This is a genomic window from Streptococcus sp. 2100 (genome assembly GCF_013276335.1).
Taxonomy (GTDB): Bacteria; Bacillota; Bacilli; order Lactobacillales; family Streptococcaceae; genus Streptococcus; species Streptococcus pseudopneumoniae.
Window position 1 is genome coordinate 74,642 of the sequence record NZ_VMKV01000031.1, and the last position, 47,426, is coordinate 122,067.

Sequence of the window (47,426 nt, forward strand, 5' to 3'; positions counted from 1 at the left end):
GTTTATGTAGTTTTAGCTCTATATGGTTCTTTTTTATTTAAGGATAGATTGATCAAACAATGGAATGAGATTAGAAAGACTAAAAGGAAATTCTTCTTTGGCGTCTTAACAGGATGGCTTTTTCTCTTTCTGATGACTGTTGTCTTTGAATTTGTATCAGAGATGTTGAAGCAGTTTTTTGGGCTAGTCGGACAAGGTCTAAACCAGTCGAATATTCAAAGCACTTTTCAAGAGCAACCAATACTGATAGCTGTTTTTGCTTGTGTTATTGGATCTCTGGTAGAAGAATTAATTTTCCGTCAAACTCTATTGAGATATTTGAGAAAAAGTCTGCCAACTTGGCTGAGTATCTTTATAGCCGGCCTTGCTTTTGCCTTAACTCATATGCACAGCTTGGATCTATCCGAGTGGGTCGGTGCAGTCGGTTATCTAGGTGCTGGCCTTGCCCTTTCTATTACTTATGTGAAAGAAAAGGAGAATATCTACTATCCTCTACTTATTCACATGTTAAGCAACAGCCTCTCCTTGATCATTTTAGCTATCAGTAGTATGTGATGAAAATACCAGTAATGATACTGAGAAAAAGCTGAGAAACTTTTCCCAGCTTTATTTGTTATAGTCAAAGCGAATGACTTGTTCCTGTGCATCTACATGAGCATGGACCCCAAAGGGTACAATTGCTCTTGGAGTTGCGTGGCCGACATTCAGATTATAGACAATCGGGATATTGCTGTCAATGATATCCAATAGTGCCTCTTTATAGTCATCATGGAAAGTTTCATCCATAGGTTTTCCGACCAAGAGTCCATTGATGACCGCGAATATGCCAGTGTCCTTTAAAGTTAGCAACATCTTTTTGAAGTCTTCTGTCTTAGGCTGTTCTTCGCTTGTTTCGAGCAAGAGGATTTTCCCTTCCCAGTCTGACAAGTCAGGGAAAAGTTTGTATTTTTGGCAGAGCTCCGTGCTATCTGCGTATCGAGAGTTGTCAAAGATATCGTAGAGGGATTCGAGGCAACCACCGAGGATTTTCCCCTCGAACTGGGCACTTCCTTGCAACAAGTCAAAACCTGTATTTGTATGACTGACACGAGGTGTTCCCAGGGCCGTGGGACTAAAATCAGTTCGTTCCTCATACCAAACGTCACTAGGGCGGATTTCTGAAATTCTTCCCGTCTCAATCAATTCTTTAAAGTAGTGAAGGCTATAGGCTAGCATTTCTTTGTCTAATTCACAAATGTCTGCTAAAAAGGATTGACCATAAAAAGTCTTGATTCCTAATTTATGCAACATGAGGTGGTTCATGGTTGTATCCGAGAAGCCAAGAAAAATTTTTTGTTTGATAACCTTTTGGAGTTGGTCATTTTCAAAAAGATAAGGTAGTAAGCGATATGTATCGTCTCCACCGATGGCACATAGGATCATATCGATGCTATCATCAGAAAAGGCATGAATCAAATCCTCTGCACGCGCTTCAGGATGGTCCTTGATAAAGTCTAATCCTTTTAACGAATGGGGCAAAAAGATAGGATTGAGTCCCAGATCCTTGAGACGTTGGATACCCAAGTCTACTTCGTGTTTGACAAAGTCCTCTCCGATAATGCCACTAGATAAACTAACAATACCAATAGTAGAAATCATATCTGATCCTCCTAGAAATAGATTGAGCCTATTTTATCACAAAATATAAGAGAAAGCTATGTGGGATTTCAGAAGAATACTTTTAATACTCTTCGAAAATCTCTTCAAACCACGTCAGTTTTATTTGCAACCTCAAAGCTGTGCTTTGAGCAACCTGCAGCTAGCTTCCTAGTTTGCTCTTTGATTTTCATTGAGTATGAGCCTATTTTATCACAAAAGATTAGATAGAGCTATGTGGATGTCAGAAGAATACTTTAAAATCAAAAAAGTAAGTGAAAAAGCAACCGCACCTGCAGTTGCTTTTATCGTTTTCTTATTCTTGATAGCGTGTTGGTCCTGCACTTGCACTACGGATATTCAAGCATTTCTTGAGATAGAAGCGAAGGGCTAGGAGGGCTGCTCCAATAATAGCTAGTGGCAATGGATCCAGTACTGGGTTAAGGCTAGCTGGTAGGAAGCTTGTTGCAAAGAAGACAAGCAACCAAAGGAACATAGAAGCTAGGATAACTAGTACAGATTTCCAGAAAGGTGGACGTTGACTGCGATCCATATCTGGTCCATAGTATTGGTAAACAAAGTAGTACATCAAGTAGAAGGCAAATCCACCAACCAGTCCAACTAATAGAAGAGTAATCAATCCATAGCCGAAAGCTTGATCTGCCGCAAAGAAGGTTGTGAGGGCGCTGACAAGGGCAAAGAGGCTAGTGATGAAAAGAGCTGAGTCCATAATCATCAGTTTTGGATCATCATTTTCTTTTGGATGCTCTTTTTCGTACTGCTCTTTGACAGTGAAGCTATGAGCCCAATGAGTTGGTGCGCCGTATAGGGAACGGGCAGTTGTACCTTTAGATTGCTCCTCAAGGATTTGGGGAATGACTTCCTCAAAAATAGTCTGGATTTCAGCGTCTGTTTTCCCATCTTTGATGAATTGTTGGGTAGCAATGTGGACAAACTCTTGGTTTTTCTTAGTTAATTTTTGTAGATCAATCTGAGACATAGGAACTCCTCTTAGAACCATTTTTTATGGATGAGATAGAGAGTGAGCGAGACACTCATAGCAAAGGCGATAAAGACGATTAACCAGAAGGCATTTGGCTCTCCGTTTAGGGGGATTTCATTATCCTTAAAGTTCATCCCGTAGGCAGAAAAGACCATGGTTGGGATGGACATGACGATGGTCACAAGAGCCAAGGTTTTCATGATGTTGTTCTGGTTGTTAGAAATGATAGAGGCGAAGGTCTCTGTCATAGAATGCAAGACGTTTCCATAAATGTCTGCCATCTCGATGGCCTGTTGGGTTTCAATCAGGGTGTCTTCAAGCAGGTCTTCGTCCTCAAGGTATTTCTTGATATTGCTGGTTGAACTGGTCAATTTCTTAATCACGCGCTCATTTGTTTTGAGGGAGGCTTTGAAATAGACGATAGTTTTTTCCAATTCCATGAGCTCAATCAATTCTTCATTACGAGTTGATTGATGCAGTTGACTTTCGATTTGTTCACTCTTACGGTCAATCGAACGAAGGGCTGTTAGGTAAAGTTCTGCATTGCGATAGAGAATCTGGAAGATAAAACGTGAGCGCATGAAGGTATAGAAATTACGCAAACGACGGTTGATAAAGACATCAAGGACAGGTAGTGGTTCCAAACACGTAGTGATAATGGTTTCCTCAGTGATGATAATACCAAGCGGTATGGTTACGTAGTAGGTGCGGTTATTTCTTTCCTCCGTGACCGGCACGTCTACGATAATCAGGGTATACTCGTCTTCAATGGTAATACGAGACATTTCTTCCGCATCGAGCGGTGCTCGAAGGTCGGCAATATCAATATCGAAGGTGTTGGCGATTTCGAGTGATTCATTTTGAGTCGGATTGACGAGATTGATCCAAGTACCCGGTTCAAGCGTATCGATCTCTTTAAATTCAGTTGTTGTAGAGAGAAAAACTTGTTTCATATCCCTTATCCTTTCTCATTTTTCAGATTTTTTCACACCGTACTATTATACTACAAAATCGGCCTTTTTCAAAATAAATCTAACAAAAATCCTGTTGCTATTGGATTTTTACTTTGTCTTGAAATGTTGATTTTTAAATTTGCTCCCCTTTTTGCTCCCCCTATAGTGCTTTTAGTGCAGTTTCGTAGAATGATACTGCTTTTTTTGCGTTCTCTTTTGAGAGGTGGCTATATATATCCATGGTCATTGATAAAGTGGAATGACCTAGGCGGTACTGGAGTTCTTTGTATGGTATTCCAGAGTTAAGCAAGAGACTAGCGTGAGTGTGACGGAATCCGTGAAATCCAATGTTAGGAACATCAGCACGCTTAAAATGTGTTTGCAATCTTCTTTTAAGTCTTGAACTGCTAGGATAGTCATGAATGAAATCAGAAAATACCACGCTTTCACGTTGCCCTATCTTCCAAGCCTCTTTAGCTTGGCGTAGTTTGTACTGTTTTAGCATGCTAACAGTCGCTTGATCTATATCTATATCCCGATAACTAGCCTTAGATTTTGGGCTATTAATTTCTAAATCACGATTTAGTGTTTTGGTAACATGTACCACGGCATTATCTAAATCTATATCAGACCAGGAAAGAGCTAAAGCTTCATTGATACGGCAACCAGTAGCCAATAGGAACTTATAGAGCGTTGTCTCATAGTAGTAACGATATCTATCGCTATCTAAATTATCGAGATAACCAAGAAACTTTTTTAGTTCTTGATTTTCAAAGTGTTTTACTTTTTTCCGCTTTGCTTTCTGAGTGTTACGAGGTAAAACAACATCACGCGCAGGATTGGACGGTATAGCCTGCATGGTTACGCCATACTGTAAGATACGTTTGTTTAAAGCGTGTATCTTGTCATAATGTAGAAAAGCCCCTTTTTCCCCTCTATTAGTCTTGTCAGCAAGTTCGTTGATAATTGACTGGATAAGTGGAGTAGTGAGCTTATCGAGCTTGTAAGCCCCAAAAATAGGCAATATATGATTATCGATTAGCTTTCTAACATTGCCTTGAGTGTTTGGCTTAACCGTATTCTTATAACTTTCTAGCCAGAGATTGGCTAATTCTTGATAGTTTTTTATGGTGCTAGCCTTTTGTCTAGTACAACCATCTTTCTGGAAAGTAATTTTTTCTTGATTGGCTTTCTGCTTAACTTCCTTTTGTGTCCGCCCCGTTACCTTAGTTTTAACTTTCTTTCCTGTTACCTGGTCAACTCCTAAATATACATTAGCACGATAGACTTTGCTACCGTCTTTTTTTATAACTTCAGTTATTTTCATGATGATAAACCTTTCTAAAATACATCAGCAGGCAAGCCATTATCAAAAAGGTTTTATATCATGCTAGGGGCTACGAGAACCCCTTATTTTTGGTTTTAAGTAGTCAGACGGTAAATAATACCAGAATAAAAAACAAGGCGGATATGGGGTTAGTATGGGTGTTTTTACATATACGGGTAAATGTTGGAAAATGTCGGATTTTCAAGAATACTGGAAAAAAGCAATTTTCTTCATTTTCTGAGTCCCTAAAAAAGGGGAAGGAAGTTGTTGATAGACAAAGTCAGCGGACTTGCTGAAGCACGCGCTTCATGATTGTTGGACATTGTGGCGCGTGGTATGCTATAGGTCGCTTTTTAACTGCAAGACTGGTATAATGATGTTGTAAATACCTAACCTTTCGCTTATTTTCAGTTAGGTACTATCAGACAAGTTGGCAGTAGCTAGCTTGTCTTTTTGTTGCTATTTTACAATTTTGCTTATTTTTGCGCTTTGGTCTGTAAAATCGGCTTTCTATTCTTCAATTTCCCCTATTTTTGCACAATAGACCATGAAAAGATGGTTGCTATTGGCGAATATGGGGTTAATTCTCTCTATATATGCCCACGACTTCGACCATCACTATATTTATCGCGTGATTTATTTGCTTTCAGATTCTTTAAGGAAATTCAATACATTTTCCATATTTTTATATTCATCTATAGATTGCATACCTTTAAAAATTGTCAAAAGTGTTTGAGAAAATGCTGAGTTCAAGTTTAAAACTTGATTTTCAAGGTATCCCAATGCTTTCTTCTCACTATCTGAGAACTTTTGTTTCGCTTTTAATTGCGCATTTAAATCAAGATAAGGTATTACAATATCTCCTAATTTTTGAGTTACATTATTTATATTTTCAGTTAAATCATTATTTTTTGCAAAATCTCTTAAAACTCTTAGTTCTTCTCTTCTTTCTTGCCTTCGTTTTTCTAGTTCTTTTACCAAATATGGTTTAGAAATTTCCGAAATTTCATCCCATTCAAAAGGGTGTTTTTCTACATCGTTACTAAACCCCAACAGATATCCAACGCTTACCCCGAAGAAGTCAGCTAGTTGCTGGGCTTTTTCTGGTTTTATTTGGCGTTCCTCGTTTTCCCATCGCAATACGGTGATTTTAGATACAGAAATTTCATCAGCTAATCCTTGTTGGGTTAGCCCTTTTTGTTTTCTCAGTTCTTTCAATCTATTCATAATTTATCACACCTTTCACAGATGATTATATCTGATTTTTAGAAAAGTATCAAGAAATGATACAAAAAATTCTAAAAAACAGTTGACAATTAACCGAAACGGATATATAATAAAACAAAAGTTATCCAAATTGGATACCGCACCCTCCAACCTTTCACACTTTCAATCTATTCATGGAGGGGGATTTTTTAGAAAGGGGGAAACCTATGAGCAAACTACGAGGCTATCGGGTTATGTTAGGACTAACTCAGCAACAGATGGCGGACAAGCTAAAAATTTCTTTGCAGTCATACAACAACAAAGAATTAGGTAAAACGCCATTCAATGACAAAGAACGTCTAGCGATTAAGTCAATGGTTGCAGAAATCAAATCAGATATAACCATAGATGAACTGTTTTATAGCTAGAAAGGCAGGCAAGCAATGAAGAGGAACTATACAAGGGTCATCGATGAAATGCGAACCACTCACGGGCTGAACTTGGTAGCTATTGGCCAACGAATAGGCATAGATCCCCGAACAGTTGGCAAGTGGGCACAGGGCAAACATAAGCCCAACAAGGAAAGCAGAAAAAGACTAAACAAGTTATACAGAGAGGTGAAGCAAGACATGACAACACAACAAAAAGGTTTATGTGATTTTTTTGGGAACTTCTATCCAAAAGGAGAACAACACAACAAAAAGGAAGTTTTGGAAGTTGTAACAACTCAACGATTCGGATCTAAATATTTTGATGTTTATGGAGACATTCAAAATCCGTTATTTGTAGCGGTAGAGGTTGCTGAGATGATTGAAATCCAAAACACCACAGATTTACTAAAACGGGTAGATGATGATGAAAAGCTGACCTATGTAATATCTAGGGCAGGTCAAAAAAGAGAAATGAATATGCTGACAGAGTTCGGAGTCTATGAAGTTTTATCGCAGTCACGCAAACCACTAGCAAAAGAGTTTAAAAAAGTGGTCAAGCACATTCTGAAAGAAATCCGACTAAATGGCTACTACATGGCTGGGGAACTGGTGGAAGAACCACAGACCACTATAAAAGCCCCTGACACGTTGGCAGAGGCAGAGCGGTATTATATCGATACACTAGCCAAAGCCATTGCAGAGGCTCAGAATATGGACGACAAGAGCCGTCTGACAAGCAAGTTAACCCGATTCATGCAGGAGGTAGAACCACAATGGAACTAGTCTACATGGACGGAAAGAAAGAGCCTTATACACTGAGCAGTATTGTGGCAGAATGTGCAGAAATCAAGCACAGACATTTGAAGATTTTGCTGAATAAGCACCGCGAGGACTTTGAAAGCTTCGGAAAGGTGCAATTTAAAATTTCACCTTCAGAAAGTGGGCAAAATGTACGGGACTATATTTTAAATGAACAACAAGCAACATTGCTGATCATTTACTTACGAAATACTGAACCTGTACGGCAGTTCAAAATGAACCTAGTCAAAGCCTTCTTTGAAATGCGTGAGGAGCTTTCTAAGTTTCGTATGCAGAGGGCGCTAGAAAAGCCAAAAAGAAAAACACTGCATGACAGTATAGAGACTTGGAGGAATGCACCCAAACATGCACACAGCACCATGAACAACTTGCTACTGAAAGCAGTAACTGACAGGAACGCTAAGCAGTTAAGGGAAGAACGTGGGGGCTATAATGGCATCGATAGCTTGACCAGTGACGAGCTAGAGCAATACCAGGCATTTGAGGATATGGTAATAGCCATGATTGGCTTGAATATGAGTTATCAGGAAATCAAAGCTATGGCATTCAGAAATAAAAAAACACGCCAAAGAAGCGCGTGAGAGCAACAAAAAAGGCTTACCGAGACCAATCAGCAAAGCCTTTCACACTAACACTAAAACGAATTTAACAAAAAGCAGGCAAGCTATTATCAAAGAGGTTTTAGTAAAGATTTATACCTAGATTATAGCATATTTAGGGCAATTTGACCATACGGAGAGCGCCAACTCTTAAAACTGGTACTTTCTCACGCTTTCAATTTGGCGACTCAGAGCGTGAGGATTAACGTTATAAGAAACAACTCAAAAATCCCCACACTCTCCGACGGCAATCTTGAGTGTGAGGATATCCTGGATAGTAAACGACAATTAAAAGGCCAACGGAGGAAAAAACAATGACAAAAGAAGATTTGAGAAATATTTTAGATGAACTAGATAACTTAACTTTAGGACTTAACACCGCTGAAAACGCCTTGGACGCTACTTTTCACTTTTTCAATAAAAATATAAGCACCAAAGAGAAGACTATGCTTTTAACCTTGGAATACGACACACAGAGCGCCATTTTTAATCTCGCTTATGATTGTCTTATAAAAACAAGAGAAAGTCTAAACGAGGCTATCGGGATGTACCAAAGAGAATTGGAGCAAGAGAAAGATGAAAATAGATAATATAACACTGGAGATTGAGGACTTATACGGAACTGGTTTATATCGTCATGCTGAGGAATTGGAACGAATCCGTAAAAGCTATGCCCTAGATGGAAGTGAAACATATCATGAAGTAGATAAAAAATACAAGGGTATTTTAAGGGAGATAGATCTTTTAGTGGTATCAACCAATGGTGAAGCATCCGAATGGAAAAAAGTAACAGAAAGCCATGATGAACTTATCAGGGCGAACATCCATAACTTGCTATATCGGTTGGATGGTGTTGATTTTAGGGTATCTATTGGGAAACATTTCCAAAGGGTAGGACGTTTTTTAAATACCAGATACACAGTATTAGAGCAAGCTTTATATAAGACCATGAAAACTATAAACCATAAAGCAACTTACATGGCAGTTAATGAGTATGTGCTGGAGTTGATAAAGCAAGACTTGGCAAGATTGGAAAATGAAGAGGATAGCTTGCTTTATAAGATGGCTAAGGAATGGAGAGAAGAGCAATGAATGAACTTGATTTAAGCAATACACAGGCAGTTTTTGTTACCGTGGTACTGATTGGCTTACTGCTTTATCTAAACCATCGAGACCGTAAAAAAAGCGCCCAATTTGAGCGAGAAAACCAACAGACGATAGAAACACCTAGCGAGGATTTAAACCCTGATTATGGGCGATATATCCAGCTTGCAGGGGTCAATGTATGGGGAGGAACTGAATGAGTCTATCAGAGAATGACAAACGAGTATTAAGACTAATCAAGGTAGGGGCTGAGAACTCCATAACAGGGGCAGAAATCAGCCTTATAACTAAGCTAACAGAAAGAACAGTACGTGACATCATCAAGCGCCTAGTAGTCAAGCATAGCATCCCTATTGTGGGGGTTAGATGTGGTATTTTTAGTGGGTACTTTATCCCAGCGAATAAAGGCGAACTACTAGATGGCGCTAAGGCATTTTACAACCAAGTACAGGAGGAGAGCAAGCGACTAGCAGTGTTGATGAACAGCGACCTAGAAAGCTACAAAGAAACCTTGAAGGAGGTGGGCGGATATGTTTAGCCTAAGCCGAGAAAGTGAGCAAGACTTAGCGCATGGCATTCTGGAGGTAGTGGAAAGATACCTTGAAGCGCGTGACAGACTCAAACCACGACTGACAGGCTTAATATCAGCTCAGGAAGTCATGGACGAGTTAGATATAAAATATTTGACGCTCCAAAAGTGGGAAAAAGCAGGGCTAAGACGATACCAGCCCCCACTAGAAGATACTAGGAAAATCTATTACAAAGTTACGGACATCTGGAAGTTTCTGGGGGTGGAGAATGGCAAAAACTAAAATATATTTTTGGCTAAAAATTGATAAGAAATTTTTTGATAATATTTTTATCAAGAGACTAAAAACGGTACCTGGTGGGTACACTATGACGGTGATTTATATTAGGCTCATGCTAGAGAGCTTAGAAAGTGACTGTATTTTATACTATGAGGGTTACTTTGACAATCTCAAGGAAGAGTTAGCCCTAAAATTAGACGTATCGGAAGATGATATAGATATGACCATGGCATACTTTACTAAGTGTGGTCTAATACAAGTTGATGAAGATAAAAACGCAGAACTACCGCAGGCAAAAGCCTTGGTACAGCAGGAAACCAACCAAGCAGCATACATGCGAGAATATCGGAAACAGCAACGAGAACAAAAGGAAAATCTTACAATGTCATCTGACAATCTTACATTGTTAACTACATGTAAGACAGAGATAGAGATAGAGAAAGAGTTAGAGGTAGAAGTAGATAAAGAACAATCACCCACACCCTCTACCCTCAATCAAGACTTTATAAATATCTATAAATCTTTTGAAGCTGAGATAGGTAAAGCATTATCACCGTTACAGATTCAAGACTTGCAGTATATGCTAGAAGATTTTAGCCCCGAGCTTATTCATGAGGCGTTAAAAGAGGCTGTCAGTCAGGGAAAAGCTAACTTTGCATATATCAAGGCAATTCTTAACCGTTGGAAACAGGACAACTTATTGACGGTTGAACTTGTTAGAAATAGCTTTGCAGTGCGTGAAGCTAGGAAACAATCTCCTAAGCAAGCGGAGCCTGTTAACCGTGAGGAATGGCTTAAAACACGAACAGAAGAAAACCCATTCTAGGAGGTGGAGCCATGGAAAATAATTTTGAGCAATATAACAACAGGAAAATTAGCGACAAAGTGTGTGAAATACACAAAGTCAATTATTGGAAAATATCCACACCGATAAGAGGCAGTAAGGAACGAAGTATACAAGAGTTTTGTCCTGAATGCACAAAGGAACTAATAGAGAGACAGGATAGGGAAGGAGTAGATAATAGCTTGAATGCTGAGATCTACCTAAAGACCTATAATGTACTTATGCGAGATAGTACAATCCCTAGAGAGCTTAAAGAGGCTAGCTTTGAGAATTTCATAGCTGAAACAGCCGAGGAAAAGCAACTATTAGCATTTGCTAGGGAGCAGGTAGATAAATACCTGGACGGTGTGACAGGGAATACCCTTTTTACAGGATCTACAGGCATAGGGAAAAGCCATTTGAGCGTAGCTATTGCTAAAGCTATAAACGAGGGCTACAAGGCCAAAGGAGAGCCTAAAAGCGTGTTATTTGTCAATCTAACAGAAATCCTTAGACGAGTTAGAGAGAGCTTTAACTCTCCTACTAGTCTAGAGGGGTACTACTCAAGAATGCTAAAAGAGGTTGATTACCTGGTACTTGATGATTTAGGTATAAAATCGGACAACGCTAGTAGTAAAGGTAAATCATTCTGGGAAGAAGAGTTTATTTTTGATATTCTCAGTAATCGAGACAAGACTATTATTACTACAAATTTGAGTAACTCAGAAATTACTAGTATGTATAGTGACAGAGTGGCCAGCCGTGTTAGAACAGGCCTAGAGGGTAATTTTTTCAAGTCATTTACTATCAAGGATAAGCGATACTCAATTAAAAGATTGAAAGAAAAACAACATGACATTACAACTTTTTAAGTATACTGAACGATATTGGAACAAAGAAGATTTTGAGAAAGAGGTCAACGACTTCATGGCGACTGTTGAAGTGGTGGATATTAAAATCTCTGGTAATACCACCAGTGAACCGTTCGCTTCGGTGGCTGTCGTATTGGTATTGTACAGATAACAAAATGGGGTAGATAGTACCGACCCCCTTGCAATGGTGTAACTACTAGTGACACCCTTAAAACAGAAAGAGGAAAAACAACATGACATTAAAAACATTTTCAGATAAAGCCAAAACATTTACTTTCACTTACGAATTTAAAGACCTAGATACTGCTATGGTAGCAGGTCACGCGCTACTGGGATATATGACTGGGACTTATGAAGTACCATCTATTTCAATAACTCACAAGGATAAAGGGACGCTTGTCGCTGAGTATGTGGAGGATAAGAAACTAAACAAGACCTTCAAGCGTATTTGTGACAGTTTTAAAGACTACTACAACCAACCAGTGGACGATGAAGCATTTGAGGAACGTTACAAACGGGAGCGCGTGCTTCAACTCAAAGAGTCAGAGGACTTTGAAAGTTTACTGAATAAGGTCACAAACTACGAGCTGGAACTATTAGACTATGCTGATCGCTTGCTTTCTGATAAGCCTATTCCTATGGACTCTATGACTGCTTTTGGTACGCTGGAAAAGCTAGGCGATGAAAGTATTAGCCTACTCCAAAAGTTGGACGTAGAGGGCGAATATAAAGGCCTTGCTGGTTATACAGAGCATTTGAAGTAGAACACAGGGGAGCAATCCCCTTTTTGCTATCAAGTCAATAGTTTTGGGTTTTTCCATATAGGGGGAAATAATGAAGCGGTTAGCAATAGAAACAATCACTAAACCAATGAAGCTGAGAGGAATATCTAAGGGTATAGCTGAGTTGGACGGTCAACGTTTAGAGATTGATTTGGATAATTTAATGATTGATTTTGGTGGAGAGTCATTTGAATTAGACAGAATGGCAGGAACTAAGGGAGGTAATCGCTATTTCTTTCTTTGCCCTGATTGTGGTAGACGGTGCAGGTTGCTTTATAAACGGTATTTATATTTTAGTTGCGGTACTTGTCTAGATATCCACAAGAGCACTCTGAACCGCAGTAAAACGGATTGCCAATATTACTGGGAGCTTGCGCTTAGGGAAGCTAGAAAGGTAGAACCAGGGTGGAGTCCTAGACGTGGTGGATATATGTTTGATAGTTTCCCTGAAAGACCAAAGTATATGAAGCGTGACAGGTATCATAAGCACTATAAGAAGTTTTTGAAGTATACTAAAAAAGGGGATAGATTTTGGCTGAATGGTTCGAGATTGTGAGACAATATGAAGTAGTGTGTAATTTACCAAACGAACACCGTATAAGGGGGAAATATGGAGCGCGATAGCCAAGGGAGGTTTTTGCCGGGCAATCAAGTAGCAAAAGGCAACAAGGGCAATAGAAAGCCCAAATATGGCAATAGCAACGCTTTGAAGCATGGACTACGCAGAGGATATACTGGACTGTTACCAAGCCGAGAAGGTGGGGTATCTATATATAAAAATGGTGCATATCTTGGAACACTACCAGACAAGTATTTTAACCATTCTGAAGATGGAGCGCTTTGGGTAGATTATAGCGCGTGTCAGTATCTTGTATTAGTTTGTGGCTTGCCTGAAAGTATGTTTAGCGAACCAGAGGAATGGTAAGGGTGTATATACTTGAACTCCGAGCGAACGCCGAGAAAGTGGCTATATCCCCCTATCATTTATCAAGCAGATAAGAGCAATAAAAACCCTCCTTAACTCCCTGAGAAATGACAAGCAGATAAGCGAAGTTTTTAGCCCTCTTATTTCGGATCTACTCCTTGCAGAATGATAGGCAGATAAGGACGACAATAAGCCTTCTTAATTGCTTGCAGAATGACAAGGAGATAAGAGAGATAAAAACGTCCCTTAATTGCCTATCAAATGGAATGGAGAATAGGCTTGAACTAAGAGCGAACATAGAGAAAACGAAAAAAGCCAAGGCGCTCCGCCTCAGCTATAATCTCAATAATATTATATCACACAGGAGACCAAGGCATGACACCAGAGCAGGTAAAAGAAAAACTAGAGGGCGTTAAGTGGATCAATAAAGAAATAGAAGGCTTATATTTGGAGCTTGCAGCTTTAGAAAGTGGTATTATCAAAAAGCAAGAACTGAGCACTACTAGAGTACAAACAAGCAGGGTAAATACAGCAGAGAATAACCTTATAAGCGTTCTAAAACTAAAAGAGGACACTTTACAGAGAATTGAGCGACTTACTGAAGAGAGAATGGAAATATCTAGGCTGATCGATAAGCTGGCCAATCCGCTTGAGCGTTCTGTTCTCAGGCTGTTCTACTTGAATATTCTTGACGCTTGGCAAGTTGCTGAGGAAATAGGTGTATCTACAGCCTCGGTATATCGAGTAAGGCAAAAAGCCATAGAACACTTAGCAAATGTGGGGTAATAGGTGAGCACAAAAAAACGCCTAGAACAATCTAAGCGCTAAAGAGTAGTGGACGGTGTGCCTGTCCCGTCATCTCATACTATGAAGTTGCGTAGCGACACTATCATCTCTACCTCACTTCTCTTTAGACTAATTATACCACAAAGGAGCGAACTAATGGAGCTGGATAAGTTTAAAACGATGATGAAAGTGAGAGAGCGGATGACTTACTTTCTACGTTTCCAGAGAATGGCAGGAAGTGAAAACCAAGTTACAATAGATGAAGAGGCTTGGAAACTTGTCTTACCTGACCAGTGGAATTTGACTAGCAAGCATGAAAAGGCAATCTGTGAGGGGTTGGAAATATTCGCCCATGACATCAACAGCATAGAGAACAAGCGAGCCAGAAAATACTTTATTATCCATTATTGCTATATGAGAAAGAAAACTATGAGCGAATGCGTAGAAATGGCAGGTACTAGCTCCACTAGCTACCACCGATATAAACAGATAGCCGTCTTAAACTTTGCGAGAATCCACCAGAACGGAGAGCTAGAAGCATATAAGTAGGCGTCGGTGGTGTTTTGTTGAGAAATGTTGAGATTTAAGTGAGGGGGGATGACATGATTGAAGATTTTTTTGATTGATTTGGAGAATATCCAATTAGAGGATATGGAGATAGATTTAAACATGGATATAGACATCGATTTAAACATAGATTTTGACCTTGATGGTTTAGATTTAACCTTACCACAAGAGTTAGAAGCATAAATGTTGGCAAATGTAGGCGTAGGCTTCATATTCGCCCCCTATTTTGCTTTGTTTCGTACTGGACAACTAAAACACCATGGATAAACTAGAAGCCCTCAGAAACGAATCTGGGGGCTTTTGTGAGGTTATGAAAAACAAGTGTAAAAATACGTGTTATATGTTGACAAGTGTTTTAAACAAGTGTATAATATAATTAAAGATACGGAAAGGAGAAATCGATGACCGAAAGAGAACTAAAGAAACTTGCTAAGAAAAAAGGGTTTATCAAAACAGCTTTTGGTAAAGGTTCGCATGAAGTTTGGAAGCATCCAGACGGAAGAACGGTAACGATACCTAAACCAAAAGAAAACGACTATAGACCTGGAACACTTGGCAAGATTTTGAAAGTACTGGAAGGGGAGTAAAAAACTCCCTCCCCTATATTGGGGCGGTCATTGGTTATTATCAGATTATGAAATACACCTACTTGGCACTATTTGAAGTGGATAAAGAAAACGGCGGTTATACAATCACATTCCCCGATTTTCAAGGAGCAATTAGCGAGGCTGACACCTTAAACGAGGCAATTTATAACGCCCGTGAGGTGCTAGAAATCTATACAATCATGTTTGAAGATGAAGGTAAAGAATTCCCAGAACCTTCTAGTTTTAAGGCTTTGGCTAGTCAACTTGGCAGTGATGAGGATATTCTGCAAGCTATCTCAGTAGATACGGAACTAGTTAGAGAGCGCGAACGTTCTAAGGTTGTCAATAAAACTGTAACCCTCCCTAGTTGGTTGGTTGAAGTTGGTAAAGAAAATAAAATCAATTTCAGTCAGCTGCTACAAAAAGCAATCAGGGAAGAATTACAGGTATAACGTCATAAAGTACGTACTTCATGGTATAATATACCTATCAGCGATAAAAAAAGCACGTTTGACCGTGCTAGTTTCTTGCCTGCTGAACTCGTCAAATCTTAGCCCTTTTGTGGGGCTTTTTTTGCTCCCCTTTTTGCGTACTTTGGGGGAGCAAGTAGTAAAAAGTAATATTAGTATTTTTTGTTTAAAAGCGCGTGATATAAGGGTTAGGGAGCCCTAAGGAAACATAAAATAAGAAGTTTTTTATTATACTACAAAATCGGCCTTTTGGGTAATAGAATCTCACTTTTTTTGGTATAATGGTAAGCAATAATGGACTAGAAAGAACAAAGATGCAAGATAAAATTGTCATTCATGGGGCGCGTGCCCATAATTTAAAAAATATTGATGTGGAGATTCCGCGAGACAAGTTGGTTGTCGTGACTGGCTTGTCAGGTTCAGGGAAGTCCAGTCTGGCTTTTGATACCCTCTATGCGGAGGGACAACGTCGCTATGTAGAGAGTTTGTCCGCCTACGCTCGTCAGTTCTTGGGAAATATGGAAAAACCAGATGTAGATGCTATTGATGGTCTCAGCCCAGCTATTTCCATCGACCAGAAAACGACTAGCAAAAACCCTCGTTCGACGGTGGGAACAACGACTGAAATCAATGACTATCTGCGTCTTCTCTACGCACGTGTGGGGACGCCTTACTGTATCAAGGGGCATGGAGCTATCAAGGCTTCTTCGGTGGAGCAAATCGTTGATAAGGTTTTGGAGTTACCTGAACGCCAGCGCTTGCAGATTTTGGCCCCTGTCATCCGCAAGAAAAAAGGTCAACATAAGAGTGTTATCGAGAAGGTTCAGAAAGATGGGTATGTCCGTGTCCGTGTGGATGGGGAAGTCTATGATGTGACCGAAGTGCCAGACTTGTCCAAGAGCAAGCAACACAATATCGATGTCGTGGTTGACCGTATTGTCATCAAGGAGGGCATTCGTAGTCGTCTCTTTGATTCCATTGAGGCTGCCCTTCGTATCGCAGAAGGCTATGTCATTATCGACACTATGGACGATTCGGAGTTGCTCTTCTCTGAGCATTATGCCTGCCCAGTTTGTGGATTTACTGTTCCAGAGTTAGAGCCACGTCTCTTCTCCTTCAATGCTCCTTTTGGCTCTTGTAGTGAGTGTGACGGTTTGGGCATCAAGTTGGAGGTGGATACTGATTTGGTAGTGCCAGACGCCAGCAAGACCTTACGTGAGGGAGCGCTAGCACCTTGGAATCCTATCTCATCCAACTACTATCCAAACATGCTAGAGCAGGCTATGACGACCTTTGGAGTGGATATGGATAAGCCTTTTGAGGACTTGTCAGAAGAAGATAAAAACTTGATTCTATACGGCTCAGATGGCAAGGAATTCCATTTCCACTATGAGAATGAATTTGGTGGCGTGCGCGATATCGACATTCCGTTTGAGGGAGTTATCAATAATATCAAACGTCGTTACCATGAAACCAATAGCGATTACACTCGCACTCAGATGCGTCTCTACATGAATGAGCTGACCTGCGGAACCTGTCAAGGCTATCGTCTCAATGACCAGGCCTTGTCTGTCCGTGTGGGCGGCCAGCAAGGGCCACATATTGGAGAAATCTCAGACCTGTCTATCGCTGACCACTTGGACTTGGTGAGCCAGCTGACCTTGTCTGAAAATGAAGCCATCATTGCTCGTCCCATTCTCAAGGAAATCAAGGATCGTTTGACCTTCCTTAATAATGTGGGTCTTAACTATCTGACTCTGTCACGTTCAGCAGGAACTCTTTCAGGTGGGGAAAGCCAGCGTATTCGCTTGGCAACCCAGATTGGTTCTAACCTATCAGGCGTCCTCTATATATTGGATGAGCCGTCAATCGGTCTCCACCAGAGGGATAATGACCGTCTCATTGCCAGTCTCAAAAAGATGCGTGACTTGGGCAATACTCTCATCGTGGTGGAACACGACGAAGATACCATGCGTGAGGCTGATTATCTGATTGACGTTGGTCCCGGTGCCGGTGTTTTTGGTGGGGAGATTGTTGCCGCAGGTACGCCCAAACAGGTGGCTCGCAACAGTAAGTCTATCACAGGCCAGTACTTGTCAGGCAAACGTGCCATTCCAGTACCAGAAGAGCGACGTGTCGGAAATGGTCGTTTTATCGAAGTGACAGGAGCGCGAGAGAACAACTTGCAAAATGTTACTGCTCGCTTCCCACTAGGAAAATTCATCGCAGTGACAGGGGTGTCGGGCTCAGGCAAGTCTACCTTGATCAACAGCATCCTCAAAAAAGCCATTGCCCAGAAGCTCAACCGTAATTCAGACAAGCCTGGTAAATTTAAGACTATTACAGGGATTGAGCATGTAGACCGATTGATTGACATTGACCAGAGCCCTATCGGACGAACGCCAAGGTCTAACCCTGCTACCTATACAGGAGTTTTTGACGATATACGTGACCTTTTTGCCCAGACAAACGAAGCCAAGATTCGAGGCTACAAGAAGGGTCGTTTCAGTTTCAACGTCAAGGGTGGTCGCTGTGAAGCCTGTTCAGGCGATGGGATCATCAAGATTGAGATGCACTTCTTGCCAGATGTTTATGTGGCTTGTGAAGTTTGCCACGGAACCCGTTACAACAGTGAAACCCTAGAAGTCCACTACAAGGAAAAAAATATCTCGCAGGTCTTGGATATGACCGTCAACGATGCGGTAGAATTCTTCCAACACATTCCAAAGATTCAGCGCAAACTTCAGACCATCAAGGATGTGGGACTGGGATATGTGACGCTAGGGCAACCAGCTACCACCCTTTCTGGAGGAGAAGCCCAGCGTATGAAGTTGGCTAGTGAACTTCACAAACGATCGACAGGAAAATCTTTCTATATTCTGGATGAGCCGACGACAGGTCTTCATACCGAGGATATTGCTCGCTTGCTTAAGGTTTTAGCTCGCTTTGTAGACGACGGTAATACAGTCCTTGTTATTGAGCACAATCTGGATGTTATTAAGACTGCAGACCATATTATTGACTTGGGACCTGAGGGCGGTGTCGGTGGTGGAACCATCATCGCAACAGGAACTCCAGAAGAAGTAGCGACCAATGAAGCCAGCTACACAGGACAGTATTTGAAAGGAAAGTTACATCATGAATAAACGTGTACAAGCATTTCTAGCTAAAATGCAAGAAAAAGAACTAGATGGTATCATCATCAATAACCTTAAAAACGTCTATTACCTGACTGGTTTTTGGGGCTCAAACGGAACAGTCTTTATCAGCCGTGACCGTCAGGTCTTGGTGACAGACTCTCGCTATATCATTGCAGCCAAGCAAGAAACCAGTGGTTTTGAGATTGTGGCTGACCGTGATGAATTGGCTGTCATTACAGGAATTGTTAAGGACATGGGCTTATCTCGAATCGGTTTTGAAGATGAGATTTCAGTCTCTTATTATCATCGTATGCAGGCCGCCTTTGAAGGAATTGACTTGCTTCCACAAACTCAGTTTGTCGAAGGTCTTCGAATGATTAAGGATGAAGCGGAGATTGCAGCTATTCGTAAGGCTTGTTCTATCTCAGACCAAGCTTTCCGCGATGCGCTTGACTTTATCAAACCAGGAAAGACAGAGATTGAAATAGCCAACTTCCTTGACTTCCGTATGCGTGAGTTGGGAGCATCTGGCTTATCTTTTGACACTATCCTAGCTAGCGGTATCAACTCTTCCAAACCCCATGCCCATCCTATGCACAAACCAGTGGAGCTAGGAGAAGCTATTACCATGGACTTCGGTTGCCTCTACGACCACTATGTCAGTGATATGACACGGACTATCTATCTGGGGCATGTCAGCGACGAGCAAGCAGAGATTTACAATACAGTTCTAAAAGCTAACCAAGCCTTGATTGAACAGGCTAAGGCTGGCTTAGGTTTCCGTGACTTTGACAAAATTCCTCGTGATATTATCATCGAGGCAGGCTATGGTGACTACTTTACCCACGGTATCGGACACGGTATTGGACTGGATATCCATGAAGAGCCTTACTTTAGCCAAACTTCTACAGAAACTATTAAGGCAGGTATGGCCTTGACCGATGAACCAGGTATCTATATCGAAGGCAAATATGGCGTTCGTATCGAGGATGATATCCTGATTACAGAGACAGGTTGTGAATTATTGACCCTAGCTCCAAAAGAGTTGATAGTCATTTAGTTGTTTGTCAAGAAAAAAGTACGAAAATGACGAAAAAAGTCAAAAAAAATTAAAAATAGGTCGCAAGTCGGATGTTTTTTATGGTATAATAGACTAAACTGATAGTAACATGTAGCGAAAGGGGTAGGTACATGATTAAAATTTATACAGTCTCAAGTTGTACTAGCTGTAAAAAAGCAAAAACCTGGCTTAATGCCCACCAGTTAAGTTATAAAGAACAAAACCTTGGTAAAGAAGGAATTACGCGAGAAGAATTACTGGATATTCTAACCAAAACAGATAACGGAATAGCCAGTATCGTCTCATCTAAAAATCGCTATGCCAAAGCCCTTGGAGTGGATATTGAAGATTTGAGTGTTAACGAAGTCCTCAATCTGATTATGGAAACACCTAGAATTTTAAAGAGCCCAATCCTTGTAGATGAAAAACGCCTGCAAGTTGGCTATAAGGAAGACGATATTCGTGCCTTCCTACCACGCTCTGTCCGTAATGTAGAAAATGCAGAAGCACGTTTGCGTGCAGCTCTATAAACATCAAGGCTGGGAGCAATTCCCAGTCTTATTCTATTTTAATTTCAAAAAGAAAGAAGAAAGAAATGAAAAAAATAGTTCTTGTTAGTCTAGCTTTCCTTTTTGTCCTGGTTGGTTGCGGACAGAAAAAAGAAACTGGACCAGCTACAAAAACAGAAAAAGATACGCTTCAGTCGGCATTGCCAGTTATTGAAAATGCTGAGAAGAATACAGTTGTAACCAAGACTTTGGTCTTGCCCAAGTCAGATGATGGTAGCCAGCAGATCCAAACCATTACTTACAAAGACAAGATTTTTTTGAGTCTAACTATCCAACAAAAGCGTCCAGTCTCAGATGAGCTGAAGACCTACATTGACCAACATGGAGTGGAGGAAACTCAAAAAGCTCTTCTCGAGGCGGAAGAGAAAGACGACTCCATCATAGAAGCTCGTAAATTAGCAGGATTTAAGCTTGAAACAAAACTATTGAGTGCAACAGAACTTCAAACAACGACTGGTTTTGATTTTCAAGTTTTGGATGTCAAGAAGGCTTCTCAGTTAGAATATTTGAAGAATATTGGCTTAGAAAATCTTTTGAAGAATGAACCAAGCAAATATATTTCAGACAGATTGGCAAATGGTGCGACAGAACAATAGAAAATCCAAATAAATAAACTGCCTGAATTGTAGAAGGTAAGGAATTATGCTATAATGGTACTATTCTAAGGAAAGAGGGTGTTAGAATGGGATTTACTGAAGAAACCGTACGTTTTAAATTGGACGATTCCAATAAAAAAGAAATTAGCGAAACTTTGACAGATGTTTATGCTTCGTTGAACGATAAGGGCTACAACCCAATTAACCAAATCGTAGGTTACGTATTGAGTGGAGACCCTGCCTACGTTCCTCGTTATAATAATGCACGAAATCAAATCCGTAAGTATGAGCGTGATGAAATCGTTGAGGAATTGGTTCGCTACTACCTTAAAGGACAAGGAGTCGATCTGTAACCTATGAGAATTATGGGATTGGACGTCGGTTCAAAAACGGTAGGGGTGGCCATTAGCGATCCGCTCGGTTTTACAGCTCAAGGGCTTGAAATCATCCAAATCAATGAGGAGCAAGGCCAATTTGGTTTTGACCGCGTTAAGGAGCTGGTTGATACTTACAAGGTGGAACGATTTGTAGTGGGCCTGCCTAAAAACATGAACAATACAAGCGGACCGCGCGTAGAAGCTAGTCAAGCCTACGGAGCAAAGCTAGAAGAGTTTTTTGGTTTACCAGTAGACTATCAGGATGAACGCTTGACAACAGTGGCTGCTGAGCGTATGTTGATTGAACAAGCAGATATCAGTCGCAATAAGCGCAAGAAAGTCATTGATAAGTTAGCAGCTCAGCTGATTTTACAAAATTATTTAGATAGAAAATTTTAATATAAAGGAGAGGATATGTCACACGATCATAACCACGACCACGAAGAACGTGAACTAATCACACTAGTAGATGAGCAAGGAAATGAAACCTTGTTTGAAATCCTTTTGACAATTGATGGAAAAGAAGAATTTGGTAAAAACTATGTTCTTCTAGTACCAGTTAACGCAGAAGAAGACGAAGACGGACAAGTTGAAATCCAAGCTTACTCATTCATCGAAAACGAAGATGGAACAGAAGGCGAATTGCAACCAATCCCAGAAGACTCAGAAGACGAATGGAACATGATTGAAGAAGTCTTCAACAGCTTTATGGAGGAGTAAAAACGTCCGGGGGACGTTTTTAGCCCTGCGCTAGAAATTAGAAACGCAGGTAGTCTGGGAGACTGTATCAGCCCAACTCCCAGAAATGGGGAAGAGTTGGAACGTCCTGTGGATGTTTTAGCCCAAGTTAATATTCATAGTTGTTAGTGATTAGCTAACCAGGTGAGAGGTCGGGACGAAAATCCTGACCTCATTTTTTGTTATCTACGGAATTTTGCTAGATAATTGATTAGACTTTTGTCAAGGAGATGTGTATGTTTGAAGTAGGAGAATGGCTTTATAGTCGGATTGGTTTGAATTTTCGATCAGGTTTAGGCCGAATACAGCAAGCGGTGGATTTGTTAGGGAATCCAGAGAAGTCTTATCCTATTATCCATGTAACAGGGACTAATGGGAAAGGATCTACCATTGCTTTTATGAGGGAGTTATTTATGGGGCATGGCAAAAAAGTCGCGACCTTTACCTCCCCTCATATCGTCTCTATCAATGATCGAATCTGCATTAATGGGCAATCTATAGCAGACACAGACTTTATCCGTTTGGCTGAGCAGGTCAAGGAGATGGAGAAAACGCTTCTGCAAACCCATGATCAGTTGTCCTTTTTTGAACTGCTGACCTTGATTGCTTTTCTTTATTTTAGAGAGCAAGAAGTGGATTTGGTTTTACTAGAAGTGGGAATTGGCGGCTTACTTGACACGACCAATGTGGTAACTGGAGAGCTTGCTGTTATCACCTCCATTGGGCTTGACCATCAGGAAACCTTGGGTGATAGTCTGGAAGCAATCGCAGAGCAGAAAGCTGGTATTTTCAAGGCTGGTAAGAAGGCAGTGATTGCGAAATTGCCTCCAGAAGCTAGGCTTGTCTGTCAGAAAAAAGCAGACTCTTTAGCTGTTGATCTTTATCAGGCAGGTCAAGATTTTTCAATGCTGAATGGTAATTTTTCAAGCTCTTTACTAAATCTTTCACAGCTGAACATAGGCTTAGAAGGAGCTTATCAGCAGGAAAATGCGGCCTTGGCGTTGCAAGCATTTCTTCTCTTTATGGGAGAAGGAAAGGAAGTTGTTTATGAGCAGGTTGTAAGACAGGCTTTGGAGAAGACCCATTGGGCTGGACGTTTGGAGCGTATTCGCCCACAGATTTACTTGGATGGTGCTCATAACCTCCCTGCCTTGACTCGCTTGGTTGAGTTTATCAAAGAAAAAGAGCAGGAAGCCTATCGTCCTCAAATCCTATTTGGAGCCTTGAAACGGAAGGATTATCAAGGGATGTTGGGTTATCTGACTGAAAATTTACCTCAGGTGGAACTCAAGGTGACTGGCTTTGACTATCAAGGTTCTTTGGATGAGACAGATGTAACAGGTTACGATATAGTTTCTTCTTACCGAGAATTTATCAGCAGTTTCGAAGAAAAAGCCGATACGCAGGACTTGTTATTCATTACAGGGTCTCTCTATTTTATCTCAGAAGTACGGAGCTACCTGCTGGGGCATGAACAGATAAATTGACCACCTTTTTTGAACTTGTTATACTAGGGGAATTGCTGGTTAGAGAAAATTTCTCTAAATTGGTAGCAGAAAGGAAATCCATCATGAAATTAACAAGATTCACACGTTCTCTTGCTTCTCTAGCAAGTCTTAGTCTCTTAGTAGCTTGTTCACAAAGAGCTCAACAGATTCAACAACCAGCAGCTCAAGCGCAAACACAACAAACTCAGCAATCACAACCTACTGCTTCATCGTCTACAGAAAATACAAACCAGGTAGCAACAAGTTCTTCATAAAATGCACCTGAGGCTCAACCGACTGATATTGATGGGACTTATACAGGCCAAGATGACGGAGACCGTATCACTTTAGTGGTCACTGGAACGACTGGTACATGGACTGAGCTCGAATCTGACGGGGATCAGAAAGTCAAACAGGTCACATTTGATGCAGCAAATCAACGCATGATTATTGGCGATGATGTCAAAATTTACACTGTAAACGGTAATCAAATCGTCGTAGACGATATGGATAGAGACCCATCGGACCAAATCGTTTTAACTAAATAAGACTATGCAAGTAGGAAGGGCTGGATTTTTCAGCCTTTTTACTTTTACCTAGAAAATAATCATAAATACTTGCCTTCTATCGAATACCTGGGTTATACTAGTATCAATTACTTGTTTTTAGCATTCAAAATATCAAGGAGGGGATATGAAATATAGAAAATTTCAATTATTGATGTCCAAGTATGGCTTTAGTCTTTCGATTATGCTACTTGAACTTTGTCTTGTTTTTGGTATCTTTCTTTATTTAGGACGCATGGCTCCCATTTTATGGATTACTGTCCTCATTCTACTGAGTATCATCACAATCATTTCGATAGTCAACCGTAATACGACTCCTGAGAATAAGGTAACCTGGTTGTTAGTAGCCTTTGTGCCAGTATTTGGCCCCTTGCTCTATCTGATGTTTGGTGAGAGGCGATTGTCCAAAAAAGAAATCAAACAACTGAAGAAGCTAGGCTCCATGCATTTCCAAGAAGCAAATAGCCAGCTACTAAAAGAGGAATTAAAAGAAAGTGACAAGGCGGCATATGGTGTCATCAAGTCCTTATTGAGTATGGATACCAATGCTGATGTCTATGATCAAACTGCCTCTACATTTTTTTCTAACGGAGAAGCTATGTGGAAAAAGATGGTAGAAGATCTCAAAAAGGCTGAGAAATTTATCTTCTTGGAATATTACATTATAGAAGAAGGTTTGATGTGGAATCGTATTTTAGAAATCTTGGAGCAAAAAGTTGCTCAAGGCATTGAAGTTAAACTGCTCTATGACGATATTGGCTGTATGGCTACTTTAACAGGAGATTATGCACATCGACTTCGTCAGCTGGGCATCGAGGCCCATAAATTCAATAAAGTTATTCCTCGTTTGACAGTGGCCTATAATAACAGAGATCATAGAAAAATATTGATTATTGATGGTCAGATAGCTTATACAGGAGGCATTAACTTAGCCGATGAGTACATTAACCATGTCGAGAGATTTGGTTATTGGAAGGATAGTGGAATTCGCTTAGACGGACTAGCAGTAAAAGCCCTAACACGCTTGTTTTTAACCACTTGGTACATCAATCGAGGAGAGATTAGTGATTTTGATCAATATCATTTAGAAAATCATTCTATCCCAAGTGACGGTTTAACCATTCCATACGGAAGTGGACCCAAGCCAATTTTTCGAACGCAGGTAGGGAAAAAGGTTTATCAGAGTTTGATCAATCAAGCAACGGAATCGGTCTATATTACGACACCTTATTTGATCATAGACTATGATTTAACGGAGACAATCAAAAATGCTGCTATGAGAGGGGTCGATGTTCGGATTGTCACCCCTTACATACCAGATAAGAAGTTCATTCAGTTAGTCACAAGAGGCGCTTATCCAGACCTTCTTTCTGCTGGTGTTCGAATTTATGAGTATAGTCCAGGTTTTATTCATAGTAAGCAGATGTTGGTAGACGAAGATTTTGCGGTGGTGGGGACAATCAATCTCGACTACCGGAGCTTGGTACACCATTATGAAAATGCAGTCTTACTCTATAAAACTCCTTCTATAATGGAAATAGCCCGAGATTTTCAAAATATATTTGCAGATTCTCAGGAAGTTTATCCCCATTCTATCAAAACGAGCTGGTATCAAAAACTTGTAAAAGAAATCGCCCAGTTATTCGCTCCAATCTTATAAGAAGTCTAGGACTGAGGACACAAACCAGTCCTCTTTTTCTTGCTTTTTACGAATAGAAAGATATAGGGAGGGACGATGCTGACTCAGAAAGAATTGGATTATATCCTGACATTCAAACAGACACATTTACACCGTTTTCGGGAAATTGAAACCTTTGTGAAACTATGTAAAAAATCACTTAAACAGCCATCGTAAGCTGACAATCCTAGGACTTTTTGATATACTAAGACAGATAAATTGAATAGGAGAAACGATATGAGTGTGTATGGTAGAGTAGAAGAAGTTCATCAGGAGAATCGTGAACCTCTAGAATACCAAATCAAACAAGAATTGCATCATCGTGAATCAAGTCGTCTTCCTTTGGTGAAAATTTTACTATGGAGTACGCTTGTAACAGGAATAACTCTAGGAGTACCGCTATTACTCGATTTAATGAGTGCACAGGAAGTGCAGGATTTTTATGCAGGTTGGGCGCTTCATCAGACAGGGAAGATTTACAGCGACTATTATGGAAGTCAAGGTTTGCTTTATTATTTGCTGACTTACGTGACTCAGGGCGGATTTTTCTTTGCCATCTTTGAGTGGTTAGCCTTGGTAGCAGGAGGATTTTTCCTTTTTAGATCAGCGGACACCTTGACAGAGCAAGGAGAGCAAGCTGGACAAGTGGTGACTATTTTTTACATGCTAGTTACAGGTCTTGCTTTTGGTGGAGGATATGCGACTCTTTTAGCGCTTCCCTTCTTATTCGCGGCCTTTAGTTTAGTTGCGGCTTACCTAAGCAATCCAAGCCATGATAAGGGCTTTGTACGGATTGGGCTGGCTTTGGCAGGCGGATTTTTCTTTGCTCCCTTGTCATCGCTCCTGTTTCTTGCTGTAGTGAGTTTAGGCTTGTTGGTCTTTAACCTTGGGCATAGACGCTTTGCGCATGGGTTTTATCAGTTTCTTGCAGTGGCTTTAGGTTTTTCACTTGTCTTTTATCCAACTGCCTACTATAGTGTTGCAACAGGAAGTTTTGGGGATGCCATTAGTGGTATTCGTTATCCTATTGACAGTATTCGCTTTGATTTCACTTCTAAAATTTTAGAGAATATAGCTTTTTATGGCTTGTTGTCCCTTGGTTTGGGATTTGTGGTTTGTATCTTTTTAGGTCTCTTTCAATCCAAACCCTCTAAACTATATGTCATCTCAGTGCCTGCGAGTCTTGTGACAATTTTAGGTTTGATTTTGCTTTTCTTTTCACAAGAGCCTCTGCACGCTTCTTATTTGATGGTCGTCTTCCCTGTTTTCCTACTTTTATTGGTAACCAATATTAAGAGTCAACAGAGGGGGCGTAGTGTTAGACGAAGACGAAGAGAAACGCCAGTTAGTCTATGGAGTCGTTTCTTCAAAGGAAATCTATATCTGCCAGTTTTAGGGCTTGTCTATCTCTTGACTGTTCCCTTTTTGATGAGGTTTGTCCTTTATCCGGTACCTTATCAAGAACGTAATCGTCTTGCTGATTTGGTAAAAGAGGAGACAAATACGGAAGATGCTATCTATGCATGGGATGATACTGCGACTCTTTATCGTAAGAGTGAGCGCTTGTCGCCATCGGCGATTTTGTCTCCCGTGCACTATACAGCAACTGAGGAAAATCGGAATAAGCTACTCAATGACTTGAAAGAAAAACAACCTAAGGTGATTGTGGTAAATGACAAGGTGCCAGTCTGGTCTGAAGTAGAAACAATCTTGAAAGAAAATTACCAACAAGTAAAGACTGATTACTCAGAGTTTAAAGTCTATAAAATCAAATAACAAAATCAATATCTTGTGTATTTTTAAAAATTTTAGGATTTTTAACACAAGATATTGATTTTTCTTTTTAGAGTGGTATAATACTTTTTAGAAAGAACATTTTAGAAAAGAGCATGCATATGATTGCACTAGAAGAAAAAATTACAATTTTGCCAACTCTCTTCGTCGAGAAACGAGATGGGAGACGTGTTGTATTTGATGTGGATAAGATTGACAAGGCTTTCCACAAGGCGGCAGACAAGGTTATGGATGTGACACCCTTGGTTGAAAAACGCCTCAATGCTCTGACTGAGCGAATTGTCACAGAAATTCATAGTCGCTTTCCACAGGGGGTTAAGATTTACGAAATTCAAAATATCGTAGAACATGAACTCCTTGAAGCCAAAGAATATGCGCTGGCTGAGGAGTATATCACTTATCGGACACAGAGGGATTTTGAGCGCTCAAAAGCGACAGATATCAACTTTAGTATTCATAAGCTTCTTAATAAAGATCAGGCAGTTGTCAATGAAAATGCCAATAAAGATAGCGATGTTTTTAACACCCAACGTGATTTGACTGCGGGGATTGTTGGGAAGTCGATTGGACTCCAAATGCTTCCTAAGCACGTAGCCAATGCTCACCAAAAGGGGGATATCCACTATCACGATTTGGACTACAGTCCCTATACACCGATGACCAACTGCTGTTTGATTGATTTCAAGGGGATGTTGGAAAATGGTTTTAAGATTGGAAATGCAGAGGTAGAAAGTCCCAAGTCTATCCAGACTGCAACAGCTCAGATTTCCCAAATCATCGCCAACGTGGCTTCTAGCCAGTACGGTGGTTGTTCAGCTGACCGTATCGATGAAGTCTTGGCGCCTTATGCAGAGAAGAACTACCAAAAACACCTCAAAGATGCAGAAGAATGGGTCTTGCCTGAAAAACGGGAAGATTACGCTTGGAAGAAAACTCAAAAAGACATCTACGATGCTATGCAATCCCTTGAGTATGAAATCAACACCCTCTTCACTTCAAATGGCCAAACACCTTTTACCTCGCTAGGTTTTGGTCTAGGAACTAGCCGTTTTGAGCGTGAAATTCAAAAAGCTATTTTAAACATTCGTATCAAGGGTCTTGGTTCAGAACACCGTACAGCCATCTTTCCTAAGCTCATCTTTACGCTTAAAAGAGGTCTTAACTTGGAAGAAAGAACTCCCAACTACGACATTAAGCAGTTGGCTCTTGAGTGTGCAACCAAGCGGATGTACCCAGACGTCTTGTCTTACGATAAGATTGTCGACTTGACAGGTTCTTTTAAGGTGCCTATGGGTTGCCGTTCGTTTCTTCAAGGGTGGAAGGATGAAAATGGTGTAGAAGTCAATTCAGGTCGGATGAATTTAGGCGTTGTGACGGTCAATCTTCCTCGCATCGCCCTCGAGTCTGAGGGCGACATGAATAAGTTCTGGGAAATCTTCAACGAGCGTATGAATATCGCAGAAGATGCCCTGGTTTACCGTGTCGAACGAACCAAGGAAGCGACACCGGCAAATGCTCCTATTCTTTATCAGTACGGTGCTTTTGGCCATCGTCTAGGTAAAGAAGAAAGTGTTGACCAGCTCTTTAAGAATCGTCGGGCAACCGTTTCGCTGGGCTATATCGGCTTGTATGAAGTAGCGACAGTTTTCTTTGGTAACAGCTGGGAAAGTAATCCAGATGCTAAGGAATTCACGCTAGACATCATTCGCGATATGAAACGCCGTGTAGAAGAGTGGTCTGACCAATATGGCTACCATTTCTCTATCTACTCAACACCGTCTGAAAGTTTGACAGACCGTTTCTGTCGACTAGATACAGACAAGTTTGGTTCTATTCCTGATATTACAGATAAGGAATACTACACCAACTCTTTCCACTACGATGTTCGTAAAAATCCAACACCGTTTGAAAAATTAGACTTTGAGAAAGTCTATCCAGAAGCAGGTGCGTCAGGTGGTTTCATCCATTATTGTGAGTATCCAGTCCTTCAGCAAAATCCTAAGGCTCTGGAAGCTGTCTGGGATTATGCTTATGACCGTGTGGGTTATCTGGGGACTAATACTCCAATAGACCGTTGCTATAAGTGTGACTTTGAAGGGGATTTTGAACCAACTGAGAGGGGCTTTGCTTGTCCTAACTGTGGCAATAGCGACCCTAAAACAGTAGACGTTGTTAAACGGACTTGTGGCTATTTAGGTAATCCTCAAGCGAGACCTATGGTCAATGGGCGTCACAAGGAAATTGCAGCGCGTGTCAAACACATGAATGGTTCAACGATTAAAATAGCTGGTCACCAAGTAACCAATTAGAAAGAAATGAAATGGGAAAATATCAATTAGACGATAAGGGGCGTGCACAAGTGACCCGTTATCACGAGAAACACTCTAAAGGTGGAGCTGGTAAGAAAGAACGCTTGCTCAACCTCAGAGAACAATTTTTAAATAAGAATAAGAAGAAATAAAAGTGAGAGTCAGCTCTCGCTTTTCTCATAGTGGGAGGTAAGGATGGAATTACGCAGACCAAGATTAGCAGATAAAGAAACAGTTTTAGAGATGATGGCAGAGTTTGAAAAGAGCCAATCAGCCCATGATGGCGGATTTTGAGATACAGAGAACTTTGTGTATGAAGAGTGGTTGGAAACAAATATGCAAAAAGAAATGGGAATAAACTTGCCTGAAAATCGTGTTCCTTCTATTCAATTTGTATCATTTGATGATGCAGGTCATACTCTAGGATTTTTGAATCTGCGATTGAGACTGAATGAGGGTTTACTGAATTATGCTGGCCACATTGGCTACTCCATCCGTCCATCAGAAAGAGGCAAAGGTTATGCAAAAGAGACTCTCCGTCAGGGCTTGAAAGTTGCTAAGGAAAAGAATATCAAGAAAGCTCTGGTGACCTGTAGTGTGAATAATTCTGCTAGTAGAGCAGTCATTTTAGCAAATGGTGGGCTCCTTGAGGACGTTCGTAATGGTGTGGAGCGTTATTGGATAGAGGTAGCGAATGAATAATCCAAAACCACAAGAATGGAAAAGCGAGGAACTCAGTCAAGGGCGTATCATTGACTACAAGGCCTTTAACTTTGTGGATGGCGAAGGCGTGCGTAACTCTCTCTATGTATCAGGTTGCATGTTTCATTGCGAGGGATGTTATAATGTTGCCACCTGGTCCTTCAATGCCGGAATTCCCTATACAGCAGAATTAGAAGAACAGATCATGGAAGATCTCGCTCAACCTTATGTTCAAGGCTTGACCTTGCTGGGAGGGGAGCCTTTTCTTAATACTGGGATTCTCTTGCCACTTGCTAAGCGGATTCGGAAGGAATTGCCAGACAAGGACATCTGGTCCTGGGCCGGCTACACTTGGGAAGAAATGATGTTGGAAACTCCAGATAAACTGGAACTCTTGTCACTGATTGACATTCTTGTCGATGGACGATATGATCGAACTAAGAGAAATCATATGCTCCAGTTTCGAGGTTCGTCTAACCAACGAGTTATCGATGTGCAAAAATCGCTCAAAAGTGGGCAAGTAGTGATTTGGGACAAGCTCAATGACGGAAAAGAAAGCTATGAACAGGTGAAGAGAGAATGAAGAAAAAAGACTTAGTAGACCAACTAGTCTCAGAGATCGAGACGGGGAAAGTCAGGACACTGGGAATATACGGTCATGGAGCTTCGGGTAAATCAACCTTTGCTCAAGAATTGTACCAAGCTTTAGATTCTACTACAGTAAATTTGCTAGAAACAGATCCTTATATCACCTCAGAACGCCATCTGGTAGTGCCAAAGGACGCACCAAATCAAAAGGTGACAGCTTGTCTGCCGGTGGCGCATGAACTTTTACCTCTTCCTCCCTACTCATCTGAGTACAATCCTATTGAGAAAACATGGGCTCATATCAAAAAGCACCTCAAAAAGCACCTCAAAAAGGTATTACCAAGTTGCAATACCTTTTACGAGTCTCTTCTGTCCTGCTCTTGTTTCAATTAACTATATCTATAGAGTAACATAAATCTCAAAAAATGGGGTGCCCCCCTCTGTTTGTTATGCAAAAAATAGAAGATAGGATAGAGAATCGCTTTGATGATTTCAATCATATCTTCTATTCAAATAGTTAGCTCATTAAATTAATGATATTACTGAGTTCAATTCCCTCTCTTTTAATATCTTAAAGCCTCCCAATATCCATGACAATGAGATATTTTAGCTAAAATCAAAGAGTGTTCACAAAATTTGATGTAATAAACTCTTGATTAACATTGTTAAAATTGATTATTCAAAAATTTCCGGAGTTGCCTTTGTTTAACAGTGTTCAACCCCCATATATCCGATACTAACATCATCAATATAACAAGTGCAAAAATATATCCCATATTTGATAATGATGATAACGATGAAAAATAGGAGAAGTACACAGTCTTACTGAGATAAACTAAATTTAATCCTGTAGTTATTAGCACTGCACTAAAGAAAGATAAAAGAAAAATTAATATATTGTCAAAAAATATTATTGAAAAAATATACTTTTTCTTATACCCTAAGCTATATAAAATAGCTAACTCTTTTGATCTATTGATTATATATCCCTTATTTAAAAATGCAACTACTAATCCTATGACCAGAGAAATTACAGTCGAACCAACTATCAATATTCTCACTAAGCTACCATAAATATCACTAAAAGTTCCTGACCTCATATCATATCTGGAAGCTAATCGATACTTAGGAAATAGTTTTTGCAGATTTTTAGAAATAGTCTCTACATCACCAGTTATTTTTATTAACAATCCATCTTTGCTCGTCCCTACAGCATTTACATAATTTTCATAACTATCTACAATGTCTTTACTAGCCTTTGATGTTTCAGGAGTCAACGATAATATTTGTTTGTGATGCTCATATGATTCTTGACTTAAAAAATATTCAAGATTAGATTCTTCAAAATAAGATGAGTAAATTGGATAATTTGATTTCAAACTATTTTGATAATATGTTTGATAAACACCGCTAATTATTACTTTATCATTCTTTTTTTCCTTAGAGTATATATTTGCTGTTTCCAAATCAATTTCTTTTCTAAGAACTTTTTGATAGTCTTCAGTATTTAAATGTTGCAAAATAAAAGTATCTGGTACTAAAACTTCATTACTGTCATCCTTTGGATAGTCACCTGATAACAGGATTATATTCTCAGAATTATAATCTGAAATAAAGTATTTAGGAACATCGAGTTTTTGGAAATTGAATGAAAGTGAAGAAATTTTATTCCAGCCATAGTTAAACTTTCTTATTTTACTAGAAAAATCTTTTTCAGAAAAATTTAAATTTAAACTATTATAAGCATTGTTATAATTAGATTTTACACCATGATTAAATAAAATTACCTTCTCAATTCCATCAATAGATTCAACTTGTTGTTTATCTTTATCCGAAAAACCTATTCTCTTACCATCATAAGGGCTTTGTATATTATTTTCATTATAATCTTTTATTGTATCTGTATTGAGTTGCTGAGTAGATGCCACTATGACTCTTTCACTTATTCCAGAAAAAAAACTCTCAAAACTAAGTAAAGAAGCTGAACGATACGCAGTAAAGCCTAGTATAAAAATAGATATTATTAAAGTCATAGGAACTATTAGAAGTAATTGCCTCTTCATATTTCGAATTGACTTATATTTTACATAATCTATAGTAAAATTAAAGGGAATTTTTCGAGTATTTTCGTTGAAGTTATCAGATAACTTTATATTTTCCTCTGTTCTCCTGACTTCTTTAATTGTTTTATCTTTTATCTCATATACAACATCTGCCAAATTAGCCAACTCTCTATCATGAGTGATATAGAAAATAAGAATCCCTCTATTTCTAAGTTTTTGTAGATATTTAAAAACTAATTGGCTGGTTGAAGTATCTAAGTTTCCTGTAGGTTCATCTAATAGTAAAATCTTTGGTTTTTTTATGGCTGCACGTGCAAGAGCTACCCTCTGCTTTTGCCCTCCGCTTAACTCAAAGCAAAACTTAGATTTCAAATCAAAAATATCTAATTCTTTCATGATACTTCCGATATCTGAATCCGGTGCATTACTTGCTAATTTTAAATTTTCAAAAACAGTAAAGTCTTCCAAAAGTTTATAATCTTGAAAAACTAATCCTATCTTTGATTCTCTTAACTGCGCCCATGTATCCAAACTATATTCTTTTGCGTTTTGCTTGAATAAAGTATACTCTCCTTCATACTCCTGATCTAAACCAAATAAAATATTAAACAATGTTGATTTACCTGTTCCGCTTTCACCTATTAAAGAATAAATTTTATTTGAGTCTTCTATATTGAGTGTAACTGAATTCAAAACTATTTTTTCTTTATATTTTTTGTCAAGATTTGAAATTTTCAACATACCTTTTACTCTCCAATGACATCTAAAAATAATATGAGAACCTGCTGTAGAATCACGGTACTAGTTAATTTTAAAATAGTTCAAATTTATGTCAGTATGATTTTATTATTTTTAATTGACTAAGCACCATGGATATATAATATATTTTCCCAAAAATAAAAGTTGAGTTNNAACTCAACTTTTATTTTTGCTATTTTGAAGGGTTAGACATTAGCCAAAAGTACTAATATTCAGACACATAAAGTTTTTATGAATTAAACCAAGGTGTATGCCAATATCTATTGTTTATAATAACTTGCCCCTGTCTATCTAAAGCAGGTTGCCCCCAGTAACTATTAGAAGCTGATTGATTAGGCCCTATTGTGTGATTACTATAGCCAATCCAAGAACCATCTGCTCGGATTACTCTAAAAGTAAAGTGACCTACCTCATTAAAAGAATTAGAGGTCCCTACTCCTGAAACACCGTTTACGTCAAATTGGAAATTAGAAAACCATGAACCTTGTGCGGCGAATGCAGCAGTCCCAGAAATAAGAGATAGTGAAGCAAGAGACAGAAATATTAATGATTTAAATTTTCTTAACATATTTTTTCCTTTCTTATTAAGTAATGCGCTTTTTAATTTAAACGAAGCAACAATTTTCTATCAGTATACTTCAAAACATTGATGTGATTATACTTACTATCATTAAATTTAACGATAATATCATTGCCACTAACGACATATATGTTGTTGATGGCTTGGTTTATATTGCCAACCAAGATATTTGATAAATCTGCATCTACTGTATTTTTTTTAAAAATTGCCTTCGTTTTCATAAAATATAAATAGACATCATTACTTATTTGTATTGCTTGATAATTTGAGAGTTGTTCAAAATTATCTAAATCTGCTTTAACAGATATAGAATAATCTTTATCGGTTTTTATTACCGTTACTTGTAAAGACTCTAGTGGAATAATTTCTCTTGTACTGTCTTGATATACTTTCCAGCCCCAATACCCCAAAAATAGCAAAATAATCCCAATAATCGCTAATAAAAATTTTTTTCTAATCATAGCTTACTCACATTCCAATCTTATTGAAGAAAATCTAGTTTATAGTTCCATTTACAACATCTTAACTAATTTCATTCATTGGCGAGAGCTTGCTAAACTCCCACAAATTCTACCAATATTTTTGAGAACTAAAATTAGTCCTCTCAATGAAGGTATAATAATTTTTTCTTAAAACATCTCCCCCTCCGTTTTTGTTTTGGTTTGTCCTATTTTTTAAATTATATTTACATCTCTTATTATACTCTATTATTTTTAATTTGACAACGCTTTCGCTGTTTTATTTCTTGATTTTTTGTAAAACTTTTCATCAAAAGCGATTTCATCCCAAAAAAAAGAAAAAAACCTAACAAATCCCTTGCAATCGCAGGGGCTTTGTGTTATTCTATTATGGTGCTGTAAATTACAGCTTTAGCTTTGATGCAAGAGGTTGCGACACGCTCGGTTGCATTGCCACGCAACGCCGCGTCGGTTTTCTTGTGGAGCTAGCCTATTATCTTAAATAGACGAAAAGGAGAAAAAAATGGCAAACAAAAAAATCCGTATCCGTTTGAAAGCTTACGAACACCGTACGCTTGACACAGCGGCTGCAAAAATCGTAGAATCAGCTACTCGTACAGGTGCACAAGTTGCGGGTCCAATCCCACTTCCAACTGAACGTAGCCTCTACACAATTATTCGTGCGACTCACAAATACAAAGACTCTCGCGAACAATTTGAAATGCGTACACACAAACGTTTGATCGATATCGTTAACCCAACTCAAAAAACAGTTGATGCTTTGATGAAATTGGATCTTCCAAGTGGTGTAAACGTAGAAATTAAACTTTAATCTAAAATATAAAAGAGCAGAGGCTGGTGTTTCAATCTAATTGAACACGGGCTAAACTCGGTGTGAAAAAGATAAACTTCCTAGTGTCTGCTAGACACTGCGTCAGTTTCCTATTTTCACTTTGAGTTTGACGCCCTTTGTATCTTAGACCTGAGCATAAAAAACGCTCGTTAAAAACTTTTTGAATAAAAAATATAGAAAAGGAACTATTTTCTCATGACAAAAGGAATCTTAGGGAAAAAAGTGGGAATGACTCAAATCTTCACTGAAGCTGGCGAATTGATCCCTGTAACAGTTATTGAAGCAACTCCAAACGTTGTTCTTCAAGTTAAAACTGTTGAAACAGACGGATACAACGCTATCCAAGTTGGTTTCGATGACAAACGCGAAGTATTGAGCAACAAACCTGCTAAAGGACATGTAGCGAAAGCTAACACGGCTCCTAAGCGCTTCATTCGTGAATTCAAAAACGTTGAAGGCTTGGAAGTTGGTGCTGAAATCACAGTTGAAACATTCGCAGCTGGAGACGTTGTTGACGTAACTGGTACTTCTAAAGGTAAAGGTTTCCAAGGTGTTATCAAACGCCACGGACAATCACGTGGACCAATGGCTCACGGTTCTCGTTACCACCGTCGTCCAGGTTCTATGGGGCCTGTTGCACCTAACCGCGTATTCAAAGGTAAAAACCTTGCAGGACGTATGGGTGGTGACCGCGTAACAATTCAAAACCTTGAAGTTGTACAAGTTGTTCCAGAAAAGAACGTTATCCTTATCAAAGGTAACGTACCAGGTGCTAAGAAATCTCTTATCACTATCAAGTCAGCAGTTAAAGCTGGTAAATAATAAGGAAAGGGGAATACAGTCAAAATGGCAAATGTAACATTATTCGACCAAACTGGTAAACAAGCTGGCGAAGTTGTTCTTAACGATGCAATCTTTGGTATCGAACCAAACCAATCTGTTGTGTTTGATGTGATTATCAGCCAACGTGCTAGCATTCGTCAAGGAACTCACGCAGTTAAAAACCGCTCAGCTGTTTCAGGTGGCGGACGCAAACCATGGCGTCAAAAAGGAACTGGACGTGCTCGTCAAGGTTCTATCCGCTCTCCACAATGGCGTGGTGGTGGAATCGTCTTCGGACCAACTCCACGTAGCTATGCGTACAAACTTCCTCAAAAAGTTCGTCGCCTTGCGCTTAAATCTGTTTACTCAGAAAAAGTTGCTGAAAATAAATTTGTAGCCGTTGATTCTCTTGAATTTACAGCTCCAAAAACTGCTGAATTTGCAAAAGTTCTTGCAGCTTTGAGCATCGATTCTAAAGTCCTTGTTATTCTTGAAGAAGGAAACGAATTCGCAGCTCTTTCAGCTCGTAACCTTCCAAACGTGAAAGTTGCGACTGCTACAACTGCAAGTGTTCTTGACATCGCAAATAGTGACAAACTTCTTGTTACTCAAGCAGCTATCTCTAAAATCGAGGAGGTTCTTGCATAATGAATTTGTATGATGTTATCAAAAAACCTGTCATCACTGAAAGCTCAATGGCTCAACTTGAAGCAGGAAAATATGTATTTGAAGTTGACACTCGTGCACACAAACTTTTGATCAAGCAAGCTGTTGAAGCTGCTTTCGAAGGTGTTAAAGTTGCTAATGTTAACACAATCAACGTAAAACCAAAAGCTAAACGTGTTGGACGTTACACTGGTTTTACTAACAAAACTAAAAAAGCTATCATCACACTTACAGCTGATTCAAAAGCAATCGAGTTGTTTGCTGCTGAAGCTGAATAATCTAAGGAGGAAATATCGTGGGAATTCGTGTTTATAAACCAACAACAAACGGTCGCCGTAATATGACTTCTTTGGATTTCGCTGAAATCACAACAAGCACTCCTGAAAAATCATTGCTTGTTGCATTGAAGAGCAAGGCTGGTCGTAACAACAACGGTCGTATCACTGTTCGTCACCAAGGTGGTGGACACAAACGTTTCTACCGTTTGGTTGACTTCAAACGTAACAAAGACAACGTTGAAGCGGTTGTTAAAACAATCGAGTACGATCCAAACCGTTCTGCAAACATCGCTCTTGTACACTACACTGACGGTGTGAAAGCATACATCATCGCTCCAAAAGGTCTTGAAGTAGGTCAACGTATCGTTTCAGGTCCAGAAGCAGATATCAAAGTCGGAAACGCTCTTCCACTTGCTAACATCCCAGTTGGTACTTTGATCCACAACATCGAATTGAAACCAGGTCGTGGTGGTGAATTGGTACGTGCTGCTGGTGCATCTGCTCAAGTATTGGGTTCTGAAGGTAAATACGTTCTTGTTCGTCTTCAATCTGGCGAAGTACGTATGATCCTTGGAACTTGTCGTGCTACAGTTGGTGTTGTCGGAAACGAACAACATGGACTTGTTAACCTTGGTAAAGCAGGACGTAGCCGTTGGAAAGGTATCCGCCCAACAGTTCGTGGTTCTGTAATGAACCCTAACGATCACCCACACGGTGGTGGTGAAGGTAAAGCACCAGTTGGTCGTAAAGCACCATCTACTCCATGGGGCAAACCTGCTCTTGGTCTTAAAACTCGTAACAAGAAAGCGAAATCTGACAAACTTATCGTTCGTCGTCGCAACGAGAAATAATATTAAACTAGTCGCTTAAGTAACTAGTAAATCCGCCAGCTCGGTAGCGCTCCATGAGAGCGCAAGCCGCTGTGGTACAACATTTAAAGGAGAAAATATAAAAATGGGACGCAGTCTTAAAAAAGGACCTTTCGTCGATGAGCATTTGATGAAAAAAGTTGAAGCTCAAGCTAACGACGAAAAGAAAAAAGTTATTAAAACTTGGTCACGTCGTTCAACGATTTTCCCAAGTTTCATTGGTTACACTATCGCAGTTTATGACGGACGTAAACACGTACCTGTTTACATCCAAGAAGATATGGTAGGTCACAAACTTGGTGAATTTGCACCAACTCGTACTTACAAAGGTCATGCTGCAGACGACAAGAAAACACGTAGAAAATAAGGAGAACATAAATGGCAGAAATTACTTCAGCTAAAGCAATGGCTCGTACAGTACGTGTTTCACCTCGTAAATCACGTCTTGTTCTTGATAACATCCGTGGTAAAAGCGTAGCCGATGCAATCGCAATCTTGACATTCACTCCAAACAAAGCTGCTGAAATCATCTTGAAAGTTTTGAACTCAGCTGTAGCTAACGCTGAAAACAACTTTGGTTTGGATAAAGCTAACTTGGTAGTCTCTGAAGCATTCGCAAACGAAGGACCAACTATGAAACGTTTCCGTCCACGTGCGAAAGGTTCAGCTTCACCAATCAACAAACGTACAGCTCACATCACTGTAGCTGTTGCAGAAAAATAAGGAGGTAAAATCGTGGGTCAAAAAGTACATCCAATTGGTATGCGTGTCGGCATCATCCGTGATTGGGATGCCAAATGGTATGCTGAAAAAGAATACGCGGATTACCTTCATGAAGATCTTGCAATCCGTAAATTCGTTCAAAAAGAACTTGCTGACGCAGCAGTTTCAACTATCGAAATCGAACGCGCAGTAAACAAAGTTAACGTTTCACTTCACACTGCTAAACCAGGTATGGTTATCGGTAAAGGTGGTGCTAACGTTGATGCACTCCGTGCAAAACTTAACAAATTGACTGGAAAACAAGTACACATCAACATCATCGAAATCAAACAACCTGATTTGGATGCTCACCTTGTAGGTGAAGGAATTGCTCGTCAATTGGAGCAACGTGTTGCTTTCCGTCGTGCACAAAAACAAGCAATCCAACGTGCAATGCGTGCTGGAGCTAAAGGAATTAAAACTCAAGTATCAGGTCGCTTGAACGGTGCAGATATCGCCCGTGCTGAAGGATACTCTGAAGGAACTGTTCCACTTCACACACTTCGTGCAGATATCGATTACGCTTGGGAAGAAGCAGATACTACATACGGTAAACTTGGTGTTAAAGTATGGATTTACCGTGGTGAAGTTCTTCCAGCTCGCAAAAACACTAAAGGAGGTAAATAACCAATGTTAGTACCTAAACGTGTTAAACACCGTCGTGAATTCCGTGGAAAAATGCGCGGTGAAGCAAAAGGTGGAAAAGAAGTAGCATTCGGTGAATACGGTCTTCAAGCTACAACTAGCCACTGGATCACTAACCGCCAAATCGAAGCTGCTCGTATCGCCATGACTCGTTACATGAAACGTGGTGGTAAAGTTTGGATTAAAATCTTCCCACACAAATCATACACTGCTAAAGCTATCGGTGTGCGTATGGGATCTGGTAAAGGGGCACCTGAAGGTTGGGTAGCACCAGTTAAACGTGGTAAAGTGATGTTCGAAATTGCTGGTGTATCTGAAGAAATCGCACGCGAAGCGCTTCGTCTTGCTAGCCACAAATTGCCAGTTAAATGTAAATTCGTAAAACGTGAAGCAGAATAAGGAGAAGGCATGAAACTTAATGAAGTAAAAGAATTTGTTAAAGAACTTCGTGGTCTTTCTCAAGAAGAACTCGCGAAGCGCGAAAACGAATTGAAAAAAGAATTGTTTGAACTTCGTTTCCAAGCTGCTACTGGTCAATTGGAACAAATAGCTCGCTTGAAAGAAGTTAAAAAACAAATCGCTCGTATCAAAACAGTTCAATCTGAAGCGAAATAATAGACTAGGGAAGGAGAAATTTCAATGGAACGCAATAATCGTAAAGTTCTTGTTGGACGTGTTGTATCTGACAAAATGGACAAGACAATCACAGTTGTAGTTGAAACAAAACGTAACCACCCAGTCTATGGTAAACGTATTAACTACTCTAAAAAATATAAAGCTCATGATGAAAACAATGTTGCCAAAGAAGGCGATATCGTACGTATCATGGAAACTCGCCCGCTTTCAGCTACAAAACGTTTCCGTCTTGTAGAAGTTGTTGAAGAAGCGGTCATCATCTAATCAAACCTGAAAGGAGAAAACTGAAATGATTCAAACAGAAACTCGTTTGAAAGTCGCAGACAACAGCGGTGCTCGCGAAATCTTGACTATCAAAGTTCTTGGTGGTTCAGGACGTAAATTTGCAAACATCGGTGATGTTATCGTGGCATCTGTAAAACAAGCTACTCCTGGTGGTGCGGTTAAAAAAGGTGACGTTGTTAAAGCAGTTATCGTTCGTACTAAATCAGGTGCTCGTCGTGCTGATGGTTCATACATCAAATTTGACGAAAACGCAGCAGTTATCATCCGTGAAGACAAAACTCCTCGCGGAACACGTATCTTTGGCCCAGTTGCACGTGAATTGCGTGAAGGTGGCTTCATGAAGATCGTGTCACTTGCTCCAGAAGTACTTTAATTGGTTGCTCAAAGAAAATTAAAACAAGTCTAGGAAGTAAAACGAAAGCATAACTTAAGTTAGGTGAGTTGAAACTGACGAAGGATTGCTTTGATTTTCGAAGAGCAAAAACAAACAAACTAGTCCCCTAGCTTCAAGCTAGGGTGCCCTTATGGGCGTAAGAAAAATCAAGGAGAAACCTAATGTTTGTAAAAAAAGGCGACAAAGTTCGCGTAATCGCTGGTAAAGATAAGGGAACAGAAGCTGTTGTCCTTACTGCCCTTCCAAAAGTAAACAAAGTTATCGTTGAAGGTGTTAACATCGTTAAGAAACACCAACGTCCAACTAACGAGCTTCCTCAAGGTGGTATCATCGAGAAAGAAGCAGCTATCCATGTATCAAACGTTCAAGTTTTGGACAAAAATGGTGTAGCTGGTCGTGTTGGTTACAAATTTGTAGACGGTAAAAAAGTTCGCTACAACAAAAAATCAGGCGAAGTGCTTGATTAATCACGAAGGAAAGGAGAAGTATAATGGCAAATCGTTTAAAAGAAAAATATCTTAATGAAGTAGTTCCTGCTTTGACAGAACAATTCAACTACTCATCAGTGATGGCTGTGCCTAAAGTAGATAAGATCGTTTTGAACATGGGTGTTGGTGAAGCTGTATCAAACGCTAAAAGCCTTGAAAAAGCTGCTGAAGAATTGGCACTTATCTCAGGTCAAAAACCACTTATCACTAAAGCTAAAAAATCAATCGCCGGCTTCCGTCTTCGTGAAGGTGTTGCGATCGGTGCAAAAGTTACCCTTCGTGGTGAACGGATGTACGAATTCTTGGATAAATTGGTTTCAGTTTCACTTCCACGTGTACGTGACTTCCACGGTGTTCCAACAAAATCATTTGATGGACGCGGAAACTATACACTTGGTGTGAAAGAACAATTGATTTTCCCAGAAATCAACTTCGATGACGTTGACAAAACTCGTGGTCTTGACATTGTTATCGTAACAACTGCTAACACTGACGAAGAGTCACGTGCATTGCTTACAGGCCTTGGAATGCCTTTTGCAAAATAATATAGGAGGTAAATCTAATGGCTAAAAAATCAATGGTAGCTAGAGAGGCTAAACGCCAAAAAATTGTTGACCGTTATGCTGAAAAACGTGCTGCATTAAAGGCAGCAGGGGACTATGAAGGTTTATCTAAATTACCTCGCAACGCCTCACCGACTCGTTTACATAATCGTTGTAGAGTTACGGGGCGCCCACATTCAGTTTACCGCAAATTTGGTCTGAGTCGTATCGCTTTTCGCGAACTTGCGCATAAAGGTCAAATTCCTGGTGTAACAAAAGCATCTTGGTAATTTAAGATATCAAGGGCGTCAAAACTCTAAGTGAAAATAGGAAACTTGACGAAGAAACTGAGGTTTCTAGGAAAGTTTATCTTTTTCACACAGAGTTTAGCCCGGGTTCAGTTGGGCTAGCCAATTTGAACACGAGCTACGGCTTTGGCAAAAAAAGACCAATTTTCTTTGGAGCATCGCTCCTGCATCAAATTGCCTATTTTTGCTCTTGCTGTTACGCTCTTTGTATCATGTATTAACTAGCAAGTGCAACTTGCAAACTACTAGTAAGAGGAGAAAAACAAAATGGTTATGACTGACCCAATCGCAGACTTCCTAACTCGTATTCGTAACGCTAACCAAGCTAAACACGAAGTACTTGAAGTACCTGCATCAAACATCAAAAAAGGGATTGCTGAAATCCTTAAACGCGAAGGTTTTGTAAAAAACGTTGAAATCATCGAAGATGACAAACAAGGCATCATCCGTGTATTTCTTAAATACGGACCAAACGGTGAAAAAGTTATCACTAACTTGAAACGTATTTCTAAACCAGGACTTCGTGTCTACAAAAAACGTGAAGACCTTCCAAAAGTTCTTAACGGACTTGGAATTGCTATCCTTTCAACTTCTGAAGGTTTGCTTACTGATAAAGAAGCACGCCAAAAGAATGTTGGTGGTGAGGTTATCGCTTACGTTTGGTAATATTTAGCTCCCAATTTCTTTGTGACTCTTCGTTATCGTCTCTTGCCTAACCCAAAGTTATGCCTGCGAGACGATGCCTAGATTCACTTTGAAATTGAAACCTAAATGTTCCTTTAAATCGAGAAATCGATTTAGCCCCGTGAAAACTGGCCGTTCTGGCCTGACAATTTAACAGGAGAAAATAAACATGTCACGTATTGGTAATAAAGTTATCGTGTTGCCTGCTGGTGTTGAAATCACTAACAATGACAACCTTGTAACTGTAAAAGGACCTAAAGGAGAACTTACTCGTGAGTTCTCAAAAGATATTGAAATCCGTGTGGAAGGTACTGAAGTAACTCTTCACCGTCCAAACGATTCAAAAGAAATGAAAACTATCCACGGAACTACTCGTGCCCTTTTGAACAACATGGTTGTTGGTGTATCAGAAGGATTCAAGAAAGAACTTGAAATGCGCGGGGTTGGTTACCGTGCACAACTTCAAGGATCTAAACTTGTTTTGGCTGTTGGTAAATCTCATCCAGACGAAGTTGAAGCTCCAGAAGGAATTACTTTTGAACTTCCAAACCCAACAACAATCGTTGTTAGCGGAATTTCAAAAGAAGTAGTTGGTCAAACAGCTGCTTACGTACGTAGCCTTCGTTCACCAGAACCATATAAAGGTAAAGGTATCCGTTACGTTGGTGAATTCGTTCGCCGTAAAGAAGGTAAAACAGGTAAATAATGTTGAGTGGTTGATTCTCAACCACCAACCTATTTTCCAACTTTGTGCATAGCACACGATTTAAAACTAAAGAGGTGAAAACTGTGATTTCAAAACCAGATAAAAACAAACTCCGCCAAAAACGCCACCGTCGCGTTCGCGGAAAACTCTCTGGAACTGCTGATCGCCCACGTTTGAACGTATTCCGTTCTAATACAGGCATCTACGCTCAAGTGATTGATGACGTAGCGGGTGTAACGCTCGCAAGTGCTTCAACTCTTGATAAAGAAGTTTCAAAAGGAACTAAAACTGAACAAGCTGTTGCTGTCGGTAAACTCGTTGCAGAACGTGCAAACGCTAAAGGTATTTCAGAAGTGGTGTTCGACCGCGGTGGATATCTATATCACGGACGTGTGAAAGCTTTGGCTGATGCAGCTCGTGAAAACGGATTGAAATTCTAATAGGAGGACACTAGAAAATGGCATTTAAAGACAATGCAGTTGAATTAGAAGAACGCGTAGTTGCTGTCAATCGTGTTACAAAAGTTGTTAAAGGTGGACGTCGTCTTCGTTTCGCAGCTCTTGTTGTTGTTGGTGACCACAACGGTCGCGTAGGATTTGGTACTGGTAAAGCTCAAGAAGTTCCAGAAGCAATCCGTAAAGCAGTAGATGATGCTAAGAAAAACTTGATCGAAGTTCCTATGGTTGGAACAACAATCCCACACGGAGTTCTTTCAGAATTCGGTGGAGCTAAAGTATTGTTGAAACCTGCTGTAGAAGGTTCTGGAGTTGCCGCTGGTGGTGCAGTTCGTGCCGTTGTGGAATTGGCAGGTGTGGCAGATATTACATCTAAATCACTTGGTTCTAACACTCCAATCAACATTGTTCGTGCAACTGTTGAAGGTTTGAAACAATTGAAACGCGCTGAAGAAGTTGCTGCCCTTCGTGGTATTTCAGTTTCTGATTTGGCATAAGAAAGGGGATAAAATGGCTCAAATTAAAATTACTTTGACTAAGTCTCCAATCGGACGCATTCCATCACAACGTAAAACTGTTGTAGCACTTGGACTTGGCAAATTGAACAGCTCTGTTATTAAAGAAGATAACGCTGCTATCCGTGGTATGATCACTGCAGTATCTCACTTGGTAACAGTTGAAGAAGTAAACTAATGAATTTTTAGGGGATGTGCACTATACCATCCCCTAAAACTAGATATAGTCATCTATGATGACGTCGTATAGGCGAGTTGATGGGGGAGACAACCTTTTCTCCCTTATCGGCGCTAGCATTTTACAAAAGAGGAGAAAATAAAAATGAAACTTCATGAATTGAAACCTGCAGAAGGTTCTCGTAAAGTACGTAACCGCGTTGGTCGTGGTACTTCATCAGGTAACGGTAAAACATCTGGTCGTGGTCAAAAAGGTCAAAAAGCTCGTAGCGGTGGCGGAGTTCGCCTTGGTTTTGAAGGTGGACAAACTCCATTGTTCCGTCGTCTTCCAAAACGTGGATTCACTAACATCAACGCTAAAGAATACGCAATTGTGAACCTTGACCAATTGAACGTCTTTGAAGATGGTGCTGAAGTAACTCCAGTTGTTCTTATCGAAGCAGGAATTGTTAAAGCTGAAAAGTCAGGTATTAAAATTCTTGGTAACGGTGAGTTGATTAAGAAATTGACTGTGAAAGCAGCTAAATTCTCTAAATCAGCTGAAGAAGCTATCACTGCTAAAGGTGGTTCAGTAGAAGTCATCTAAGAGAGGTGACCTATGTTTTTTAAATTATTAAGAGAAGCTCTTAAAGTCAAGCAGGTTCGATCAAAAATTTTATTTACAATTTTTATCGTTTTGGTCTTTCGTATCGGAACTAGCATTACAGTTCCTGGTGTGAATGCCAATAGCTTGAATGCTTTAAGTGGATTATCCTTCTTAAACATGTTGAGCTTGGTGTCGGGGAATGCCCTAAAAAACTTTTCGATTTTTGCCCTAGGAGTTAGTCCCTATATTACTGCTTCTATCGTTGTCCAACTCTTACAAATGGATATTTTACCGAAATTTGTAGAGTGGGGAAAACAAGGGGAAGTAGGTCGAAGAAAATTGAACCAAGCTACTCGTTATATTGCCCTTGGTCTAGCCTTTGTGCAATCTATCGGGATTACAGCTGGTTTTAATACCTTGGCTGGAGCTCAATTGATTAAAACTGCTTTAACTCCCCAAGTTTTTCTGACGATTGGTATCATCTTAACAGCTGGTAGTATGATTGTCACTTGGTTGGGAGAGCAAATTACAGATAAGGGATACGGAAATGGTGTTTCTATGATTATCTTTGCCGGGATTGTTGCCTCAATTCCAGAGATGATTCAGGGCATCTATGTGGACTACTTTGTGAACGTCCCAAGTAGCCGTATCACTTCATCTATCATTTTCGTAATCATTTTGATTATTACTGTATTGTTGATCATTTACTTTACAACTTATGTTCAACAAGCAGAATACAAAATTCCAATCCAATATACTAAGGTTGCACAAGGTGCTCCATCTAGCTCTTACCTTCCATTGAAGGTAAACCCTGCTGGAGTTATCCCTGTTATCTTTGCCAGTTCCATTACTGCAGCGCCTGCGGCGATTCTTCAGTTTTTGAGCGCTACAGGTCATGATTGGGCTTGGGTAAGGGTAGCACAAGAGATGTTGGCAACCACTTCTCCAACTGGTATTGCCATGTATGCTTTATTGATTATTCTCTTTACATTCTTCTATACGTTTGTACAGATTAATCCTGAGAAAGCGGCAGAGAACCTACAAAAGAGTGGTGCCTATATCCATGGAGTTCGTCCTGGTAAAGGTACAGAAGAATATATGTCTAAACTTCTTCGTCGTCTTGCAACGGTTGGTTCCCTCTTCCTTGGTGTGATTTCCATTTTGCCGATTGCAGCTAAAGATGTATTTGGTCTTTCTGATGTTGTTGCCTTTGGGGGAACAAGTCTCTTGATCATTATCTCTACAGGTATCGAAGGAATCAAGCAATTGGAAGGTTACCTATTGAAACGTAAGTATGTTGGTTTCATGGATAGAACAGAATAAAAGTATTTACTGATACTCTTCGAAAATCTCTTCAAACCACGTCAGCTTTATCTGCAACCTCAAAGCAGTGCTTTGAGCAACCTGCGGCTAGCTTCCTAGTTTGCTCTTTGATTTTCATTGAGTATAAATAGATGGAAAAGAAAATCTTGTACAAGTTCCTGACAATTTCTTTCTTTTCGTGTATAATAGTGGAAAAGAGCTAAAACGAGGTATGGTTATGGAAGCAGTCCTTTACTCAACATTCCGAAATCATTTAAAGGACTACATGAA

General features: G+C 39.8%; 63 protein-coding genes and 4 pseudogenes (1 of these 67 cut by a window edge). 59 read left to right on the top strand and 8 right to left on the bottom strand.

What is annotated here, in order from left to right:
* Window positions 1-555, top strand: the 3' portion of a protein-coding gene (locus HT669_RS05215) for a type II CAAX endopeptidase family protein (protein WP_023939702.1). It extends 120 nt beyond the left edge of the window; 555 of the gene's 675 nt are visible here — the last part of the coding sequence; its start codon lies beyond the left edge, outside the window; its stop codon occupies window positions 553-555.
* Between the two features lie 51 nt (window positions 556-606).
* On the opposite strand, the gene HT669_RS05220 is transcribed toward HT669_RS05215, so the two are convergent.
* The 5 genes from HT669_RS05220 to HT669_RS11090 all read right to left on the bottom strand — a co-directional run bounded on the left by HT669_RS05220 (window position 607) and on the right by HT669_RS11090 (window position 6,145).
* The gene (locus HT669_RS05220) at window positions 607-1,638 is read right to left on the bottom strand and encodes a S66 peptidase family protein (RefSeq protein ID WP_023939701.1); all 1,032 of its coding nucleotides are present in this window, start codon (window positions 1,636-1,638) and stop codon (window positions 607-609) included.
* A gap of 313 nt (window positions 1,639-1,951) precedes the next feature.
* Window positions 1,952-2,635: a DUF1129 domain-containing protein gene (locus tag HT669_RS05225; RefSeq protein ID WP_031222700.1), complete on the bottom strand. Its 684-nt coding sequence runs from the start codon at window positions 2,633-2,635 to the stop codon at window positions 1,952-1,954.
* 11 nt (window positions 2,636-2,646) lie between these two features.
* On the bottom strand, window positions 2,647-3,591 hold the full coding sequence (locus tag HT669_RS05230) for a magnesium transporter CorA family protein (RefSeq protein ID WP_000815629.1): 945 nt from the start codon (window positions 3,589-3,591) through the stop codon (window positions 2,647-2,649).
* Window positions 3,592-3,751: 160 nt separating this feature from the next.
* Entirely contained in the window at window positions 3,752-4,918 is a 1,167-nt protein-coding gene (locus HT669_RS05235; RefSeq protein ID WP_050222791.1) for a site-specific integrase, read from the bottom strand.
* A 636-nt stretch (window positions 4,919-5,554) separates the two neighbouring features.
* The gene (locus tag HT669_RS11090; protein ID WP_078929748.1) at window positions 5,555-6,145 is read right to left on the bottom strand and encodes a helix-turn-helix transcriptional regulator; all 591 of its coding nucleotides are present in this window, start codon (window positions 6,143-6,145) and stop codon (window positions 5,555-5,557) included.
* A 206-nt stretch (window positions 6,146-6,351) separates the two neighbouring features.
* Between HT669_RS11090 and HT669_RS05245 the strand changes: the two genes are divergently transcribed.
* The 36 genes and pseudogenes from HT669_RS05245 to HT669_RS05415 all read left to right on the top strand — a co-directional run.
* Entirely contained in the window at window positions 6,352-6,552 is a 201-nt protein-coding gene (locus tag HT669_RS05245; RefSeq protein WP_000040966.1) for a helix-turn-helix domain-containing protein, read from the top strand.
* 15 nt (window positions 6,553-6,567) lie between these two features.
* Window positions 6,568-7,338, top strand: coding sequence for a BRO family protein (locus tag HT669_RS05250; protein ID WP_000828330.1), 771 nt, complete (start codon window positions 6,568-6,570; stop codon window positions 7,336-7,338).
* A complete protein-coding gene (locus HT669_RS05255) occupies window positions 7,329-7,955 on the top strand; it encodes a Rha family transcriptional regulator (RefSeq protein ID WP_050222792.1) in 627 nt (208 codons plus the stop codon). Before HT669_RS05250 ends, HT669_RS05255 begins: the two co-directional genes overlap by 10 nt.
* Before the next feature lie 332 nt (window positions 7,956-8,287).
* A complete protein-coding gene (locus HT669_RS05260; protein WP_050222793.1) occupies window positions 8,288-8,563 on the top strand; it encodes a hypothetical protein in 276 nt (91 codons plus the stop codon).
* Window positions 8,550-9,065 carry a hypothetical protein gene (locus HT669_RS05265; protein ID WP_050222794.1) on the top strand — a complete coding sequence of 172 codons (516 nt, stop codon included), beginning with the start codon at window positions 8,550-8,552 and terminating at the stop codon, window positions 9,063-9,065. The genes HT669_RS05260 and HT669_RS05265 overlap by 14 nt, the downstream gene beginning before the upstream one ends.
* Complete coding sequence (locus HT669_RS05270) at window positions 9,062-9,277, top strand: hypothetical protein (RefSeq protein WP_050222795.1); 216 nt, start codon at window positions 9,062-9,064, stop codon at window positions 9,275-9,277. The genes HT669_RS05265 and HT669_RS05270 overlap by 4 nt, the downstream gene beginning before the upstream one ends.
* Entirely contained in the window at window positions 9,274-9,615 is a 342-nt protein-coding gene (locus HT669_RS05275) for a DNA-binding protein (RefSeq protein ID WP_172933652.1), read from the top strand. The genes HT669_RS05270 and HT669_RS05275 overlap by 4 nt, the downstream gene beginning before the upstream one ends.
* Window positions 9,608-9,889, top strand: coding sequence for a hypothetical protein (locus HT669_RS05280; RefSeq protein WP_050222797.1), 282 nt, complete (start codon window positions 9,608-9,610; stop codon window positions 9,887-9,889). The genes HT669_RS05275 and HT669_RS05280 overlap by 8 nt, the downstream gene beginning before the upstream one ends.
* Window positions 9,876-10,712: a DnaD domain protein gene (locus HT669_RS05285; protein ID WP_050222798.1), complete on the top strand. Its 837-nt coding sequence runs from the start codon at window positions 9,876-9,878 to the stop codon at window positions 10,710-10,712. The genes HT669_RS05280 and HT669_RS05285 overlap by 14 nt, the downstream gene beginning before the upstream one ends.
* An 11-nt stretch (window positions 10,713-10,723) precedes the next feature.
* Window positions 10,724-11,581, top strand: a complete 858-nt coding sequence (locus tag HT669_RS05290; RefSeq protein ID WP_050222799.1) for a DnaA/Hda family protein — start codon at window positions 10,724-10,726, stop codon at window positions 11,579-11,581.
* Window positions 11,562-11,732: a hypothetical protein gene (locus HT669_RS05295; protein ID WP_078929750.1), complete on the top strand. Its 171-nt coding sequence runs from the start codon at window positions 11,562-11,564 to the stop codon at window positions 11,730-11,732. Before HT669_RS05290 ends, HT669_RS05295 begins: the two co-directional genes overlap by 20 nt.
* An 82-nt stretch (window positions 11,733-11,814) precedes the next feature.
* The gene (locus tag HT669_RS05300; RefSeq protein WP_050222800.1) at window positions 11,815-12,345 is read left to right on the top strand and encodes a hypothetical protein; all 531 of its coding nucleotides are present in this window, start codon (window positions 11,815-11,817) and stop codon (window positions 12,343-12,345) included.
* Window positions 12,346-12,415: 70 nt separating this feature from the next.
* Window positions 12,416-12,919, top strand: a complete 504-nt coding sequence (locus tag HT669_RS05305) for a hypothetical protein (protein ID WP_050222801.1) — start codon at window positions 12,416-12,418, stop codon at window positions 12,917-12,919.
* A 54-nt stretch (window positions 12,920-12,973) separates the two neighbouring features.
* On the top strand, window positions 12,974-13,288 hold the full coding sequence (locus HT669_RS05310) for a hypothetical protein (RefSeq protein ID WP_045605141.1): 315 nt from the start codon (window positions 12,974-12,976) through the stop codon (window positions 13,286-13,288).
* A 375-nt stretch (window positions 13,289-13,663) separates the two neighbouring features.
* Window positions 13,664-14,074, top strand: coding sequence for a DUF1492 domain-containing protein (locus HT669_RS05315; RefSeq protein ID WP_050222802.1), 411 nt, complete (start codon window positions 13,664-13,666; stop codon window positions 14,072-14,074).
* 156 nt (window positions 14,075-14,230) lie between these two features.
* Window positions 14,231-14,623, top strand: a complete 393-nt coding sequence (locus HT669_RS05320) for a transcriptional regulator (protein WP_050222803.1) — start codon at window positions 14,231-14,233, stop codon at window positions 14,621-14,623.
* A gap of 69 nt (window positions 14,624-14,692) precedes the next feature.
* Window positions 14,693-14,824, top strand: a complete 132-nt coding sequence (locus HT669_RS11365; RefSeq protein WP_258953688.1) for a hypothetical protein — start codon at window positions 14,693-14,695, stop codon at window positions 14,822-14,824.
* Between the two features lie 218 nt (window positions 14,825-15,042).
* Window positions 15,043-15,228 (top strand): type II toxin-antitoxin system HicA family toxin, encoded by a 186-nt coding sequence (locus tag HT669_RS05325; RefSeq protein WP_023935892.1) that lies wholly within the window; start codon window positions 15,043-15,045, stop codon window positions 15,226-15,228.
* Between the two features lie 47 nt (window positions 15,229-15,275).
* The gene (locus HT669_RS05330) at window positions 15,276-15,680 is read left to right on the top strand and encodes a type II toxin-antitoxin system HicB family antitoxin (RefSeq protein WP_050222804.1); all 405 of its coding nucleotides are present in this window, start codon (window positions 15,276-15,278) and stop codon (window positions 15,678-15,680) included.
* A 332-nt stretch (window positions 15,681-16,012) separates the two neighbouring features.
* Complete coding sequence (gene uvrA, locus HT669_RS05335) at window positions 16,013-18,844, top strand: excinuclease ABC subunit UvrA (protein WP_050222805.1); 2,832 nt, start codon at window positions 16,013-16,015, stop codon at window positions 18,842-18,844.
* Entirely contained in the window at window positions 18,837-19,898 is a 1,062-nt protein-coding gene (locus HT669_RS05340; RefSeq protein ID WP_001042863.1) for a Xaa-Pro peptidase family protein, read from the top strand. The genes uvrA and HT669_RS05340 overlap by 8 nt, the downstream gene beginning before the upstream one ends.
* A gap of 131 nt (window positions 19,899-20,029) precedes the next feature.
* Window positions 20,030-20,428 carry a transcriptional regulator Spx gene (spx, locus tag HT669_RS05345; protein WP_000591165.1) on the top strand — a complete coding sequence of 133 codons (399 nt, stop codon included), beginning with the start codon at window positions 20,030-20,032 and terminating at the stop codon, window positions 20,426-20,428.
* A gap of 65 nt (window positions 20,429-20,493) precedes the next feature.
* Window positions 20,494-21,063 carry an SP0191 family lipoprotein gene (locus HT669_RS05350; RefSeq protein ID WP_000725129.1) on the top strand — a complete coding sequence of 190 codons (570 nt, stop codon included), beginning with the start codon at window positions 20,494-20,496 and terminating at the stop codon, window positions 21,061-21,063.
* A gap of 86 nt (window positions 21,064-21,149) precedes the next feature.
* Entirely contained in the window at window positions 21,150-21,416 is a 267-nt protein-coding gene (locus HT669_RS05355; RefSeq protein ID WP_000507059.1) for an IreB family regulatory phosphoprotein, read from the top strand.
* Window positions 21,417-21,419: 3 nt separating this feature from the next.
* The gene (ruvX, locus tag HT669_RS05360; RefSeq protein ID WP_001808830.1) at window positions 21,420-21,839 is read left to right on the top strand and encodes a Holliday junction resolvase RuvX; all 420 of its coding nucleotides are present in this window, start codon (window positions 21,420-21,422) and stop codon (window positions 21,837-21,839) included.
* 15 nt (window positions 21,840-21,854) lie between these two features.
* Entirely contained in the window at window positions 21,855-22,160 is a 306-nt protein-coding gene (locus HT669_RS05365) for a DUF1292 domain-containing protein (RefSeq protein WP_000017620.1), read from the top strand.
* Between the two features lie 254 nt (window positions 22,161-22,414).
* Complete coding sequence (locus HT669_RS05370) at window positions 22,415-23,665, top strand: folylpolyglutamate synthase/dihydrofolate synthase family protein (RefSeq protein WP_000464365.1); 1,251 nt, start codon at window positions 22,415-22,417, stop codon at window positions 23,663-23,665.
* Window positions 23,666-23,748: 83 nt separating this feature from the next.
* Window positions 23,749-24,213 (top strand): annotated as a pseudogene (locus HT669_RS05375) (SP_0198 family lipoprotein).
* 145 nt (window positions 24,214-24,358) lie between these two features.
* Window positions 24,359-25,891, top strand: a complete 1,533-nt coding sequence (gene cls, locus HT669_RS05380) for a cardiolipin synthase (protein WP_000877323.1) — start codon at window positions 24,359-24,361, stop codon at window positions 25,889-25,891.
* A 255-nt stretch (window positions 25,892-26,146) separates the two neighbouring features.
* Complete coding sequence (locus HT669_RS05385) at window positions 26,147-27,685, top strand: damage-inducible protein CinA (RefSeq protein WP_050207603.1); 1,539 nt, start codon at window positions 26,147-26,149, stop codon at window positions 27,683-27,685.
* Window positions 27,686-27,804: 119 nt separating this feature from the next.
* Window positions 27,805-30,012, top strand: a complete 2,208-nt coding sequence (gene nrdD, locus HT669_RS05390) for an anaerobic ribonucleoside-triphosphate reductase (RefSeq protein ID WP_172933653.1) — start codon at window positions 27,805-27,807, stop codon at window positions 30,010-30,012.
* Window positions 30,013-30,023: 11 nt separating this feature from the next.
* Window positions 30,024-30,164 carry a hypothetical protein gene (locus HT669_RS05395; RefSeq protein ID WP_000521618.1) on the top strand — a complete coding sequence of 47 codons (141 nt, stop codon included), beginning with the start codon at window positions 30,024-30,026 and terminating at the stop codon, window positions 30,162-30,164.
* A gap of 43 nt (window positions 30,165-30,207) precedes the next feature.
* Window positions 30,208-30,714: pseudogene (locus HT669_RS05400) on the top strand (GNAT family N-acetyltransferase).
* Entirely contained in the window at window positions 30,707-31,297 is a 591-nt protein-coding gene (nrdG, locus tag HT669_RS05405) for an anaerobic ribonucleoside-triphosphate reductase activating protein (RefSeq protein ID WP_050222807.1), read from the top strand. Before HT669_RS05400 ends, nrdG begins: the two are co-directional and overlap by 8 nt.
* Window positions 31,294-31,545 (top strand): annotated as a pseudogene (locus HT669_RS05410) (phosphoribulokinase); the annotation flags it as partial. The gene nrdG and the pseudogene HT669_RS05410, both read left to right, overlap by 4 nt.
* Window positions 31,537-31,695: pseudogene (locus HT669_RS05415) on the top strand (transposase); the annotation flags it as partial. The pseudogenes HT669_RS05410 and HT669_RS05415, both read left to right, overlap by 9 nt.
* Before the next feature lie 272 nt (window positions 31,696-31,967).
* On the opposite strand, the gene HT669_RS05420 reads toward HT669_RS05415, so the two are convergent.
* From HT669_RS05420 to HT669_RS05430, 3 genes are all read right to left on the bottom strand, one after another.
* Window positions 31,968-34,106: an ATP-binding cassette domain-containing protein gene (locus HT669_RS05420; protein ID WP_023939680.1), complete on the bottom strand. Its 2,139-nt coding sequence runs from the start codon at window positions 34,104-34,106 to the stop codon at window positions 31,968-31,970.
* A gap of 247 nt (window positions 34,107-34,353) precedes the next feature.
* Entirely contained in the window at window positions 34,354-34,692 is a 339-nt protein-coding gene (locus tag HT669_RS05425) for a hypothetical protein (protein ID WP_050222808.1), read from the bottom strand.
* A gap of 32 nt (window positions 34,693-34,724) precedes the next feature.
* On the bottom strand, window positions 34,725-35,165 hold the full coding sequence (locus HT669_RS05430) for a hypothetical protein (RefSeq protein ID WP_050222809.1): 441 nt from the start codon (window positions 35,163-35,165) through the stop codon (window positions 34,725-34,727).
* Window positions 35,166-35,685: 520 nt separating this feature from the next.
* Here HT669_RS05430 and rpsJ point away from each other — a divergent pair.
* The 22 genes from rpsJ to secY all read left to right on the top strand — a co-directional run bounded on the left by rpsJ (window position 35,686) and on the right by secY (window position 47,156).
* Window positions 35,686-35,994, top strand: coding sequence for a 30S ribosomal protein S10 (gene rpsJ / locus HT669_RS05435; protein WP_001284513.1), 309 nt, complete (start codon window positions 35,686-35,688; stop codon window positions 35,992-35,994).
* A gap of 216 nt (window positions 35,995-36,210) precedes the next feature.
* Window positions 36,211-36,837, top strand: coding sequence for a 50S ribosomal protein L3 (rplC, locus tag HT669_RS05440; protein WP_000160197.1), 627 nt, complete (start codon window positions 36,211-36,213; stop codon window positions 36,835-36,837).
* A gap of 24 nt (window positions 36,838-36,861) precedes the next feature.
* The gene (rplD, locus tag HT669_RS05445) at window positions 36,862-37,485 is read left to right on the top strand and encodes a 50S ribosomal protein L4 (protein ID WP_172922237.1); all 624 of its coding nucleotides are present in this window, start codon (window positions 36,862-36,864) and stop codon (window positions 37,483-37,485) included.
* A complete protein-coding gene (locus HT669_RS05450) occupies window positions 37,485-37,781 on the top strand; it encodes a 50S ribosomal protein L23 (protein WP_001055347.1) in 297 nt (98 codons plus the stop codon). Before rplD ends, HT669_RS05450 begins: the two co-directional genes overlap by 1 nt.
* 17 nt (window positions 37,782-37,798) lie before the next feature.
* Window positions 37,799-38,632 carry a 50S ribosomal protein L2 gene (gene rplB, locus HT669_RS05455; RefSeq protein ID WP_000512911.1) on the top strand — a complete coding sequence of 278 codons (834 nt, stop codon included), beginning with the start codon at window positions 37,799-37,801 and terminating at the stop codon, window positions 38,630-38,632.
* A gap of 103 nt (window positions 38,633-38,735) precedes the next feature.
* Complete coding sequence (gene rpsS / locus HT669_RS05460) at window positions 38,736-39,017, top strand: 30S ribosomal protein S19 (protein WP_000533766.1); 282 nt, start codon at window positions 38,736-38,738, stop codon at window positions 39,015-39,017.
* Window positions 39,018-39,028: 11 nt separating this feature from the next.
* The gene (gene rplV / locus HT669_RS05465) at window positions 39,029-39,373 is read left to right on the top strand and encodes a 50S ribosomal protein L22 (protein WP_000818137.1); all 345 of its coding nucleotides are present in this window, start codon (window positions 39,029-39,031) and stop codon (window positions 39,371-39,373) included.
* Between the two features lie 12 nt (window positions 39,374-39,385).
* Complete coding sequence (gene rpsC / locus HT669_RS05470; protein ID WP_000529936.1) at window positions 39,386-40,039, top strand: 30S ribosomal protein S3; 654 nt, start codon at window positions 39,386-39,388, stop codon at window positions 40,037-40,039.
* A 3-nt stretch (window positions 40,040-40,042) separates the two neighbouring features.
* On the top strand, window positions 40,043-40,456 hold the full coding sequence (gene rplP, locus HT669_RS05475) for a 50S ribosomal protein L16 (RefSeq protein ID WP_000960946.1): 414 nt from the start codon (window positions 40,043-40,045) through the stop codon (window positions 40,454-40,456).
* Window positions 40,457-40,465: 9 nt separating this feature from the next.
* Entirely contained in the window at window positions 40,466-40,672 is a 207-nt protein-coding gene (gene rpmC, locus HT669_RS05480) for a 50S ribosomal protein L29 (protein ID WP_172922238.1), read from the top strand.
* A gap of 24 nt (window positions 40,673-40,696) precedes the next feature.
* The gene (gene rpsQ, locus HT669_RS05485; RefSeq protein ID WP_000440801.1) at window positions 40,697-40,957 is read left to right on the top strand and encodes a 30S ribosomal protein S17; all 261 of its coding nucleotides are present in this window, start codon (window positions 40,697-40,699) and stop codon (window positions 40,955-40,957) included.
* 25 nt (window positions 40,958-40,982) lie between these two features.
* Window positions 40,983-41,351, top strand: coding sequence for a 50S ribosomal protein L14 (rplN, locus tag HT669_RS05490; protein ID WP_000616545.1), 369 nt, complete (start codon window positions 40,983-40,985; stop codon window positions 41,349-41,351).
* A 182-nt stretch (window positions 41,352-41,533) separates the two neighbouring features.
* Window positions 41,534-41,839 (top strand): 50S ribosomal protein L24, encoded by a 306-nt coding sequence (gene rplX / locus HT669_RS05495; protein WP_000497691.1) that lies wholly within the window; start codon window positions 41,534-41,536, stop codon window positions 41,837-41,839.
* Window positions 41,840-41,862: 23 nt separating this feature from the next.
* Window positions 41,863-42,405: a 50S ribosomal protein L5 gene (gene rplE / locus HT669_RS05500; RefSeq protein WP_000013542.1), complete on the top strand. Its 543-nt coding sequence runs from the start codon at window positions 41,863-41,865 to the stop codon at window positions 42,403-42,405.
* A gap of 17 nt (window positions 42,406-42,422) precedes the next feature.
* On the top strand, window positions 42,423-42,692 hold the full coding sequence (gene rpsN, locus HT669_RS05505; RefSeq protein ID WP_001085703.1) for a 30S ribosomal protein S14: 270 nt from the start codon (window positions 42,423-42,425) through the stop codon (window positions 42,690-42,692).
* Between the two features lie 285 nt (window positions 42,693-42,977).
* Window positions 42,978-43,376, top strand: coding sequence for a 30S ribosomal protein S8 (gene rpsH, locus HT669_RS05510; protein WP_000245503.1), 399 nt, complete (start codon window positions 42,978-42,980; stop codon window positions 43,374-43,376).
* 187 nt (window positions 43,377-43,563) lie between these two features.
* Window positions 43,564-44,100: a 50S ribosomal protein L6 gene (gene rplF / locus HT669_RS05515; RefSeq protein WP_000086622.1), complete on the top strand. Its 537-nt coding sequence runs from the start codon at window positions 43,564-43,566 to the stop codon at window positions 44,098-44,100.
* An 83-nt stretch (window positions 44,101-44,183) separates the two neighbouring features.
* A complete protein-coding gene (rplR, locus tag HT669_RS05520) occupies window positions 44,184-44,540 on the top strand; it encodes a 50S ribosomal protein L18 (protein WP_000624044.1) in 357 nt (118 codons plus the stop codon).
* 17 nt (window positions 44,541-44,557) lie between these two features.
* Window positions 44,558-45,052, top strand: coding sequence for a 30S ribosomal protein S5 (gene rpsE, locus HT669_RS05525; protein WP_172922239.1), 495 nt, complete (start codon window positions 44,558-44,560; stop codon window positions 45,050-45,052).
* 13 nt (window positions 45,053-45,065) lie between these two features.
* The gene (gene rpmD, locus HT669_RS05530; protein ID WP_000057241.1) at window positions 45,066-45,248 is read left to right on the top strand and encodes a 50S ribosomal protein L30; all 183 of its coding nucleotides are present in this window, start codon (window positions 45,066-45,068) and stop codon (window positions 45,246-45,248) included.
* 144 nt (window positions 45,249-45,392) lie between these two features.
* A complete protein-coding gene (gene rplO, locus HT669_RS05535; protein WP_000766086.1) occupies window positions 45,393-45,833 on the top strand; it encodes a 50S ribosomal protein L15 in 441 nt (146 codons plus the stop codon).
* A 12-nt stretch (window positions 45,834-45,845) separates the two neighbouring features.
* Window positions 45,846-47,156 carry a preprotein translocase subunit SecY gene (gene secY / locus HT669_RS05540; RefSeq protein ID WP_000465393.1) on the top strand — a complete coding sequence of 437 codons (1,311 nt, stop codon included), beginning with the start codon at window positions 45,846-45,848 and terminating at the stop codon, window positions 47,154-47,156.
* Window positions 47,157-47,426 lie beyond the last annotated feature (270 nt).

What these genes read in the sequence shown, in the direction of transcription:
- HT669_RS05355 (WP_000507059.1), top strand. Translation starts at nt 21,150, where the DNA reads ATGGGATTTACTGAAGAAACCGTACGTTTTAAATTGGACGATTCCAAT.
- HT669_RS05385 (WP_050207603.1), top strand. Translation starts at nt 26,147, where the DNA reads ATGAGTGTGTATGGTAGAGTAGAAGAAGTTCATCAGGAGAATCGTGAA.
- HT669_RS05425 (WP_050222808.1), bottom strand. Translation starts at nt 34,692, where the DNA reads ATGTTAAGAAAATTTAAATCATTAATATTTCTGTCTCTTGCTTCACTA.
- rplX (WP_000497691.1), top strand. Translation starts at nt 41,534, where the DNA reads ATGTTTGTAAAAAAAGGCGACAAAGTTCGCGTAATCGCTGGTAAAGAT.
- rplV (WP_000818137.1), top strand. Translation starts at nt 39,029, where the DNA reads ATGGCAGAAATTACTTCAGCTAAAGCAATGGCTCGTACAGTACGTGTT.
- rplE (WP_000013542.1), top strand. Translation starts at nt 41,863, where the DNA reads ATGGCAAATCGTTTAAAAGAAAAATATCTTAATGAAGTAGTTCCTGCT.
- ruvX (WP_001808830.1), top strand. Translation starts at nt 21,420, where the DNA reads ATGAGAATTATGGGATTGGACGTCGGTTCAAAAACGGTAGGGGTGGCC.
- HT669_RS05420 (WP_023939680.1), bottom strand. Translation starts at nt 34,106, where the DNA reads ATGTTGAAAATTTCAAATCTTGACAAAAAATATAAAGAAAAAATAGTT.
- HT669_RS11090 (WP_078929748.1), bottom strand. Translation starts at nt 6,145, where the DNA reads ATGAATAGATTGAAAGAACTGAGAAAACAAAAAGGGCTAACCCAACAA.
- HT669_RS05255 (WP_050222792.1), top strand. Translation starts at nt 7,329, where the DNA reads ATGGAACTAGTCTACATGGACGGAAAGAAAGAGCCTTATACACTGAGC.
- rpsS (WP_000533766.1), top strand. Translation starts at nt 38,736, where the DNA reads ATGGGACGCAGTCTTAAAAAAGGACCTTTCGTCGATGAGCATTTGATG.
- nrdD (WP_172933653.1), top strand. Translation starts at nt 27,805, where the DNA reads ATGATTGCACTAGAAGAAAAAATTACAATTTTGCCAACTCTCTTCGTC.
- secY (WP_000465393.1), top strand. Translation starts at nt 45,846, where the DNA reads ATGTTTTTTAAATTATTAAGAGAAGCTCTTAAAGTCAAGCAGGTTCGA.
- HT669_RS05285 (WP_050222798.1), top strand. Translation starts at nt 9,876, where the DNA reads ATGGCAAAAACTAAAATATATTTTTGGCTAAAAATTGATAAGAAATTT.
- HT669_RS05225 (WP_031222700.1), bottom strand. Translation starts at nt 2,635, where the DNA reads ATGTCTCAGATTGATCTACAAAAATTAACTAAGAAAAACCAAGAGTTT.
- HT669_RS05230 (WP_000815629.1), bottom strand. Translation starts at nt 3,591, where the DNA reads ATGAAACAAGTTTTTCTCTCTACAACAACTGAATTTAAAGAGATCGAT.
- rplO (WP_000766086.1), top strand. Translation starts at nt 45,393, where the DNA reads ATGAAACTTCATGAATTGAAACCTGCAGAAGGTTCTCGTAAAGTACGT.
- HT669_RS05290 (WP_050222799.1), top strand. Translation starts at nt 10,724, where the DNA reads ATGGAAAATAATTTTGAGCAATATAACAACAGGAAAATTAGCGACAAA.
- HT669_RS05320 (WP_050222803.1), top strand. Translation starts at nt 14,231, where the DNA reads ATGGAGCTGGATAAGTTTAAAACGATGATGAAAGTGAGAGAGCGGATG.
- spx (WP_000591165.1), top strand. Translation starts at nt 20,030, where the DNA reads ATGATTAAAATTTATACAGTCTCAAGTTGTACTAGCTGTAAAAAAGCA.
- rplD (WP_172922237.1), top strand. Translation starts at nt 36,862, where the DNA reads ATGGCAAATGTAACATTATTCGACCAAACTGGTAAACAAGCTGGCGAA.
- HT669_RS05450 (WP_001055347.1), top strand. Translation starts at nt 37,485, where the DNA reads ATGAATTTGTATGATGTTATCAAAAAACCTGTCATCACTGAAAGCTCA.
- rpsH (WP_000245503.1), top strand. Translation starts at nt 42,978, where the DNA reads ATGGTTATGACTGACCCAATCGCAGACTTCCTAACTCGTATTCGTAAC.
- rpsN (WP_001085703.1), top strand. Translation starts at nt 42,423, where the DNA reads ATGGCTAAAAAATCAATGGTAGCTAGAGAGGCTAAACGCCAAAAAATT.
- HT669_RS05265 (WP_050222794.1), top strand. Translation starts at nt 8,550, where the DNA reads ATGAAAATAGATAATATAACACTGGAGATTGAGGACTTATACGGAACT.
- HT669_RS05350 (WP_000725129.1), top strand. Translation starts at nt 20,494, where the DNA reads ATGAAAAAAATAGTTCTTGTTAGTCTAGCTTTCCTTTTTGTCCTGGTT.
- HT669_RS05245 (WP_000040966.1), top strand. Translation starts at nt 6,352, where the DNA reads ATGAGCAAACTACGAGGCTATCGGGTTATGTTAGGACTAACTCAGCAA.
- HT669_RS05295 (WP_078929750.1), top strand. Translation starts at nt 11,562, where the DNA reads ATGACATTACAACTTTTTAAGTATACTGAACGATATTGGAACAAAGAA.
- HT669_RS05330 (WP_050222804.1), top strand. Translation starts at nt 15,276, where the DNA reads ATGAAATACACCTACTTGGCACTATTTGAAGTGGATAAAGAAAACGGC.
- HT669_RS05370 (WP_000464365.1), top strand. Translation starts at nt 22,415, where the DNA reads ATGTTTGAAGTAGGAGAATGGCTTTATAGTCGGATTGGTTTGAATTTT.
- rpmD (WP_000057241.1), top strand. Translation starts at nt 45,066, where the DNA reads ATGGCTCAAATTAAAATTACTTTGACTAAGTCTCCAATCGGACGCATT.
- cls (WP_000877323.1), top strand. Translation starts at nt 24,359, where the DNA reads ATGAAATATAGAAAATTTCAATTATTGATGTCCAAGTATGGCTTTAGT.
- HT669_RS05430 (WP_050222809.1), bottom strand. Translation starts at nt 35,165, where the DNA reads ATGATTAGAAAAAAATTTTTATTAGCGATTATTGGGATTATTTTGCTA.
- rplC (WP_000160197.1), top strand. Translation starts at nt 36,211, where the DNA reads ATGACAAAAGGAATCTTAGGGAAAAAAGTGGGAATGACTCAAATCTTC.
- HT669_RS05395 (WP_000521618.1), top strand. Translation starts at nt 30,024, where the DNA reads ATGGGAAAATATCAATTAGACGATAAGGGGCGTGCACAAGTGACCCGT.
- rpsQ (WP_000440801.1), top strand. Translation starts at nt 40,697, where the DNA reads ATGGAACGCAATAATCGTAAAGTTCTTGTTGGACGTGTTGTATCTGAC.
- uvrA (WP_050222805.1), top strand. Translation starts at nt 16,013, where the DNA reads ATGCAAGATAAAATTGTCATTCATGGGGCGCGTGCCCATAATTTAAAA.
- HT669_RS05260 (WP_050222793.1), top strand. Translation starts at nt 8,288, where the DNA reads ATGACAAAAGAAGATTTGAGAAATATTTTAGATGAACTAGATAACTTA.
- HT669_RS05305 (WP_050222801.1), top strand. Translation starts at nt 12,416, where the DNA reads ATGAAGCGGTTAGCAATAGAAACAATCACTAAACCAATGAAGCTGAGA.
- rpsJ (WP_001284513.1), top strand. Translation starts at nt 35,686, where the DNA reads ATGGCAAACAAAAAAATCCGTATCCGTTTGAAAGCTTACGAACACCGT.
- HT669_RS05340 (WP_001042863.1), top strand. Translation starts at nt 18,837, where the DNA reads ATGAATAAACGTGTACAAGCATTTCTAGCTAAAATGCAAGAAAAAGAA.
- HT669_RS05365 (WP_000017620.1), top strand. Translation starts at nt 21,855, where the DNA reads ATGTCACACGATCATAACCACGACCACGAAGAACGTGAACTAATCACA.
- nrdG (WP_050222807.1), top strand. Translation starts at nt 30,707, where the DNA reads ATGAATAATCCAAAACCACAAGAATGGAAAAGCGAGGAACTCAGTCAA.
- HT669_RS05325 (WP_023935892.1), top strand. Translation starts at nt 15,043, where the DNA reads ATGACCGAAAGAGAACTAAAGAAACTTGCTAAGAAAAAAGGGTTTATC.
- HT669_RS05310 (WP_045605141.1), top strand. Translation starts at nt 12,974, where the DNA reads ATGGAGCGCGATAGCCAAGGGAGGTTTTTGCCGGGCAATCAAGTAGCA.
- rplP (WP_000960946.1), top strand. Translation starts at nt 40,043, where the DNA reads ATGTTAGTACCTAAACGTGTTAAACACCGTCGTGAATTCCGTGGAAAA.
- rplF (WP_000086622.1), top strand. Translation starts at nt 43,564, where the DNA reads ATGTCACGTATTGGTAATAAAGTTATCGTGTTGCCTGCTGGTGTTGAA.
- HT669_RS05275 (WP_172933652.1), top strand. Translation starts at nt 9,274, where the DNA reads ATGAGTCTATCAGAGAATGACAAACGAGTATTAAGACTAATCAAGGTA.
- rpsE (WP_172922239.1), top strand. Translation starts at nt 44,558, where the DNA reads ATGGCATTTAAAGACAATGCAGTTGAATTAGAAGAACGCGTAGTTGCT.
- HT669_RS05300 (WP_050222800.1), top strand. Translation starts at nt 11,815, where the DNA reads ATGACATTAAAAACATTTTCAGATAAAGCCAAAACATTTACTTTCACT.
- HT669_RS05315 (WP_050222802.1), top strand. Translation starts at nt 13,664, where the DNA reads ATGACACCAGAGCAGGTAAAAGAAAAACTAGAGGGCGTTAAGTGGATC.
- rplN (WP_000616545.1), top strand. Translation starts at nt 40,983, where the DNA reads ATGATTCAAACAGAAACTCGTTTGAAAGTCGCAGACAACAGCGGTGCT.
- HT669_RS05220 (WP_023939701.1), bottom strand. Translation starts at nt 1,638, where the DNA reads ATGATTTCTACTATTGGTATTGTTAGTTTATCTAGTGGCATTATCGGA.
- HT669_RS05270 (WP_050222795.1), top strand. Translation starts at nt 9,062, where the DNA reads ATGAATGAACTTGATTTAAGCAATACACAGGCAGTTTTTGTTACCGTG.
- HT669_RS05250 (WP_000828330.1), top strand. Translation starts at nt 6,568, where the DNA reads ATGAAGAGGAACTATACAAGGGTCATCGATGAAATGCGAACCACTCAC.
- rpmC (WP_172922238.1), top strand. Translation starts at nt 40,466, where the DNA reads ATGAAACTTAATGAAGTAAAAGAATTTGTTAAAGAACTTCGTGGTCTT.
- HT669_RS05235 (WP_050222791.1), bottom strand. Translation starts at nt 4,918, where the DNA reads ATGAAAATAACTGAAGTTATAAAAAAAGACGGTAGCAAAGTCTATCGT.
- HT669_RS05280 (WP_050222797.1), top strand. Translation starts at nt 9,608, where the DNA reads ATGTTTAGCCTAAGCCGAGAAAGTGAGCAAGACTTAGCGCATGGCATT.